This is a genomic window from Phocaeicola dorei (genome assembly GCF_013009555.1).
In the GTDB taxonomy this organism is placed as follows: domain Bacteria; phylum Bacteroidota; class Bacteroidia; order Bacteroidales; family Bacteroidaceae; genus Phocaeicola; species Phocaeicola dorei.
In genome coordinates this window covers 585172-642842 of sequence record NZ_CP046176.1, presented here as the reverse complement: position 1 = coordinate 642842, position 57671 = coordinate 585172, and the positions used below count along the sequence as shown (strand labels likewise).

Here is a 57671-nt window from a genome sequence, read left to right as displayed (position 1 = left end):
GTCTGTTCCCTCAAAAACACAATCGTACATATATACATTTCTCACTCCACCGGCAATCTCAGTACCACACACAATACCGCCTGCTCCCCTCAGTGCTATACTTTTACGTATAACGACATTACTAGTGGGGCGATTCACTTTCAATCCATCCTTACCCCGCCCGGACTTCATGGTGTAACAATCGTCCTGACAATCGAGCGAACAGTATTCTATCAGTACATCATTACTTGAATCAATATCAATACCATCCGTACGTCCATGTCCGAAACTGTTCACTGTAATCCCCCGAATCAAAATATGTTCACAATATTGTGGTACAATATTCCAATACAGTCCCCGTTCAAATGTAACACCTTCTACAAAGACATTCTTACAATTGATAGGGGCAAATGTCTTAGGCAAAAAGACTCCTTCACCATTCTTTCCATCATAAATACGGTCGGCAAGCGGTTTTCTTATCACCTTGTCACTAGACATACTTTCATTACACTTGTATATCTCGCAACTGGTAGGTGGTCCAACTACTTTTCCCTTTCCAGTCAATGCAATATTCTCCTGTCCATCAGCATACAAACAAGCTCCAAGAGAGTAAAGCTCCACCCCCTCATCCCGTGTAAAAACAGCCGGAAGATAATCTATTATATTACCACTGAAACGTAATTCCGCTCCTTCCGAAAGATGCAAATTTACATTACTCTTCAAGATAAGGCGTCCTGTCCGCCATACACCGGGAGGAACTACCACCGTTCCACCACCTCGGCAACTCATACTATCAATAGCCTCCTGAATCGGTTTAGTGGACATACCTTCCTGTTCCATCCTTACCAATATGGTAGATTCGGGAAAAACAGGCCTTTCAAACAAAGGCATAACAAACGGTGATTCAACAGGTTCTATAGTATCGGGCATATTCTGAGGCCCAACTTCACCTATTGTCAGCAACGCTATGCCACAAATAATACTTGTTAATGACATAAACTTAATTATTTAATTAATACATTGTAAAAAGCGACGTACCAACCACACTTCACCTGTAATTCCAGAAGGAACCAATCCGTCTGTCGATTTGGCTATTTCGGGATAGGAATAAGTCAGTCGTTTGGATTCAGGCAACGAAGCGTCACCAATCATTCTGTTCATCAACGAGTTTACGACTTCTATTTCCAACTTATTCTCACCATTTTTCACGAAAGGAGTCAGATTTGCCTCCCACGGAGTACACCAAACAGTTGAAACTTCTTGTCCATTCAACCAAACCCGTCCTATAGAATTCAAGCTGTCAAAACGAAGAATTATTTCTTCATTTGCCGCAGCCTTTCCTAAATTGATTTTTTTACGATAAACGGCTGTACCCGAATAATAGCGAATACCTGAATCGGCATGTTTCGTCCAATCCGTTAACACTGGGAAGACCACTTCTCCAGGTCCTCCCCATCGTGGATCAAAATAAACCTGCCAATCTCCCTTTATAGCTTCCAACCGCTCGTTCTCACGGGTTGGTTTCAACATTAGTTCTTCTTGACTGTCATCAGAAACCACAATGAAACCCGATTCACCGGGAAGCAATGTAATGTTAACATGTAATCCTTCCGCTACCAAACGAGCCTGTAACCTATATCGTTTACCAGTTACAGGATCCCAATAAGAAGCATTCGATAAAGAGGTACGCAGAACCACCTCATCTTTAAATGATCGCTGACTATGATTATCAACAAAATAAACATCAGCATCCGCCAAACGCCTATGAGCAAAATAGACCTTATCTGTCGGAGTATTCCCGCTTACAATACCCATATCCGGACGAATACCTGCTTGACGCAAAGCCTCCGCCAATGACATCCCCCAATACAGCGTTCCTTTTCCTACAGACCGTTTACCCGAAACAACGTCTTCCTTCCCCCACAATTGATCAACAATCTTTTTATACTCAACAGAATCCACCTTATCTTTAAGAGAAGCAGAGCTATCGGGACGGGGAGCATAAACCACTCCTCCTTGTTCAATCAACTGGGCAATATGACGCAATACGTGTAAAGGCATATCATTATTACGCTGCACAACCAACATTTTATAGCACATGCCATCAGGTAATGCAATCTTGCTTCCATGAGTAGACATACGAGTTGTCAAAGCTTCTGATGTGCACACATCCCAATCATAACCTTCCGGTATTTCGGGAAGGCGATAAGTCAGCAGTTTCACCGGTGGATTTTGTCCTACATAAATACAAAGATCCACCACAGGCATTCCTTTCCGCATCAATCCGGCACAACGCGCCTGATAATCCCAAAAAGGACGGCTATACTCCCAATAAGTATTATTCCGATTCAGACAATAGTGACGTCCTCCTCCTGTACTGCCGGGATATTTATCCAACCAAGGCTGATAAGCAGAAGCACACACAACAAATTCATTAACCTGAGCCGCATAAGCAAAATCAGCAAGATTCTTTAATTCTGCCAAAGATTGGCTGAACTTAGCATCAGTATATGCCTCAGCCGAAGCAATACGTTTTCCATAAATATGCGCTGCCGAAGAAGCTTCCTTTATATCATAACTGCCATGTATATGCTTTGCCCAAAATTCTCCTTGCGGTTTCTGAACACGTCCTTTCGCTTGCAGATTATCAGCCACAAGACTTAGCCCGTTACCAGTTGCCTGTGCTGTAAAATCCACACCAGCCTTATTACATAAGGTCTGGAGAGTTCCAAAATAATTATCAGAAATAACATCAGCAACAGTACGACGCAAGTCATAAAGGAAAGCATCAGTCTCAGTAACCGAGCCCACAATATATCCCATCATGGCAGGTAGATATGAAAAAAGATCATACCCCTTACGACGCAGGAATTCTTGTTCAAATCCCGGAGTCCAATTCTGAGCCCCCGCTTCATGACTATCCATAATTACTCCATCAGGCTTCACATTGATAGCGGAAAGCGTATCAATCATCCTCGCAGCATAATTATTCCATTGTGTAGTCACTGCTTCTACAGACATCTTATCACACTCCAAACCTTTCAAGTTCGCACGGCCATGCTTAGACGGCCCACCTGTTGACTCATGTGCAAAGCGCATAATCACCCAATCACCTTCAGGAACATCCCATTCCAATCTTCCGTCCGTTCCCATCTTTGAAGTTAAGTCAACAATAGTTTTCAGATCAATAATCTCCTCATCCGTATAAGCCGGAGTCAGGTTTTTCAAAATATATTCGGAATAAAAGCCCGCACGCTCTTCCCACTGGTCTATACGGGCACGAGACGATAATGTGACATTGCCCAAAGCCATTTCAGGACGTTGATCTCCGGCAAGACACCAATCATGTAAATTCAAACGAAAGTACCGTCCGGTCACTGCCGGAAAAGAAACTGTTTTCTGATCCCATCGAGAAGCAGCAGCTTGATAAATGGGTTTTAAATCGCACACCTTACTATAATTTATGCCGTCATCCGAAACCTCCAACTGCCCCAAAGGTGGCTGTTTTACATAACTCGATCCATAAAATTCATCAGCAGGAGCTCCCGGAACATTCATGGCACCGGTAGATGCCTTACTCCGCTTGCTTACCCGATAAGTAATAGAACGAGCTGTGAAAGAAGTTTCAAAATCCAGATTTATATAAACAGACTTGCCAGGTTGCTGGGGAGGTATAGTCGTCAATCTGCTTTTTTTACAAAAGAAATCTTCAGCGGAAACTCCCGGCAAATTACATGTTACCTTTGGACGCTGACTATTATTTGTCATCCATTGATTTTGAGGAACAGGAAACGCCAATACTGCAATATCCCAAAACTCATCATCACCCGGTGCTGGTAATACCGCAGCAAACTGTTGTTTTCCTCTAATAATAGTATCACTTGCTGTCAGACGTTGCATACTTAAAGCTTTTGTAATCCAAGGTCCTCCCGCCACATATCCATTCGAAAGATTTATTTCAAAAGAAAGTCCGACACGCTTTGCCTCAGATGCTGCAAACTTCAACATTTCCCACCATTCAACAGAAAAAGCGGGTAGTGCATGCTCTCCTTTTCCATGCACCTGATCGTAATAAACCACTCCTCCTACACCGGCACGCTTATATGCCTCCAAATCTGCAGTAATTCCTTCACGAGTCGTTTCTGTCTCACCATGAAACCACCAAACCTTAGTACGTGCAGAATCTGCCGGATTGGAAAATTCATCCCACGCTTCTTTGATGGTTGCCGAGTCTGCTACATCCGGACGAAATGGAGAACATGCAGAATATCCTAGTGTAAGGATACTACCCATTACAATCCTCCTTAACACTTTTATAGTTTGTCTTTTATTCATTGTTTCTATTTTTATTTATTTTCACAAATTAATTCACAACAATGCTCTAAGAAACCATTAGAATAGAAAAAAATTAAATATTATAGTTCACCACAACAATATTACTCTTTAAAAAGACAACGACTATCTATCACAGACAATCGTTATCACATACATTGCTCACCTTAGTTTAACTTAATACCTTAAAAATCTATTTAAGCGGATATCTTGGATCCGATATGTTATCCGGATTTTGCTCTAATGCAGGATTAGAATCCAAAGACGTTTGAGGAATCTTCCATAAAAATGTTTTTTGGGGCACGAACTGTAATTTTTGGCAATTAAAATACCCATTCTCATACATATAGGTTTTATATTCATAAACGTTTTTTCCCAAACGATCTGTACGTAATTCGTCAAAATATAAATAACCTTCACCAACCAACTCCCATGTACGTTCCTGATAGATTGCATCATCAAACTCCTCTTTTGAGAGTCCCGGTGTTACAGGAATCGATAAGGAACGCTGATGTACTTTATTTAACTTCTCATACGCATCAGACGTAGGACCATTCAGATAATTTTCCACTTCAGCATAATTCAATAGTATATCTGAATAACGGATTGCAATTAAATTTGCTTTCGAACCTCCTGTTTCATAGCAAGACTTAGTCCGATCATAAAATTTCATATTTCCTGGAGCAGATGATGGCCATTTACCTTCGCCTTTACCTGAAAAGCCTTTATATTCAGGTTCAAAATAACGACGGGTATCTGTACCAGTTATGGTATATTCTGTTAGAAAACATTGCTTACGCACATCATCGTCTTGATAAGAAAGATAATCCTTATGTGAAATTGCCGAACGATGATACATTTTACCTCCTAAACTTTCATCTGTAACATTTATTCCAAAATTACAATGCAACGAACTCACTTGAGTAGGTCCGAATTGGACCTCCAACAAAGACTCTTTCGTATTTTTAGAAGCCTCCTCCACAAACCAATACCACAAAGATTTATAATCAGGTAATAGTTCATATTCACCAGAATTAATCACATCCCCCAATTGTTTTTTAGCTTCTTGAAAATAAACCGTATTATTATTATCCATGCAACCTCTAGTCAAATAGACATCACCCAACAACGCCTGGGCAGCCCCTTTACTTGCCTTATAATAAGAACCGCTTCCCCACTGTGAACGCGTCGGTAAATTTGCAATGCAATATTCCAGGTCTTGAATAATAAAATCATAAGTCTCATCTACTGTCTTCCGAGGAATTTCAAGACCATCCAATCCGACAGTATAAGATTCTGGTATAGCAAGTCCCCCATAAAGACGAAGCAAAACAAACATAGTATATGCACGAAAGAAACGAGCCTGTCCATAGATTTGATTTCTTTTTTCATCGGACATGTTCACTCCATCACCACGCCCAAGAACCACATTACATCGGTTAATCATCTCATATCCACTATCCCATATCTGAATGTTGTAGGTAGTAGCTTGATTTACCCCTTGCCAACAATTGAATGATATAACTCCATCCTTAGAAGCATGAGCCGGCATGGCATGTTCCGTCACAAGTTCCAAAATCATCAAAGTTTTATAATTACTAGCAAAATTACGAAAATCAGCATAAACTGAGTTCAAGGCACTTTCCAATTCTTCTTCCGACTTATAATAATTACCTGGATCAACAAAAGTATAAGGTGACTCAGTCAAACCCGTACAGCTAGAAAACAGAGCAACAATCACAAGCAGAGTTGCAACAACAGGCCGCCTACACGCAACCAACATTTTTTTGCGTAAATATATTGATTTCATATTCATTTATTATTTATTAATTAAAATTTCGCATTAACTCCAATATTCACAATTTTCACCCATGGATATTTAATATCACCATTTTCCGGATTATAGCCGCGCTGATTAGAGAAAGTGATGAAGTTCTGAAAATTCACTGTTGCACTCAAACTTTTGATACCTTTAATCCCTTTAATAGGATTCTTACCAAAATCATAACTTAAGGCTATACTTTTTACCACGAAATAGTTCCATCCGGAATTTATACGATCACTTTCATGAACATTGGAAGCTCCCGGTGCAGGATAGGTTCCTGACGGATTAGATTCACTCCACATTCGCTCATAAGCATATAACGAAGGCATACAAATCACGCTAGAATTTATCTGGTTCTCTGCTATTTGCAAATAAGACGTACCACCGACAAAATCATGGGCACCATTTCCTAATATATTCAAACTAAACTTCTTGTATTGTACATTCAAACCTATACCATAAATAAGTTTAGGATCTGTAGTGCCTATGTTTACTTGGTCTTTCGCAGTTATCTGATTATCACCATCCAAGTCCTTATACATTTCATCTCCCAATTTGGCCGTACCTTCAATTTTCCGATATTTTTTCAATTGTTCCTCTGTACGAATAATGCCATCAGAAAGAAGAGCATAACGGGAATTAAGAGATTCTCCAACTTTTAAATAGCGGCTAAGCCCTAATCCGGAACTAAGTGTAATAGATTCCACATTATTATAAAGTTCCTTCACTTTATTAATATTACGACTAAGATTGATAGTAGCATCTATCTTAAAATCATTTGTATTAACAATATTCCCTGTAATTGAAAGTTCATATCCTTTATTCAATACGGAACCAACATTACTCAGCATAGAAGAAAATCCTGAAGTGGAAGGAATGGGAACTTGATAAAGCAAATCGGAAGTCTTACGATAGTAATAATCGGCAGTAATGTGCAAACGATTCCATAAGGATAAATCAATACCAATATCAAATTGATTGGCACGCTCCCACTTCAAGTCTGGATTACCTATACTTTCATAATATCCTTGAAGTTCTCCATCATTATAAATGTAATTATCTGCATTCAATTGCGCCAATGACTTATAATTACCTATCTCCTGATTACCTGTTACACCGAAACTGGCACGTAATTTTAAGTTAGTAATATATTTATTATCAATTAAAAATGCCTCTTGACTTGCACGCCAAGCCAAACCAACAGATGGGAAAAATCCCCACTTGTTATTTGCTCCAAAACGGGAAGAGCCATCATATCTAGCAGTTGCCGTCAAGAGATATCTGTCATTATAAGCATAAGATACACGACCAGTCCATGAAACTAATGAATTTTGATATTTATCACTACCATAATCTACTGTTTCTCTACTCGCTTGAGATATATCCCATGCCCCGGTTTCATCGTTAGCAAATCCCTTTCCATCGATAGAAAGATCCTCATAAATATAATTTTGCCATGAATACACCCCTGTTGCTGTAAGACGGTGCTTCCCCCATGTATTGGTATAGGTAAGGATATTTTCAGTTATTCTACTTATCTTCTTAGAATATCCGTTTCCACCCTGGCCAGTTCCTGTGGATAAAGTATAATCCGAAGTTATATAATTATAATCTCTGGTATTAGCTATATCAAGTCCAAAATTTGTTTTGAATGTCAACCCTTTAGCCAACTGAAATTCAGCATAAATATCACCAAACAAACGACTTACACTAGATTCTCTTTTCACCTCATTGTAATAATTAACTGCATTCCATTTAATACCACTATCAAAATAACTGGATATGGCTGGATTATCATTAGGTATTGCATAGCTTCCATCCTCCCGATAGACAGGCAATGTAGGCCAACCATAACGCCATAATTCGGTCAATGCCCCATCATAATTAGTAGTTGTTGCAAGCCCTCCTTCAGAATAAGTATACTGCATATGTGTTCCCAACTTTATAAAGTTATTAAACTTATGCTGCAAATTAGTACGAAAAGTATATTTATTATAATCATAATTAGACAACAAACCATCTTGAAGATAAACTCCACCCGACATCATATACTGTGTATCACCCGAAGTACCATTTAAAGAAATACTATAGTCTTGCACAGGACTACTACTCTTGATGGTTTCCCTCTGCCAATCTGTATGTATATTAGGAGCAGGATTCTCATCATTATATATCGTAATCCCTTTAGAATTCATATAAGCAGAATTAATAAAGTCCACAAACTGTTCATGATTCATTGTTTCCACCAATCTGCCCGGCATCTGAAAACCATAATTAGCATTAAGTGTAAGTGATTTAGAATCTTTGGCACCTGTTTTGGTTGTAATCATAATAACACCATTTGAACCACGGGAACCATAAATAGCAGTAGCAGAAGCATCTTTCAGCACCTCCATTGAAGCAATATCATTAGCATTAATTTCATTTAATGAACCATTCATCAAAGGAAATCCGTCAACTACATACAAGGGATCATTTCCTGCACTGATAGAACCATTACCACGAATCCGCAAGGTAGGTGACTTGCCGGGACGGCTATCCGTTACAACCGAAACGCCAGTCACCCTTCCCTGTAAGGCTTGAACGGGATTATTCGCTGTTACAGAAGTAATATCCTCCGATTTCACTGACATGACAGAACCTGTCAAATCAGTTTTTTTCTGTGTACCATACCCCACAACCACTACTTCGTCCAATGTTTCAGTATCTTCAGCCAGAATTACTTTCAATGTATTTTTTCCAGCTATCGAAATATCTTGTCCCTCATATCCAATATAGGTTATAGTAATAATCCCTTTTTCGGGAACATTAGAGAGAGTAAACTTTCCATCAAAATCAGTAATAGTACCATTTGAGGTCCCTTTAACCAATACACTGGCACCAATTACAGCCTCACCTGCCTTGTCCACTACAATACCCGATACCGTCTTATTTTGTGCAAATCCGGTAACAGTAGTCATTAAAAAGACTAATAAAAATACCATTCTAAAAGACACTTCATTATAAGCGCCTCTTTGTTTCCTGTTGTTTTTCATTATTAACGAATTAAAGTTTTGTAATCAATATCATTTAGCATGCTTTTATTTTACCGGCTTCAGATATCTTTGCCATGTACAAACGTATAAAGTCACTTCTTTTCCTACAATACTGCATTACCTATATACAGTGATAATTTATGGACTTTTGGCTTCATTCATGGAAAATCTTCCACCCATTCAAAAAACAATCTAGCGAACTGCCTTCAACATAATACTGAACTCGCCAACAAACGGCTTTCCTGTATCTGTACGAAGTTGAGGAACCGATTCTTCAGCACGGCGTCCTTTCTCCGGACGACCGAATACTCCTGATAAAATATAAGTTCTTTCCGGGCACATTGCGTCATTCTCCATATAACCAGAATTCGAAACATGTATGGTTCCTTCAGATCCGGAACGTTCCATCCAGCGCATCGCTTTTATTCCCGTCACATCCGGACTTCCCGCAGTTCCTCCCCATACACCCAATATAGGAGCAGCCTGCTTATTAGGATAAGCATCATACGGGCCCAATCCCAACCAATGTACCTGATCAAGCCCGGATACAGACTGCATGGACATACCAACAATAGGCAACCAAGGTACAGCTACTTTAGTAAGAATCTGATAATAAACGTTCAAGCGTCCATCCACTCCTATTGAATAACGATAAGTCACTGTAAAACGATTCTCCTGATCCACCCTATAATCCACAGTAGTACGGATAACCGCATTGGTTGGCGTCTTCTCCACCTTCCATGCTGTTACCGATGACGTATAATGAGTAAGATCGACAGCCTTACGAAGATTTTCTTTACCAAATCCGGAAGTCTCACCTTGATTTAATTTACGCCAGATAGCCGGATACAAGTCTTTTATCAACTGCTTTCCCTTTAGTTCCGCAGACACCAATTGTCCATTCTTCGGACTAAACACATAGCGAACATCACCAGCCTCAATGGTAACCTGATCCGCCTCAGTAACCAAAAGTTCACGACAAACAGGAACAGATATCGGTTGTTCTGTCTGAGGGCAAAGTTCAACAGCCCTGCGAGTGATCTCTGTTCCTTTTTCATCTGTAAATATAAACCACACATAATAAGTTCTTCCCGGACGAACAGTCACCAGTTTTTCTACCGGCAATTTAAAGTCCGACACTGTATGAGGATAACCATACATGGAATCAGTGCCCGAATATAATACATTCTCATCTTCCCGTACAGACCAAGCCATCTTTACAGAACTAAGATTCGTAAAATCAAAATCATTCTGGATAGGAATACGTACCGAATCCTGACCGGGTACAAATGAAATTTTGTCCACAACAGGGTAAACCGGAGCATAGACGGCCTTCGTCTCCCAATAGTCACGAGTGAAATTACGATAGGAATCCACAATACCATCCCAACCGGCTGTATTAATTCTTAAGTATTCATCTTCACTCAAATCTTTCTCTTTCTTTCGGACAGGAGTCTTAACCCCTTGATCCGCCCACATCCATACAGCTGCTCCGGCTCCGGCAGGATGTTTAGTTAATGCCTTCCAACGTGCTTCCAACCCTCCAAACGCATCATTGCCATAAGCATGTGTGTATTCAGTCGAAATAACAGGACGTCCGGAATGTCCGGCAAGCCGGTCATATTCCTGCGGGTTCCAATAATGAGGAGCAAGAATATCCACTTCTTTAGGAAGCCATTCTTCAGGACGCCAAGGCAACAGTACCGGACGAGTGGGATCAAGTGCCTTGACCAATTTTACAGAAACCATGTGCAGAGAGGTCAAAGGATCTTCGTTACCTATTGACCAATAAATAATAGACGGCTTGTTTATATCCCGGACAATCGTTTCATACGAACGTTGCAAAACCGCCCCCGAGAATGAAGGATCATACATCAAATCCCCGGCTCCCCCTAGCGTCACTTCATTACCCACATACATTCCCATTGAATCACATAGTTCAATAAACCCTTCGGCAGGTGTGTAATGTGAGAGACGAAGATAATTGATATTGGCAGCCTTCATCAGTGTGAGGTCCTCCAACCACTGTTTACGGGTAGTGGCACGACCTACATCCGGATGTTCATCATGCCTGTTCACCCCACGAAGTTTAACTGCTTGTCCATTAATTCTGAAGACTCCTCCATCAGTGGAAATCTGACGGAAACCAACACGTTCCATACGTGTATGTGTTACTGCCTCTTTTTCTAAAAGTTCCACTTTCAGGCTATACAAATAAGGAGTTTCGGCAGTCCACTGGTGCGGAGCCTCAACCGGCAAGCTCAAACAAATCTCCCGATCCGTCGAAACATGGGCAGGTATAGCCATTTGTCTTTGTGCCACCTCTTTGCCTTCTTTGTCAGTGAGTGTGAAACATAGCTTATAAGGCTCGCCGGGACTAGGATAATTTCCGGGCAATGTATTCTTATGCTTATCACTGATCATCACCCGTATGTCCAGATTCGCATCTTGAAACAAATGGTCAAAAGTTGTCTGCACCACCACATCATCAATCCATCGTTTAGCCGGCATAGCCTCCAAAGTTACATCTCTATAAATACCTCCCCAAGTCCAGTCATCACAAACATCAAACTTATACTCACGGGTGATCTGCCTTACCCTGACAGCCAGTTTGTTAGGCTCATCCACTTTCAGCTTATTCGTCACATCAAAAGCAAAAGAAGTATATCCGCAATCATGACGCCCCAGTTCGTTCCCGTTGAGCCAAACTTCAGCCGATGACCATACACCACCGAAATGCAACAAGATACGTTTGTCTTTCCAATCCTGAGGAATTGTAAACTCCCTCACATAAAATCCCTCACCGGCTTGATTATCCTTGAATCCTCGATAAACCGGTTCTTCATATCCCAACAAGGCCCAATTGGATGGAACAGGAGTTGACTTAAATTTGCTTTTAGCAAAATCAGACGTATAAAACCTTTCCAAACGGTCCGCCTCCTTTTGATTAGCGGCAAATGCAAATTGCCATGTACCGCTTAAATTAATCCGTTCCTGAGCCAACACCCCCAGGCTGCTCAATGACAGAAACGATGAAATAAAAATAGTACGTAAATTCATAAAGTATAATATTTTAGTGTTTTGTTCCTGATTGATATGTAAACGCATTTTCCTGTTACTGACACTGTCGGTACACCAAATTCAATTGCTCCATAATACCCGAAGGCACAAGTTTATCAGTCGGAGTAGCTATTTGAGGATAAGCATAAGTAAACCTCTCAGATTCAGGAAGTGAGGCATCCCCAATCATACGGTTCATCAATGAATTAACCACCTCTATTTTTAGATTATTTTTACCCTCATGGACATAAGAGGTTATATCAGCCTCCCAAGGAGAGCACCATACAGTAACGACTTCTTTTCCATTTACCCAGACACGCGCTAAGGAACCTAAGCGAGGAAAACGAAGCAGTAACCGTTCATTTTGAGCAGGTATCGCCAGATTTAATTCTTTATGATAAACCGCCGTGCCTGAATAATAACGGATACCTGTATCGGCATGCACTGTCCAATCTATCAATTCGTCAAAAACGACTTTCCCGGGACCACCCCAGCGAGGATCAAAATAAACATTCCAACTACCCTCAATCGGAGTAATTGTTTCTTGTACATCCGCTATTATCGGCAATAAACCGGTTGCCTGATTATTTGAAGTCACTATAAATCCAGACTCACGAGGAGCCAAAGTCAAGTTCAACAACATACCTTTTTCTCCGGATGCTTTTACAGGTATCATATAACGTTGCCCAGTCACAGCATCCCAATATTCCGCCTGTCGGGCATCCGTACGCAACCGGACAGTATCATGAAAAGCTCTGTCACTATGATTATTCAAAAAATACACATCGGCATCCGATAAACGACGATGAACAAAATAAACTTTATCCTTCGCTGTATTACCACTTTTTATTGCTATATCAGGACGAATATTTTCATATTTCAAAACCTCCGACAATGGAATATTTTCATAAATTTTCCCCTTACCGACTTTACGGATCTGTGATACAGTAGTCAACTCTCCCCACAACTCATCAACCAATGCTCGATATTCTTCCGATTCCGCTTTATCTTTCAAGGAATCGGAACCATCCGGACGTGGCCCACAAACGATGACACCTCCTTTAACTAAACCAGCTATATGACGCAACACATGCAAGGGCATATCATTATTACGCTGAATCACCAATAAACTATAACTAATTCCTGTCGGTAAGGTCAACCGACCATCCACAGCCATCGTACGCCCTACTAATGCCTCAGCTGTACAAACATCAAAATCATAACCTTCGGGGATTTCAGGAAGGCGATAAGTTACCAATTTCACCGGCGGATTCTGTCCCAAATACACACATATATCGACAACAGGCACTCCTTTACGCATCAATGCGGAACAACGTGCCTGATAATCCCAGAACGGGCGGCTATATTCCCAGTAAGTATTGTTCCTATTCAGACAATAATGCTTGCCGCCAGCCGTACTACCCGGATATTTATCAATCCAAGGCTGATAAGCAGACGCACATAACACAAATTCATTCACTCCAAAAGCATAAGCATAATCCGCCGAATTTTTCTGATCTGCAAAACAGTGATAATAACGGCTGCCGGTAAAAGCTTCCGCTGAAGCAATAGGCTTTCCGTAAAAATGAGCGGCAGATGAAGTTTCCTTCACATCATACCCTCCATCAGGATGTGAAGTCCAGAATTCACCTTGTGGTTTATTAACACGTCCTTTTGCCTGAAGATTATCCGCCACCAGGCTCAATCCGTTCCCCACAGCCTGTGCTGTCAGATTCACTCCCGCCTTATCACTTAATTTTTGCAACGTGCCGTAATAATTATCAGAAATCATATCAGCCATTGTACGGCGCATATCATATAGGAAACCGTCACTCTGAGACACCGAACCTACGATATATCCCATCATAGCCGGCAGATAACAACGCATATCATACCCTTTTCGATGTAAAAACTCCTGTTCAAACCCCGGAGTCCAATTTTGCGAACCGGCCTCATGACTATCCATGGTGACTCCTGCAGGCAAACAACCGATAGCAGCTAAAGAATCCAAAATAGGTTTGGTATAATTTTCCCATTGAACCGTCACCGCTTCTACCGACATTTTATCACATTCCAATCCCATTAAATTGGCACGCCCATGTCTCAACGGACCGCCAGTAGGCTCATGAGCAAAACGCATAATCACCCATTCTCCTGCCGGAACCTCCCACTCCAACTTCCCCTCAGAATCCATTTTATCTGTAAGGTCTACTATTTTTTCCGGGTCTATCGTCTCTTCGCCCTCATAAGGTGGTGTTAGATTTCTCTGAATATATTCAGAATAGAGTGCGGCACGTTCTTCCCATTGGTCCATTCGTGCACGTGAAGAGAGAGAAAAGTTTCCTATCACCAAATCCGGACGAGTATCTTTAGGAAGATACCAATCGTGAAAATTCAGACGAAAATAACGAGCTTTTACTGCCGGGAATGAAATTGTTTTTTGAATCCAACGATTACTCGGAGTCTGATAAATAGGTTTCAAATCACAAACTCTCTCATAATTAATACCATCATTGGAAACCTCCAACTGTCCTATATCTGGTAATTTTTGGTACCCCAAGCCATAAAAACTCTCAGCCGGATGCCCGGGAGGATTCATAGCCCCTGTAGAAGATTTTGCCCCACGTGGACGAACCTGATAGCTGATGCTGCGAGCGGTAAAATCCTCACCAAAATCAAGATTCACCAAAACAGATTCTCCGGCAGCACGTGCAGGAATTGTAACGAGTGTACCATCTGGCTGAAATAATGATTTACCCAAAATATGAGAAGGGGTTGTCGTTATACGAGGACGGCGGTGGTAACTTGTTTCCCAATTCTGTCGGGTAGCAGGAAAAGCTAGTACCGCCACATCCCAACATTCATCTTTTCCGGGCTTGGAAAGTATAGCAGAGAAATGTTGGTCACCGCTGACAAGAGTATCACTGGCTATGAGACGTTGCATCCCCAACCTTTTAGTAATCCAAGGACCTCCTGCTACAAAACCATTAGAAAGATTCACTTCAAAGGAAAGTCCGATACGTTTGGCTTCAGATGCTGCAAAGCGCAACATATCCCACCATGCCGGAGATAATGCAGGCAACGCATTCTCCGCCTTTCCATGAACCTGGTCGTAATATACCACCCCTCCAATTCCGGCACGCTTGTAAGCTTCCAAATCTGCGGTTATACCTTCACGAGTTGTTTCTGTCTCTCCATGAAACCACCAAACTTTAGTACGGGTGGAATCTACAGGATGAGAAAACTCCTCCCAAGCCTTTTCTTTGGTGGTCATATCGGTTATCGGATGCGAAAGAGAACAAGCCCCTCCCATTACAGCACAACCTATTAAAACTGTATTTAGGAATTTCACAGATAAAATACGATCATAAAGACTTTTGAACATCTTGTTGTTTTCCATTGCCAATCAATTAAAGTTTTATAATTTATTCCATGCAAAAGTAGAGGGGGATTCCATATTACACAATAGCTATTCTATTGACATACAAACATAAAGCATGGAGATTTTTCCTTTAATATGGAAAAATCTCCATGCTCTTTAAAATCAGACAAACTGGCCAATGAAAAGTAAGCTATCTTCATAGACCAAGTAAGTTAAGTTACTTCGGCATTTAAGTTGACTTACCCGGGTAAATAAGTTAAGTTACTTTTCTTTTCATAAACACCTAACCTTTTCTCAAAGCCTTATCCGCCCCTACATCAACACCTTTCCATGCCTTCAGGTTAGTCCATTCACTATAAGGCTCAGTCCAGAAAGGATGATTTGCCGGAAGTCCCAATGGCAAAAAGACCGCTGTACACATATACAGACTGCCTGTATTTATATAAGGTTCGGACATATTTATCTGACTGCCTGAAAAACCAATTCTCAGCCACCCGTTTTCATCAAAAGTACCGGGCATAGATATCTGCCTCTGCATAACAGCTGTCAGAGCAGAACGGATCTGTCCTTTGGAAAGAGGCTGAGGAATCTTGTCCAACAAAGCAATTTGAGAAAGCGCATGAAAAGCGCCAAAACGATACACGATAGAACGGCCCACTACAGGATAAGTGGCTTCCGGAGAGATCATCCGTTCAAGCTGGGCAGCCATTCGTTGTTGACGAACCAATTGGCGTTCCAAGAACTCAGCACGCTCCAATCCATGCTTTTTCATGACATACAATACATCCGTCAACATCGGATGGATGACCAAACTGTTATAATAATCCAGATGCAATTCTGCCCCATCTCCATACCAGGCATCTCCTTTATACCATTCATCAATGAAACGGTTTACACCATAATATAATCTCTGACTATCATATTCCCCCGTAAATTCCAACAAGGCCGCTTCTACCATCGAAGCGAAAAGCAACCAATTACTCTCATTAGGCTTTATGCCACGCGTTCTTTTCAACTCATACACCAGTTTTTTTTGAATATCCACATCCAGATTTCCCCAAAGTTGTCTGGGAGCTCTCAACAAACCTTGTACAAGAAAAGCCGCATCTACCAAGGGCTGGGAATGACGGTTATCAAACATCAAATAATCAGCTGATTGCGGATCGACAGCCTGTTTCAGTCCTTTAACCACCAGTTGAATATACCTTTCTCTTAACTTTCCTTCCTGAGTATCATCAGGTCCCAGTTCCAGCCAAGGAGCAATACCGCAAACGGTTCTTCCTACCGCTTCCAGATAGGAAACACTTCTACGTAAAGGTTCATCAGACAGTGACTCAAACGGCATATTCTTTTTCAACGTGCCCTGACTGAGATTGACCAACACAGGATCAGCAATCCTTGTTAAAGTCTGCACCCAGTACATACGGTCCTCACTACCTGTGGGCTGAGCATACAGTTTTCCACACAAAAAAATAAAACAAAAAGCAATCAACAAACAATTCCTAGTTCTCATTCTGTAGTTTTTTTAAGCGTAACAAAGCCTCGACATAATAATAATCTGCATAAGACAGGGGAACATCTACTTCCGAATTCTTATTATAATTTCCCACACTATGCTTCAAGATAAAACCTCCGTTGGTTTCCGGTTCGGCAAGGTACTCCGGAGAGGACAAAGAACGAATCTGCATTTCTGCCAGCTCCAGCCAATCCGCTCCTTCCTTACTTTTATCCAGCTGACTCAGTTCAATAAGTCCCGATGCCATAACAGCAGCGGCGGATGCATCCCGGGGAGCAGCAGGAATATCCGGTGCGTCAAAATCCCAATAAGGTATTTTATCGTCCGGCAAATTGGGATGATTCTTAATATAAGAAGCTACTTTCCGCGCCTGTTCCAAATATTCGGTCTTTCCGGTCTCCCTGTACATCATGGTATAGCCATACAGCGCCCATGCCTGTCCTCTGGCCCATGCCGAATTGTCGGCGTACCCCTGATGAGTACCTTTAAAATGTGGTTGTCCGGAAAGCGTATCATAAGAAACTACATGATAACAACTATAATCATCTCTAAAATGATGTCGAAGAGTGGTCTGTGCATGACTGTCAGCCATATTCATCAAACGTTTTTCCCCCGTTGTCTTAGCAAGAAAAAACAAAAATTCCAGATTCATCATATTATCAATAATGACGGGAAACTGCCATTTTTCATTTGAATTCCACGATTTGATAGCTTTTACCCGCTCATCATAACGAGTTGCCAAGGATTCCGCTCCTACAGTCATCACCTCTAAATAATGAGGATTCTTTGCCAACCGATATCCGTTTCCGAAGCTACAATATAACATAAATCCTAAATCATGGGTGGTGGTCATATCCTTGGCAGACTCCACCCGTTCTGTATATAGTTCCGCATATCTTTTCAGTTCATCCGTAGGCGTATTCTCATACAAATACCATAACACTCCCGGGAAAAAGCCGGAAATCCATGCCCGGTAATCGGATGTTTTCAGTTCACCACCCTCATAAGTCCGTGGAAGCCTTCCTTTCTGATTTTCCACTTCCTTCGCTAAAAAGACAGCTTGCCGTTTGGAAACCTCCAGCCCTCTTTCTATTACTTCAGCCATGGGCTCCCTTGTTTCACATGAAACGAGAAAAAGCCCCCAAACAGCTATCAACCCTATGAATATATTTTTCATAAAAAGATATTTTATAATTGATGTAAATATAGACGTATTTTCTTAATTTCTGAAATTACTGATTCAAAGTTTCTAAAAATTCCACCTCAACTATCCGGAGTTCATTGTGTACCTTCTTGCCTCCTTCAGCTTTGAAAAGATCAAGCTCTCCGGCCTTGGGTTCCACAACTTCTATGATTTGGCCGAATGCATCGGAATCCTGAGTAGCCCCCTTCAAACGGATGGTTATCTCATCAGAACGTACCGGACGGTCAATCATCAAATGAACATATCCCAAACTTTTCTCCGTGTTCCCGCTCCAAATCAAGTGTTCTCCGGCATATACTTCAAGCGGATAAGAACGCTGCCTCCATCCGGTCAGTTTGATACAGATATCATCTATTTCCGCACGCCTTTCCAATTTATATGTAATCCAGGCGGTGTTCAACCTGCCATCATTTTTCCACTCGCTCAATTCGTTGTCATCAAAACTTTTCCCTGCATCCCTTTGATTTGTTCCGGCTGTAACATCAGCCACTCTGACATCAACTTTGGTCTCTTTATAAGAGGGCGAGGACGGAGTTTCACCACGGTCAAAGCGGCTAGGCAACCCAACGGAAGGGAAAAAGGTACTTAAGCCATTTTTAACTTCTACCGGCTGCGTACTGAAAGCTATTTCTTCTGAAGCCAACCCTTCCGCAGCCACCTTCAGCACCACATTTCCCGGTTGCGTTGTCGAGCGGATCATCACTCGTGTTATACCACATTCCACAGGAAGTTCTTTTGCCAACACATAATTATCTGCCGCCTGTGCTATTCCTCCTCTCCATTCAGCCGGGCCTTGTAAATCAAACTTTATCTTATGATTAGCTAACGGGCATCGTTCTCCATTGCCATCCACCACTTCCACCTGCACCATAGCTATATCAGCGCCGTCGGCAAAGACGCCTTGCGGACTATGCATCAAGGTCAGTTTTAACCGTTCAGGCTCTCCAACGGTTTGAAGAGAATGACGGCTCAATTCTTTATGCTGTTCATCGTAAGATATGGCTTCAATCGTCCCTTTCTCCCATTGCACAGAATCAAAAGTAAACAAGAACCGATAATCCTGTCTGCCGAAACCTTTGGATTTTCCATTTACAAACAGTTCCACTGCATCTCCCGATGAAACCACATAAACAGGTTTTCTCACATCCGGAGTATAATTCCAATGACCAATAATATGAGTATGATAGTTTTCCACATCCACCCATCCGTCCCACATTACCTTGTGTGCAAAGAAGCCATCCTTAGGGATTCTCAACGGATCCACCACACCGCTCCGGCGATAATTCTCGGCACCACGTCCATAAGTCTGCGTATCGGAAAACACAATCTTCGCACCTCCTGAATTGACACGCCGGCCTGTTCCGGGACGCTCACGCCACAAATCATACCAACGTCGGACAAACTCCACAGCCAGCCTGTCCTGATTCTGATTATATGCTCCGGCATCCTGTCCTTTGTGCAAAGGACCATCTCCCTGTTTATGAAACGGATAACTATATTCGTCCCAATATTTACGCAACCCCTCATCACGACAATATTCAGTCTGAATCATAGGATGATGTTCACTTTTATTCACATAAAGCATTTCACCACCATATTCAGCCTCACGAATATCCAGCATCTCCCGGGAACCTATCGCCCTTCCTCCGTACGGATCATACTGATCCCGTATGGCAATCATCTCAACCATGTGCTCACGGCTGATTGATTCATTTCCCGATTCATAAAATAAAATACTTGGATTATTACGCATATAAATAATGACATCCCTCATCAACTCTTTCCGTTGTTCCCAACGTCTGCCGGTCACATCTTTTTCCGCATCTCCTGCAGGCAACATCTGTATCACCCCCACACGGTCACAAGATTCCACATCCTGTTTCCAGGGAGTGACATGCATCCACCGAAAAAGATTGGCATTATGCTCAATCATTAATCCGTTAGAGTAGTCACTCATCCAAGGCGGTACAGACATTCCTACTCCCGGCCATTCATTACTGGACCGTTGCGCATATCCCTTCAACTGCAACACACGGTCATTGAGCCACACTTTTCCTTCTCCAAAACGAGTCTTGCGGAAACCTGTCCTGGTAACAACTTCATCCACTGGACGGCCATTCACCAACAGGGTAGTCTTCACATCATATAAATAGCCATAGCCCCAACTCCAAAAATGAAGATCTTTTAACGGTGCAGAAGCTTTCAATACAACTGTTTCTCCGGACTGCATTGTCGTCGGTTGTCCCCGGAATGTACTGACCCTTTTTCCATCATAATCATAAATGCTCACCTCATAATCCACATGAACGGACTTGCCATACTCATTCCGCACCTGTGACTCTGCATGAACAACCGCCTCACGGGTCTTTACCTTAATATCGGATGCATAGATGTAAGTCCCTGTAGTCTGTAAATTACTGTATAGAGGCAAGGTCTGGTATAATTTATCAGTAATGTGCAACCATACATTTTTAGGTACTCCTCCATAATTGGCATTGAAATTTCTATCATTCCACTGGAACAAACTTCCAGTCGAACGCTCCTTATACCTCCAGTCATTGTCTGTTCGGAGAGCAATCACATTCTCTCCACCAAAATTCAGAAACGGAGTCAGATCAAAGCCTACCGCCATCACCCCATTTTCATGCAATCCTATATGCTTGCCGTTCAAATAGAAATCCGCCGCCTGCCGTACTCCCTCAAACTCAATAAAGACCTTCTTCCCTTTTGCAGTCTTAGGGAGCCTGAAATGTTTTCTATACCAGGCTATAGTATCCGTCATTCCCCATATATGTACTTTAAATGCCTCATCTTCATTAAAAGCCCGGGGCAAAGTAATTTTTTTCCAGTTTTCATCGGAAAAATCCGTTCTTTCCGCCCCCGGCGTATCTCCGATATAAAGCAACCATCCAGGGTTAAAATTATATTTCTCACGGTTATTGCTCTGTCCGGATACGGGAAAAAGCAAAAGCATACATAATAAAATAAGTAAATTCTGTCTGTTCATGGTATTATTCATTGATTTATCAACAGCAAATGTAGAAAATCCACCTTGATACAAACCGCTCCCACGTTTCAAGATGTGGAACAAATGTTGCAAGATACGACTACAGAGTAGCTATCGGGAAATCCTGAACCAGTCGATATCAATAAATCCTTTGCGACCGGTCTTATTTGGATCAACGGCAAAAAATCCTATTTTTGAACCTATCCAACGTCCTTTGCCCATAGCATACTCGCCACCAGCCTTCTTCCATTTCTTTCCATCAATGCTGTAGGCATAGTTCACCTTGCTGTCTTTTATACTCATGCGTAGGTACACATCCTTTATATGCATCTCCGCAGGACGTCCCTTACGTGGAGTTCCTTTTTGTGTGGGTTTCAAGGTATCCACAGTTAACACCTCATCAGTCAAGTGAGTACGCATGGCATTCGGATTATGGCGTATCTGTAACTCGTAACCGTCCTCGGTACGTTGCAGACCCACAGACGAATATTCGGCCGACATACAGACAAGACCAACATACTGGTCTGAATTACGCGAACAAAAACTCAGCTTTGTGGTAGCTGTAAATTCATCAGCCGGTGTTTTCTGTAATAGCATATTCGGTACATACCACAGATTACTGACATCTCCAAGCTCAGGTAATGCATACGTAAACAGGCGGAAAAACCCCATACTTGTAGCTTGCCCGTAACTTTCTTTATAATCATTTTGCCATTGCCACTGCATACCAAGTTTTGATGAATCAAACTCATCAGTCTCCACAGGATTAACTATAGTCTTACTATCTGATTTCGGCTTACGGAATTTCCAGTAAGGCTCACCAGCATTCCCCATAACAGGCCATCCACTACTCCAATCGACAGGTTGTAAATGACACACGCGGCCATAAGGACCTTTATCCTGAAAATGTATAAACCAGTCTTCACCATATTTTGTATGTATCCATCCACCTTGATGAGGTCCATTCATCGTGGTTTTTCCGCGTTCCAATACACGTTTCCATTCATATGGACCATAAGGCGATTTACTGCGCATAGCCAACTGCCAGCCTCCAGCTACACCACCGGCAGGACAAAGAATCCAATACCAGCCGTCACGCTTATAAAACTTAGGCCCTTCGGTAGTAACATTGCCTGTAGCATCACCATCGAATACAATACATGGCTCACCTATGGCGCGTGTACCATCAGCAGACAATTCACGTACAGTAAGCACACCATTAAAACCTATACGACTGTTAGCCCATCCATTGACAAGATAACAACGACCATCCTCATCCCACAACGGAGTCGTATCGATATACCCGAGACCTTCAACCACCATCACCGGTTTTTCCCATTCACCTGCAGGATCTTTGGTTTTCACCATAAAAATACCCCGATCGGGATCTCCCCAATAGATATAGAATTCGCCTGAATGATATCTTATACTCGGAGCATATACACCCATACCATGTTGTGTGCGCACAGAATCAGGAAACTGGCTACGCAAGGCGTGACCTATTATCTCCCAATTAACAAGGTCTTTACTGTGTAAAATAGGTAGCCCGGGCATACAGTTAAAAGAACTGGCTGTAAGATAATAATCATCGCCTACAGCTACCACATCGGGATCACTATAATCAGCATTTATCACAGGATTGGTATAGGTACCGTCCCCATTGTCGGGAGACCATACTTCTGAACAATACTGTGCGCTCACACTCAACGAGCAGACTAACGATAAAAACAACAAAATACATTTCATATCCAACAAATCGTTTTTAATTAATTATTGGTTCATATTCTTTATAGGTTGTAAAAGTAGAAAACACTCTTCGATACAAACCGTTCACACGTTGCAAGATATGGAACAAATGTTGCAAAATAAAACGACAGAGCCCGTTATAAGCTTATTTATATTGTGTAGGCAATACCCCAAACAGTTTCTTGAATGATTTTGTGAAATAACTAGGTGTATTAAAACCAACCTTATCAGCTATCTCAGCAATGGAAAGACCTCCCTCTTTCAATAATTCCGCAGCTTTACGAAGACGTACATTCTTCACAAAATCAGAAGGCGAACTTCCGGTGATAGATGTAATCTTCCGGTAAAGAGTGGCACGACTCATGCACATATCCCTACTTAAATCTTCTATGGAATATTCAGGATTACTAAGGTTCTTCTCAACCATGTCCAATGCCTTCTTTATTAATTGCTCATCAGATGCTGAAATAGAATTCGCTTCTACTTTCTCTTCTTCCGGCAATGGATCTATCTCATGCCTTTGCTCCGGATTTTGTTCCAGTGGCAGAACAGTCTGTGCAACAATGGGCTTCCGTAATTTCATATACATCCGGCCCAATCCCCAAACAACCGATAAAACAACAAGTACATAAAACAAATACGCCCAACCTGTTTCATACCAAGCAGGCAGACACTGGATCATAACCGTCAATGTACTCTTACTCCACAGTCCGTTTTCATCTGTAGCACGAACTTCCAGTTCAAATTCCCCCTTTGACAAATCAGACAAGCCGATACTATTTTTCCCTGCCGGCAAGGTCACCCACTTATCGTTTCTTTGTTTATAACGATAAGCATATCTTACCTTATTTGTATTCAAATGATCAAAAGTTGAAAAAAACAATTCCACATTCCTCTCGTGAGGGGACAGTCTTATTTTCTCTTGATTATCCACTCCTATTTCAGAGAGGTTATTCATTTTGATGGATGTCAAACGCACCACGGGCTCAGGTATCCTCCTCTTTTTTTCGTTATAGTGAGGAAAAGTCACAATTCCACCTCGTCCACCCACGCTCATTTCTCCCCGAGGGTCTTTATACAATGATTGGAAATCTTCCAAATTTATCCAAGAATCAGTACAAGACATCATATTAAAGATATGTGTTCCGGGATGATAGACCATCACCCGCTGTGATGTAAGAATCCAAAGATTCCCATTGTCATCCGACTTTATATCCAAAACAGCATCCCCTGTCAATCCACAATCTTTTGTCCGGGAAATAAAATCATTCGTATCCGGAGAATAACTATACACGTTACCCTGTTTAGTACCCACCCAAAGATTGTTGTCCGGAGCGACAGTCAATACCGAATAATTTTCTCCAGTATCCTTTATTTGCAACCGGCTTTCTCCGGAAATTCTCCACAACCCTCTACTTTCAGTTGCAAAATAAACAACTCCTTCATTAGACGAAACGATAGCATTTATAAAACTAACATCATCACAAACTGTAGTCAATCGGTCTTCCTCCAAGCTATACCGAAATAAATGGTAAGTAGTCCCTATCCAAAGATTTCCATGGTGGTCATCATGCAAAGCACGGATACGCTCACCTTGTTTAATGGGTATGGCACATACGATGGATTCAAAAAGCCGGTTCTCTTTATACCGAATTAAAATTACCGAATGATCCCTTACCATATAGAGTCCCTCTCTGTCCGATGGCCTCTCAAAGAAAAAAGAGAGCTCCCTGTCATTCTCAACAACAGATATACGATCTCTCTGGGGATCATAAGCATATAGTCCCAATTTCTTTTGCCTGATCCAATAATAATTTTTCTCTTGAGAAAACTGCATAGGAGACGCGATTACCCCCAAATTTTGCTTTACCCCTTCCATAGACAAAGGAAGCACTTCATTAGGAAGAAAAGAAATAATGAAAGAAGAAGGATAATAACCTGTCACCCATAAGTTTCCGGATTGATCGGAAAGAATCTTTGTGAGGATTTTCCTGTCAGCTGATAATAAACGAGAGAGATCTACCTTATCCAAAGATGCATCGGCCGTTATTTTATAGGCATATAAGTTATCTGCCGCAGTCACCCACAAATATCCCTTAACAGAATCTTGTATGATATGATGAAGCTTTCGGGTATCGGAGTTAGAAGACGCATTATCCACTGTTTGCAATCCAAACATTTTGTCTGTATCCTGTGCCTTGGGATCAAAACGTACAATACCTTTTCCCCAAGTAGTAACCCAATAATACGGGGTGTTATGATCTTCCGTCATGCTTGTGGGATACTCTTCATAGGGCCAAGGATATGAAATAAAAGAGTCCTTTACCTTATCATAGCAAAAAAGCCCACCTTTTGCTTGAGTTACCCAAACTTTCTTTTTCTTATCCTCATAAATAGAATTGACGGTATTCTCCTGTCCTTTCCATGTAAGAATGTATTTTCCAGTTCTTTCCCCTAACGCATTGTATCGAAACAAGTGCCTGTTAGTCGAAATCCAGATCATACCATCAGACGTCGCTGTCATTGTAGTTATAGTCCAACTCTTTATCGTTTCATCAGCAAGTGCCCTTATCTCATAATCTGTTTTTGACAAAATATAGACACCACGCTTCGTTCCAAACCATATTTTCCCTTCACTGTCTTCAGTAATACACGTCACACTGTTGTTTTCCAAGACTCCCGGATTCTTGAAATCAGAACGGAATACTTTCACTATATATCCATCATCACGGCACAAGCCTCCCCCCTCAGTACCATACCACATATATCCTTCCGAATCCTGGAAAATACAAAGCAATTCTTTGGTCGGCAACTGTTCCGAATTAGGAAGGCTTCTTACTATCATATCAAATGCTTTGACCGGAACGGCATTTATCCGCACAGTCAATAACAAAATAATGATTGGTAATAATATCCTTCCTATGTTTTTCATATTCTTCACGCAAGTACTCCTGTTAAAAACAAACGAATACAAAGCTAGGAAGAAATTCAAGAATTTGCAACTTGTCGGTTTAATTAAGTACTTAATAAAGAAAATATGGTTATTGAACAAATGAATTTTGTTCAATAACCATATTTCTGACATTTTCAGACTTTAAAAACATGACTGTAAATATTAAAAATTCACGACAAAATACTATAAATTTAATCTTTTATTATCATATCCTTATCAGCTAACATACAACTAAACCATCTAAATTTATATTTTATATATCATAATTTAAGACCATCACGAATCCACCACGAGGAAGACATTTTATTTCCATATTCTGTGTTTTCTCAGATAATATAATATTTTTTTCTATAAAGATATCTTTATCAGAAGAGCCATCGCTAAACAAAGTTATTTTATCTCCCTTATTATACAACTCCTCCAATCTTACAGAAAGCATTCTAGCTTCATCAGTACCATTAATACCTGCAATATACCAAACATCGCTTTTGCGTCGTGCCATTACCACTTCCACACCAGGATAACCAGATAAAAGTTTTGTATCATCCCACGAAGTTGGTAATTCCGATAGAAGTTTCCGGACTTCCTCTGGCAATGCATAATAAACAGAAGGTTTGTCCGGCATATGTTGTAAAGCTGATTCAAAAATTATTGGTAATGCCAACTCGTGGCTATAGGAAGTAATGTGTGGATACTGCGAATCAGAAAATGTTCCCGGAGTATAATCCATAGGTCCCACTACGTTCCTTGTAAAAGGTAAAGTTGCATTATGTTCTGCTGCCCGCTCGGTCAGCATCGAATTATTATTATACCATTCCGCACCATATACACCCTCAACTGACATCATATGAGGATAAGTACGTTGCCATCCACGAGGAAGGGTAGCTCCATGGAAATTAAGCATTAATTTATACTGTACCGCATCTTCAAGCAAATCAATAAAATAATTCATTGTAGTAACGCTGTCACCTGAGAAAAAATCCACTTTAATACCTGCAACTCCCATATCACTCAACCATTTATACTCTCTTTCTCTATCTTCTTTTTTATTTAATCGGAAAAGAGGGCCGGGGCCAATCCAAGCAGTACTAGAATTATACCACATTAACGGTTTAACTCCTTTTTTCAAAGCATACTTTACAGCATCTTGAATATTTCCTCCATTCCCCATTTCATTCCATTCCCAGTCAATCAAAGTATAAGGCCATTTCATATCAGCAGCCAAATCAGTATAATCCTTGACTTTCTGATAATCCTTTGTACCATGGTTATATGCCCAATATATCCATGATGCTATACCACTATTTATCCATTCCGTATTTCTCACTTTAGAAGGATCAGAAACATCTGTCACCAATGTAGACTCCACAACATCCGCCAATGTTCCAACAATAAGTAATCTCCAAGGAGAGTCCCATGACGATGCTTGCATAAGCATATTATTATCTGCTAAGCGTACTTGATAATTATCTGGATTATCTCCATTATATAAAAGAGAGCCACAATGACCACGTCTAATATTGGCTTCCGTTATCAACATAAATACAGAATCTCGTGGCTCTACAAGTCCAGGATATCCCCAAAGGTTAACCTCTGGATGCCCAACCAACTTTCCATCAGTTGACATCGGGAAAAAACATTCATAAGAAACGTCATATTGTTGCATCCATCTTTTAGTTCCTCTCGGTATAGTGTAGGTAGTATATTCATCAATAATATGTTCTCGTGTTACAATAGTGTCAAGATTATATTTAAAAGCAATCCCGTCATTATATACTCTAAATATGACTCTCAAAATCTGTCCTTTATCATTTTCCAAAAAATAGGTTCTCTCAGAAGCCTTGTTTATACAAAGACTCCGTTTGCCAGTTATCATCCTATAATCATCAACTATATATTTTATATCAGAAACCGACTTTATTCTCTGATTTGTTGTGAACTTTTGTTTTTCAGTTTCAATCCCTAATTTGGATTGACAAAGAATACTATCTCCTTTATAACTCACTGTAAAAACTATCTCCCCATAAGAATTAGTCATTACAGGTTTCACTGTTATTTTTAGATTTCCATCAGGAGATACTGTATCCAGTGTTGTGGGCTGACATGCACTAAATAGCACGACAATGAATACCAAACATAATATTTTCAGTAATTTCATGTTCTCTTCTTTTTCTATTTTACTAATTTATTTATAATTAAAAACAGAGTGTACACAAAATAAAAGCTCCTATAATTGTTGGACAAAATTTTGAATACACCCTTTTATAAAACTTAATATCCTGGATTCTGAACTAGATTAGGATTTAACTGAATTTCAGATAAAGGTATGGGCCATAACTCGCTTTTACCAGGAGTAAATACTCTTCTAGAACAAATAGCATAGCCATTTTCATCTACTGCACTGGCTGTATAATTTTCAGGATCTGTTGTCAACTTCATTCCTGTAAATTGTCTGTTCAACTCTTCTGATGCCGTACCCCATCTTAAGATATCATAATAATGCAAGCCTTCAAATGCAAATTCCACAGTACGTTCTCTGCGAATTATATTTCTTAATGCATCTACATTTGTTTCTGTTACAGCTGGCATATTAACAGAAGCACGCCCTCTCACTTTATTTATTGTCTCATTCAATAAAGATTGTGTTATCACATCACCGGCCTCCATTTTAGCTTCCAAATAACTTAATAAGATTTCCGGGTAACGAATCAGCGTAAAGTTACCACCATAGTTCATTAAATTTCCTTCAAAACCACCATCCAAAAATTTTGCAATACAATATCCAGTCCATACAGCATATCTTCCAAAACGATCAGGAGAATCACTAAAAGGGTCTGAAATAAAAACCTTTCCTTGAAATGAACTTTTGCCATTAACCATTACAGTATAAAGCAAACGCGGATCACGATTATCATAAGGATTATCTTCATCATATAAAGGAGATTCCTCAATAGTTTCTCCATCTATACATTCAAACCTCTTTACTAATTCATTGTAAGGATTATATGAATGCCACCCACCATTTGCTTGAGGATATAAATATTGCGGCAATACATGGTAAAAATCATTTTCTACATATTGTGAAGCTAAAAGAATTTCTTTGCTATATTCACTCTGTTCCCAAAATAGTTTTTGAAAATCCGGTTCAATAATATAGACATCCGAATCTATTATCTTTTTATAAATAGACGCAGCATCTGCCCATTTTTTCTGTCCCATCAACACACGTCCCAAAATGGCATAAGCTGTTCCCTGAGTCATTTTCCCTAATTCAGAATCAGGCAAAGTCACAGGAAGCGACAAAGCACTTTCTTTTAATTCATTTTCTACAAAACTCCATACTTCATTTACCGGAGTTCGACTTACACTATTTGCTTCTTCCATTGAGAGCACAGTAGTCACAAGAGGAACATCTCCCCAAAACGTAGCTAAATAAAAATAATGATAAGCACGTAATGTACGAACATCTGCAATCATTCGTTTTTTAATTGTGGTATCCATATCAATATCATCAATGTGATCCAAAAAATTATTGCAAGTTACAATAGTTTTATAAGTCTGACTCCAATATTCATTTGTCACCCAATAAGAAGATGTTAAAGAACCATCAGTCACACCGTCAGGACGCCCCTCACCTTCACCGCCAAAACCAGCCATTAAATCTAGCCAAAGCATAGTTCTAGGAGCCCAGAAAGTATTACTAACCCAACCACTGCCATGATTATAACAAGCTGTCCAAGCCATTATCGCATCTTTTTCATTTTTCCAAAAAGTTTGGTCAGAAACTTTATCTAAAGGTTGCTTATCAAAAATATCAGAACAAGACACCGTTGCCCCATTCAAAATTATTGCTCCCAAAGAAGCCAATACTGTACGTTTTATATTTAAAATTTTCATAATTCACTTTTTAAGGTTAGAATTTAAGATTAATACCAAGCGAATAAACAGCTGTAATAGGATAAAAACTTTGGTCTTGACTTAATTCTGGATCCCACCCTTTATAAAAATCACTGATACAGAACAAGTTTTGTCCACTAAAATAAACACGTGCTTTCTCTATGTTTACTTTTTTCGTAAGGTGAGTTGGCAATGTATAACCTATCTGCAAATTCTTGGCTCTAAGGAACGTGCCATTACGCAACCAATAACTAGAAGTCATGATTGTACCCGCTCCTTCATTCAAAGCTGTTAATTTAATATACTCTGCATTTCTATCCGGATTTTCTTCCGTCCATCGATTTTCCATTTGCCAACGCTGAATATTACCATTGTTATAGAAAGCATAAGCTTGATAATTTCCCATTTTTTTCTTAAATCCTCCTAAACCTTGAAGTAATAAAGAGAAATCGAAATTTTTATATTCAGCAGATACAGTAAGGCCATAACTAAATTTAGGAATTGTAGACCCTAGTACCTTTCTATCATAAGTAGCATCCACCTGTCCATCAGGCACACCATTAGGACCACTAATATCTTTATATCTTACAAACCCAGGTTCCGCATTATAAGGTTGTTTCGGATACTTATCAATATCCTCCTGATTTACGAATAAGCCATCAGCTACATAACCATAAATTGCGTCTAAAGATTCTCCAACAAACAATCCTTTATCAATATCCTGCTGCTTACCATTAGCTAAAGAAGCCACTCTATTCTTGAAATAAGAAAAATTGGGAGCTAAATGCAATTTCAAATCACCAATCTGAGTATTATATCTAAGATTGAATTCCACACCAGTATTTTTAACTGAAGCAGCATTAACTTCTGAAGGTGTCATTCCCAAAATATTGGAAGCCGAAACATTATAGAGAATATCAGAAGTACGTTTATCAAAATAATCAAAAACAAAATCCAATTTGCCACCTAAAATTGTAAAATCAAAACCTAGATCAAATACCGAAGTCGTTTCCCAAGTTATATCATGATTAGCTAACGTTGTAACTGCAGCTCCCGAAGACATAGTATTACCAAAAGGATAATTAATACCTAACGACAAAACATTTTGATAAGGATAATTTCCGATATTCTGATTACCCAACTTACCCCAAGAGACTCTAAGCTTCATATTATCAACCCAATGCAAAGTCTCTTTAATAAAATTCTCTTCCGAAATCCTCCATCCCAAAGAAACAGACGGGAATAATCCCCAACGTCCATCAGTAGGGAAACGAGATGTTCCATCATACCGAGCATTTAGTTCTAACAAATACTTGTCCATCAACGAATAATTGATGCGACCGAAAAAAGAACGTAATCCCCATTCTGTACCCGATCCTGAAGCTGTCTGTCCATTAGTTGATCCTGCATCTAATTCATGCAATAAATCATTTGGAAAATCTTTACGATAGCCATCTCCCCAATTCTGTTTATATTCTTCTTGAGAAACACCTAATAGAATATCAAAATGATGTTCTTTTATGCTCTTACTATATCTACTTAAGAATTGAAGTGTTGTTAATGTCGTATTACCATTTGATACATTCAAACTATTTGGAGAAAAAGTTTTATTCTCATCAAAAACTAAAGTTGAAGCATATCTTTTGTTATAATAATTAGAATAATTGTATCCTACTTTACCACTAAAAGATAATCCTTTTAATGGTTCCCATGTCAACTCCATTCCTCCAGTAAAATTCTTATTACTATCTTTGCGGAATGAATCACTGTCCAACCAACCTTCCGGACAGAATAAATCTTGATAACCATACGTACCATCACTTTTGCGCCCTGGTATAGCAGCATACTCGCGAACAGCTAAACCAATCATTCTGCTCATATCTCCATCTCCTGTATAAGGTTCATCGATTGTTGAAGAATATCCACTTAAATTAGCCTTTAAATGCAAATTACTCAGAATTTGATTATCTATGTTCAGTTGAAAATTATATTTAGAATACGAATTTTCTGCTACAATACCATCTTGATGCAGATAGCCTATAGAAAATAAATATGCTAATTTTTCTCCACCACTGCTTAAAGTTACATTGTGTCCTGTTTGAAATCCGCTACCAGAAGTTACCAAATCTTTCAAATGATTTACATTTGGATAATTATCCGGATCCGTTCCATTTCTGAACTTTTGAATTTCTTCCGGTGAATAAGTAGCAGAAAGTCCATCATTTTCATCTGCTTCATTTCTCATTGCAGCGTAATCCCAAGAATCTAAAAAATCTGGAAGTTGTGTTGCTGATTGCCACCCTATATATCCATTGTAAGATACTTGAGTTTTACCTTTCTTTCCACGCTTTGTTTCAATCAAAATCACACCATTGGCAGCTCTCGTACCATAAATGGCAGCAGAAGCTGCATCCTTCAATACAGAAATACTTTCAATATTATTAGGGTCAACATCGTTCATTGAACCTGAAAGACCATCAATTAATACCAAAGGATCCGAACCAGCACTAGAAAAAGTTCCAACTCCACGAACTTTTAAGGAAGCTTGATCTCCCCCAGGACGTCCAGAAGATTGAGTAACCATTATGCCACTGGACAAACCTGCCAAAGCTTGTGAAGTTTGAGTTATAGGACGACTGTCTAACGATTCAGAAGTCACACTTGATACAGATCCTGTCAGATTCACTTTTTTCTGTACGCCATATCCCACAACCACCACTTCATCCAGAGTTTCTGTATCTTCCTTCAATACTACATTAAGTTCTTTATTTCCAGAAGCTTTCACTTCTAGAGAAACATACCCAATATAAGTAATCTGTAAAACGGCATCTTTCGGGGCATCCAACACAAACCGCCCATCTATATCTGTAATTGTACCTATTGACTGACCCTTCACCATTACATTGGCACCGATGATCGGTTCACCAGTTGCATCCTTTACAATACCTGTGATCTTATTTGCTTGCTGGGCTGCTTCCCCATCTTTCGCCTTGCTCATCAGCATGATATTCTTACCCTCCATGGCATAATAAATATCAGTACCTTCAAAAACCTTATTCAGCACTTCAGCTACAGATTTGTTCTGCGCATTTACCTTCACATTGCGCTTCAGATTCACCTCGTTCACATTATACACAAACAGATAATCTGTCTGTTTTTCTATTTCACTGATTACCTTGCCTGTTGACACGTTATCCGCCACAACAGTCACCTTCATTGTCTGAGAATAAGACTCAGTGGCAAAAGCTGTTCCGGCAAAGACAAACAGGGCTAAGAGTGTGTTTCTCATCATACGGAATAAATGTTTAATTTCTACAATAGATTCCTGATACAAAATATTTTTCATATATTTGCATTACTAATTTTAGGTTCAACTTAAGATTATTTGAGAAAAAAATTGTCAATACGTAATTGACGTTTCCATGGGATGGTGTTGCAGCACTATCCCATTTCCTTTTTAGACCATGTGTGTTATTTCATAGGCATATTCTCTTTTAAGGGTTAATTAATTGTTATCACATTCGTCTCATCATCCTTTGTATAAGTAAACTTATTATTGAGTCTCAAAACTTTCAGTACGTGTTCCACTCCATCTTTCGTGCGGAATTTACCTGTATAACGGTTCTTTAAAATCCGGGTATTATTTACCACAATATCCACCCCATAATACAGTTTCAGTTTCTCTATCATATCACGTACGGATATATCATTAAAACAAAGCAAGCCCTCACGCCACAAAAAATAATCGGCCTCCTTGATGCGTCCTTTTACCAGTCTGTTGCCTTTCAAGCTGGCCATCGTGTTCGGTTCCAGCCTCATTCCACTGTTATTCGAACCGGGCACTAAAATTTCGACAGCACCTTCCAACAAAGAAGTTTCCCATACGCTATCCGCTGCATAAGCCATTACATTGAACTCTGTACCCAGCACCTTCACATTACATTTGTTCGTTTCTACAATAAAAGGCTGTTCCACATTCTTTGTCACCGCAAAGTAACCCTCACCATCCAATTTCACATTTCGGATATCCCCTTTGAAACTTCCCGGGAAAGTCAAGGTACTGCGTGAGTTCAACCAGACTTTCGTACCATCCGCCAACATCAATTCCGCCCGTTGGCCCGCCGGCACATAAATGGACTGCCATGTTTTGTCTTCCGGTACCTGATGTTTTCCTGTCCAATAATGTGTACCCAACAAGACGATCGCCAATACCGCTGCTATCTTGGCAGCTTCCATACATATTCCGCGTAACGAGAAATGTTTCCTTTCCCGGCTATTCTCCTCCGCCACAGGTTCCGTACGCCACAATGCCATGTCATGCAACTTCCGTTGTGCCATATATTCACGCATATTCTCAGGATTTTCCTGTATCCATCCGGTCACACGCTGCTTTTCGACTTCAGTAGCATTTCCGGCTATATATTTTTGCAATAATTCAGGATTCATATTCTATGCTGTTTTATTAGAAACGACTCAAGAAGAAATTACCCTAAAAGAAAATGAAGAAAAATATATAAAAATCGTTTTTGTCCTCAAAAACATCCGTATCCCCATCCGGTCAGGCTTAATAATAAAAGAAGAAATAAAATAAAGGAAGATAATCTTTTAAAGTCACCCGCAGTACTTTCAATGCTTTTGATATATGATATTCCACCCCCTTTATAGAGATTTCCATCTCTTCGGCAATCTCTTTATTAGATTTATTTTCAAAACGGCTCAAAATAAACGCCCGTCGCGTCTGTTCCGACAAGGTGCTTAAAGTAGCACTGATGATTTTTTCCACTTCTTCCGAAAAAATCTCATCAGGATTGCACGCTTCCAAGGCAGACATACGGATAGACAATTCCTGTTGTTGCCAGTCGACCATCACTTCAAAAGCACTGCGTTTTACCTCCTCGTGCTTTAGATAGTCCAAAGCCTTGTTCTTCAAAATTGTCAGTAACAACGGTAAGATATATTTCTCTTCAACAGGCTCGGCCTTCAACTTTTCCCACAACTTTATTAATGCCTCGGAGGCAATATCTTCTGCTGCCAAATCATTATGAACGTATGATTTGGCAAAGAAAAAAGACTTCTTATAATAAGAGGTATAGATATCATTAAAAGAATTTCCAGGTATTTTGCTCATTTGTATATCGGTTGTGCTTTTCATCCATATTACGATGGTAGAGCAAAGTTAGTAATAAACCTTCGATAAAAACAAAATTATCCTGTTAATTCTTTCTCTTATATGCTATGAGCTTGCCTTATATGCAATCGCCCTCCACCGTCAGACTAAGTGGCAAAGAGGGAAAGTTGCCATAAATATAAAGTTCACGGACAAACACCCCTATACTGTCCGACTGGAAGAAAACTTTCAACTGTAAAGTATCTCCCGGAGCAGCATGATACTTGGAGCATCTCGTTTCCAGACAATCACAAGAAGAAACAATGTAATAAATATGTAAACTGTCACTTCTCGTGTTTTTATAGATAAAAACGCCACCACTAAAAAAGTCGAACAAACAAATCGCTAAGCAATCTTTTTCATTTATTTCGCCTTATGCGATTCCCCCTGAAAAATCCTTCAAAAGCTTCATCCCTCCCGCAAACCCTTTGCCGGAGGGCGTTCCGGCTGAAAGATCACACCGGGAAAAAGCTTCAGGCCGCGGAAGAATCCTTCAGCTTCACCAGCCGGTACACATTGCCATACTCGGTATGAATGCGTTGTATTCCTAATGCAACCATCATCCTGCCCAACCGATTCGGAGTCACCCCGCGCATGGCTGCCGGATAATGCTTCTGCAAATAATTGAACAAATCCGTCGTGGTATAGGGCTTGGACAGCTCCCCTTCTTGCGGCATCCGGAAACAACGCAAAAACAGTTCCTGCTCGGCAGGCATTTTATAAAAATTCCGATTGCTATGCTGTATCTCCTTCTCTTCCTCTTCCGAGAACCAGTAACGCTCTCCCCCGACTAACTCCGCTTTCAACTGAGCGAACAATTGCACATGATCGGGCGGTGTGCAGTCAATCTTATCATCCACCTCCGCACAAAGAAAACGGCGGCTTCCTGTGGGATCAGTCAGCAGGTCCGTCATATTGGACGTACCGATGAAAGAGGCGATACGAGGCAGATGACTGAATGCCGGACGATGTGCCCTGCGGAAAGTCAGTGTGGTCATCTGCATCAGATTCTTCAAAGCAGGCATCTGTCCGGCACGGTACTTATCGAACTCATCCATATTGATCAGTCCGAAAAGCGAAAGTTTCTGTTCACATCCACTCTCGCTCGTCAGGTCGAACTTGTCTATATAATAAGGTGTAAGTTCCTTAGGCATCAAAATCTTGCAAAAAGAAGACTTGCGCTTCCCCTGCTCACGGCTCACCAACATAGGCGCCACCGCATTGGCGCAATCCTGTGCCTGCCCCAGCCATTGGGCAGCAACACCCAGCATCCAACGGTGAAACCCTTTCACCCACATCGGTTTACGCGATATACGCACGGCCAGCGGAGTAACACGATCCACCCCGTCCCATTGAGGCAAGTGGTTCATATAATGCAGAAAAGGATGATAGTTTTCCACCTTTCTGGAATGGAGCAAACGGCTCACATCCTTATCCCAGCAATTGATGCCTCCGGTACGCGCCTCCAGGCAGAATGTATTCAAATCACGTTGAGCCACTATACCATACTCTTCATCCGGCATCTCTTTTCCACGATACTCCGTCTGTTCGGTGAGAAGGTTATAACGAAAATCATACCGTGCGGTCAAAAAGCACTGCAAGGCCTCCAGCATATTCTCCGGTTTCTTGCGCCCCGATTTGCCAGAAACCGCCTTTTCATCGATAGTTTCTGCCATACCAACTGCCTCGACAGCCGCTGGAAGAACAGTTTCGCCCACCGTTTCCATAGCCATTGAAGGCAACACTCTTTCCGGATTCGCACTTTTTCCCACGCATATCCTCATTTTCATACTCTTTTTGCACCAATTCAGTAATTTTTCCACTAATTTTTTCATCCTTTTTCATTATTTGGGGTTGTGTAATATCACAAAGATAACATACAAAATACTCTTTTACAAGCATTTACTACACACTACTGCAAAAAAGTGACTAAGCGAAAATAACTGGGAAATTATTCGTTTTTATCAAGACTATTTCATACTTTTGCACCGTCAAGTTAATCATTTCACTGGAATGATGAAGTTTCATCACTTGAGTGATACAACTTCATCACTTTAGTGATATAATTTCATCACCTAAGTGAAATGATTAACCTGAAAGGAAGTTGCAGCAAACTCTTCCGTACAAGAAAGCATAAACAACCGGATAAAAACAAATAAGCGAATGGCTATCAAATTTGAATTTTATGAATCACCCAATACGATAGGTACGCGCAAGAAGCGCTATCACGCCCGTGTAGTAAACTGGCAGCGCATCAACACCGACTATCTGGCACGGGAAATACAGTACGGCTCCTCGCTCACCGTGGCAGACATCAAGGCAACCATCATCTCGCTCAGCGAGAAACTGGCCTATTACTTGAAAGACGGCGCCCGGGTGCACATCGAAGGGATAGGGTATTTCCATATATCGCTTACCTGCCCCGAGACACGGACACCAAGCTCCACACGTGCCAACAAGGTGAAATTCAAATCGGTGACATTCCGTGCGGACAAATACCTGAAGCATCAGTTGAGCGACGTTAAGACCGAGCGTTCGAAATACAAGCCGCACTCCATGCCGGTGACAAAAGAGAGTATAGACGAGGCATTGACGGAATACTTCCTGACAAACAGCGTGCTGACACGCCGGAAGTTTGAATCGTTATGCGGACTGACACGCGCCACCGCAGGACGTTATATCGCCCAACTGGCGAAAGACAAAAAACTGCGCAATATCTCCATTCCACGTAACCCCATCTATGAACCGATGCCGGGATTCTACGGAAAAGAGAAACTGCCCGAACCGAAGAACGAAACGGAAAACGTATCGGCAACAAACGACACGGACCTGACAATAAAGTAAATATACAACGAAACAATATAATAGAAAACTTCTACAAACGAAGCTCAAACCATAAAGAGCTGAAACTTCTACACTAGGCTGAAGGAATTCCGGGAGGAAATCCTTCAGCCGCTTTTCTTTATTGACGAGCGTTTGCGAAGAGGCTGAAGGATTTGAAGGAAAAAACTGGGAAAACTTCGGGAGAGGTACTTTTCAGCCCACCAGCCATACCAGCATGGGCAAATAATCCTTTAAGGAAACACGAAGCAGCTTCAATGCCTGCTGGATGCGGTAAGCCACCGTCTGTGGTGACACATCCAGCACTTCGGCAATTTCTTTATAACTCAGTTCCTTAAAGCGATGCATCACAAAAGCCTCCCGATAACTGTCGGGCAGAGCAGCCATCGCCTCCTTTATTTTCCGGTCCAATTCCTCAAAACGAGCATAGTCCACTTCACACAATGCCGCCTGTGTCCTCTCATAAAAGGCAGCTTCAGCCTTGGTTTTCACCTGTTCCCGCGTCAAGTGGTTCAAGACCCTCCGATAAGTCATTTTGAACAAATACTGATTCAATGAAGACTCGATTATCAAATCCCCACGATTCTCCCATAGCCATAACATTACCTCCTGAACAATCTCTTCGGCATCTTCCAACGATACCAACCGGTGGGCATAGGCACACAGCATAGGATAGTATCTTCTGAATAAATGGTCAAAAGCATTACCATCCCCCTGTCGGAGAGCATTAAGCAAAGACAAGTCTTCGACGGTATGATTCATAGTATAATAACTGTTTTCCTTGCGCACAAAGATAGCGGTTTTTATCGGAAAAAACTTTTTTTTGAAAAAAAAGCATTTTTCGTTTAGATACCTTTCATTCTCGCTTGTCTTAATAATATAAAGGAAGAAATTAAAGCATAATTTATGGAAAACCATACCGATATAGAAACTTTGTTAACTAAATATTTCGAAGGGAAAACCACTCCTCCGGAAAATGAACAGATAGAAGCATGGCTGAATGCCGACGAGGAACATTTACATATAGCCAGGCAGCTGAATACGCTCTATCTGGCTGTAGACACACAGCATATCACAAAGAAAATAGATACGGAAAAAGCGTTAGATAAGGTAAAAAGCAAAACAAAAGTTAGAAACCTGTCCTGGTGGGGATGGACACAACGCATTGCGGCCATCCTGTCCGTTCCCCTCCTGATAGGTGTATTGGCTCTGTATCCGGGCAGACGGCAGCCGGTAGTCACCGCTCAGATGGTGGAAATAAAAACCAATGCAGGCATGACTACCTCCGTCCTGTTACCGGACAGCACGGTAGTTCACCTCAATTCGGAATCCTCACTCCGCTATCCCACCTTTTTCGCCGGCGATGTACGCCAAGTGGAGTTAAACGGTGAAGCTTATTTCGATGTGACCCATCATCCCCGGAAACGATTCATCGTCTCCACCCCTCATCATTCTCAGGTGGAGGTGTACGGAACAAGTTTCAATGTGGAAGCATACGGTAATGAAACTCCCATTTCCACCACGCTTATCAAAGGCAGCGTAGGGTTTATTTATAAGAATAACAAAGGAAAATTTCAAAAGAGTATGCTCTCCCCCAGACAGAAGTTAGTTTATTCCCCACAAACCGGGGATATCAAGTGCTACGTCACTTCGGGCGAATCGGAGATTTCATGGAAAGACGGTAAGCTCATCTTTAATGACACTCCGCTGAATGAAGTGCTGCACATGCTTGGCAAGCGGTTCAATGTGGAATTCGTATTATCCAACAAAGAACTAAAAGGCTGTTCGTTCACAGGAACATTCACCCATCAGCGCCTGGAGCGTATTATGGAATATTTCCGGATTTCTTCCCGTATACGATGGCGGTACATTGACAGTGCAGATATAAAGACGGAAAAGCTGAAAATAGAAGTGTACTAATATACGTTTAACCCTTAATTTAAATACTAGAAAAATGAACAGACAACAGGCTCCCTAAACAAAAAACATACGGGAGGATATTGGCGTATCACCCCGTATGAAAAATCATCTTTCTATGCTTGTTTGGCGACAAGCAAAGACAACATTTTATTAACTTTATCTCAATTACAAAATTATGAAAAATTATTTTAGCGTCCAATTATTATGGATGATAAAGTCGTGTAGGTTAATCTTAAATAAAACTCCATTACCTATGAAACTAAGTGTACTCTTTTTAATCTGTTCGTTAAGTATGACTTATGCGGCAGAGTCGTATGCGCAAAAGACCATGATCAGTCTTGAAGTACGTAATGAAACAGTTGGCACTGTGTTGGAAAAGCTGAAAAAAGAATCGGGGTTTGATTTCTTCTTCAACAATAAACACGTAGATCTGAAACGTATTGTATCAGTTTCGGCAAACAACAATAATATATTCAAGATACTAGACCAGATCTTCGCAGGGACGAATGTGAAGTATTCAGTGCTTGAAAAGAAAATTATTCTTTCTACTGAGATTGTGCAAGGAATACAGCAAGGACAAATTAAGGTGACAGGTATTGTAAAAGATGCGAATGGCGAACCGATAATCGGTGCCAATGTCATCGTAAAAGGCCAGTCAACAGGTACAATCACAGATATAGACGGGCGGTTCGTTCTGGATACTCCAAAAGATGCCATTTTACAGATTACTTATATCGGGTATGTTTCTCAAGAAGTGAAAGTTTCCGGAAAGAAAGAACTTAATATAATATTGAAAGAAGATACAGAAACTCTTGACGAAGTGGTGGTAGTAGGCTATGGTACGATGAAAAAAAGAGACATTACAGGATCTGTCAGCTCCGTCAATACTTCCGTCCTCACTGCTGGATCTACTCCATCCGCAGCCGATGCTTTACAGGGTAGAATAGCTGGTGTAAACATCCAGAAGAATGCCGGACGTCCGGGAGGGAGTTATAGTATTCAGATCAGAGGTGTCAGTTCCATTAAGAATAAAAATAGTGGTCCTTTATATGTCATTGATGGTATTCCTACTTCTGAAGGAATGAACGACTTAAACCCCAGTGATATTGAAACTATAGATGTATTGAAAGATGCTTCAGCTACGGCTATATATGGTTCCCGTGGCGCTAATGGTGTAGTAATTGTAACAACCAAGAGAGGAGAAAAAGGCAAAGTATCCATTCAGTATGAAGGAAATGTAGGTTTTAAAGAAGCCAGTCATTTACCTGAGATGATGGAAGGAGATGAATACGTAAAATTTCGTACCGATTTATACCATCAGTTAGGCCGGAGCACGGATCGTAGCAATGCTGAATTCTTTACTCCGGAAGAATGGAACAGAATAGATCATGGTATTTATACAGACTGGGTTGATTTAGTATTACGTAAAGGCTTCCAAACCAGCAATACCATTACAGCTTCAGGCGGCGATGATAAAGGAACTTTCTCTATCGGTTTGGGACAATTAAAAGAAAACGGAACAATTGAAGGGCAGGATTATGATCGATATAATATGCATCTGAATATCAACCGGAAATTTACAGATAAATGGGAAGCAGGAGGAAGTTTGTATTTCACTTACAGCATTCAAAATGAAGGGAGTTATGAAACATTGCGTTCCGCCTTCCGGTTACCTTCCGTAGCGGCTCCATACGATGACGAAGGAAACATGTTATTTCGCGTATTCCGTAATGATGCCGTAACTAATCCCCTTTATGAAAGTACAGAAGATGGTGAATGGCGTGAAAAAAAACGATTCCGCGCTTTCGGTAATATCTACCTGAAATTCGAACCCATCAAAGGATTGAACTTCCGCACTCAATTCTCGCCACAAATGTTGAACAAACGCAATGGAGAATATTATGGTATGTGGTGCAAGAATGGAGGAGCTGGAAAAACCGACAATACAAGTGCCGTATATGAAACCAACAACCATTGGGGATATGTATGGGACAATCAAGCGACTTATGACAAACGTTTCGGAAAACATAGTCTGAATGTAAACCTTGTCCAAAGCATTCAATACCAACAATGGGAATCCTCTTATCAAAAAGCAAGAAACTTACCTTATAATAGTAAGTGGTATAACTTGGACGCAGTTGCATCAACCGATATTCAAGCATCACAAACAGACTATCAGCAGACTAGTCTTGCCTCATTTTTAGGTCGTATTCAATATTCATTTATGGATAAATATCTTTTCACTGTTTCGGGACGTTATGACGGCTCATCCAGATTGGCCGATGGTAATAAATGGGCATTTTTCCCCTCAGCCGCATTTGCATGGATGTTGGGTGAAGAGGAATTTATAAAGAAAGTGGATTTCATCAGTAGTTTAAAGTTGCGTCTTAGCTATGGTGTTACGGGCAACGATGCTGTTAGTATTTATGGGACACAGTCTAATGTGTCAAATAGGAATTACGATTTTGGAGGTGATGTTTCAACTTCTTATTATAAAAACGGTCTTGCTAATAGTAAATTAACTTGGGAACGGACACAGGAATTCAACATCGGTTTAGATTTTGGTTTCTTCAGAAACCGTATTAATGGTTCATTGGACGTATATCAACGCACCTCTAAAGATCTGATTATGGAACGCCAGTTACCTAGCACCACAGGATGGACTTTTGTTTGGGACAATATTGGAAAGGTGAGAAATACAGGGCTTGAGTTATCTATAAATACAATAAATGTCCAAACAAGTGATTTTTCCTGGCAGACAAATATAATTTTTGATACCAATAAAAATGAAATCCTTGAATTGTACGGAGGGAAAAAAGATGATATCGGTAACAAATGGTTTATTGGAGAGGCTATCAATGTAAATTATGACTATGAATTTGATGGAATATGGCAGACATCCGAAGCCGATAAAGCAGCCATATATGGCCAGACACCGGGACAAGTAAAGGTGAAAGATCAAAATCATGATAATGTCATTGATGCAAAAGATAAAGTGATTCTAGGGCAACAGCTACCCAAATGGACAGGAAGTATCACCAATACATTTACTTATAAAAACTGGGATTTGGCTTTCAATGTATATACCCGTCAAGGTGCCCAGTTAAACAGTACATTTGTTTCTTCGTTTATGGCATATGATGGTAATTACAACCAAGCTAAAGTTGATTATTGGACTGAAACCAATCCGACAAATAAATACCCTCAACCAGGAAATAAAGGAAAATATTTTTCTTCCATGTGCTATCAAGATGTATCTTTCGTAAGAGTAGGATATATCACACTAGGATATACTTTCCCCATGTCGCTGCTGAAACCTATAGGAATTAAAAGGCTGAAATTATATGCTACAGCCAACAATCCATTCCTTTTCACTTCTTTCAAAGGATTTGATCCAGAATGGGCAACTCAAAATACGTGGGGAGAAGCTACAAGTACAAGAACTTTTTTATTTGGTGTAAAACTTGCATTCTAAAAAAACAACAATATGAAAACAAAAATAAAATTATCTGCTCTACTATTCATCGCTTCTATAACTGTATCTTGTGACAACTTTCTAGAAGAAAAGAACCAGAGCAATATAACTGCAGAAAATTATTTCGTAACAGCTGACGGATACCGTTCTTTAGTAAACGCTGCTTATTCTACTTTAAGAACAGTTTGGGGAGACGAGCCTTGGTTGTATTGTCTAGGTACAGATATATTTACTCGCGGTGAAAGTGAATTAATTGGAGGTAGTTACGGAGGACGAGACACCCAAAGCCGCCAACTGAACGAATATGCAGAATTGGATGCCGAAAACCCTTGTGTAAAAGACCATTATGCAGACTTATATTATTCCATACAAGCATGTAATACAGCTCTAGCCCGAGCAAACGCAGTAAACGGAATTTCAGAAACAGAAATAGTTCAATCAAATGCCGAAGTAAGATTCCTTCGTGCTTATTATTATTTTCTTTTAGTTGAACAGTTCGGTGACGTACCTTTGGTTGAGGATGAAATTACATCAGCCATTACACACTTTGACCGCATTCCCGAGGCTGATATATATAAATACATCATCAATGAGCTAAGTGCAGTAGTCAGTAAGCTTCCGATTAAAGCTGCTGAGTTTGGCCGTGCCACTCAAGGAGCATGCAAAAACTTATTAAGCCTGGTTTATTTAACTCGAGGTTATAAAAGCTATGCTGATTCCGATGATTTCACTAAAGCTGCATCACTAGCGGACGAAGTAATCAATAGTGGAGAATATCGTCTTCTCCCTTCCTTCCAGGAAGTATTCAAAGAAGGTAATGAAATAAATGACGAAATTATCTTTTCAGTTCAATATGATGCCAAATCTTTAGGTGGAGATATTAATAATGGAAGCGGTCAGAATGCGATGTTCGGATGGGAACTATGGAGCAAAATTCCTAGTGGTTTCGAAATATACAATACAACCTATAACTGGCATAAACCGCAATTTACGCCCACACAATTTCTCTATTCACTCTACAATACAGACTCTGACTCACGCTATGATGTTACTTTTTTAAGTGAATATTATGCAACAAAAGATGATGGAAAAGTAAAAGCTGGCGATTTAAGAGTCTATTTTCCACATTATGACAAAGAATTTACAGTGAACGATTCTTTAGCCATCATGGCTGAACATCCCAATGCTATCATCATAACCAAAGAACTTTGGAAACAGGATATTGAAAATATAGGTGGTAGCGGAATTTTCCCCATGATATGGAAGTTTTTTGATTCAACAGCTCCTTGGCCATCCAACAATCAATCCTATTCAGGCACACGGGACATCTTCCTATTCCGGCTAGCAGAAACGTATTTGATTGCTTCAGAAGCCTATTTGCAGGCAGGTGATAAATCAAAAGCTGCCGAACGCCTTAACGCTGTACGCAAAAGAGCTGCCATCCCCGGTCACGAAAAAGATATGATCATAAATGAAGTAGATATTGATATAAATACGATTCTGGATGAACGTGCACGTGAACTAGCTGGTGAATACAAGCGTTGGCCTGATTTAAAACGTACCAATACACTTATTGAACGTACATTAAAACATAATAATCTAGCAAAGAAAACAAACAAAATGGATAACCATATTTTATTAAGACCAATTCCACAAACTGTTATTGATCAAGATTCGGAAGGAATAGAGCAAAATGCAGGCTATTGATAGGATTATTAATAAATAAATTTATACACAAAAGGCATATCAAAACATATTGATAAAATTTCAGAGCATACAATATTTTTGATATGCCCTTTTTAAGTATCAGAAAAAGACCAATCAAGGAAAGTTGTTGTTGGAAAATTAATAATTTAAAACAGAATATGCGACATACAATCATACATCTATTATTATTAATGATAGTAGTAAAGGCCAACGGTTTTGAACTGAAAAGTGGGCACACAATTCATATAGCTTGTGATACAACAGAAATGGAACCGGTAGTAAAATCAGCACTTAAAATGCTAGTAAATGATTTCCAAGCAGTATTGTCATCGGATGTCTGTATAGGAAAAGAAGGTAATATTATTATTAATAAAGACACCACCCTGTTAGATAAACGTAAAGAAGCTTTCCAACTTAAAGTTTCGGATGACCAACTTTATGTAACGGGAAGTGATGCACATGGCGTCGCATATGGAATACTGGAAATTTCCCGGCTGATAGGCGTGTCACCTTGGGAATGGTGGGCTGATGTTATGCCTCTAAAACGATCATCCTTTTCGCTTGCAAACGGCTACGTAAATCTGCAAGCTCCTTCCGTAGAATTTCGCGGTATCTTTATCAATGATGAAGATTGGGGATTAATGCCATGGTCAAGCCTACACTACGAACCTTGGCACAAACCCGGTCGTATTGGTCCCAAGACCAATGCGCGCATTTTCGAATTAATGTTACGCTTACGTGCAAATACCTATTGGCCTGCCATGCATGAATGTACGCAACCTTTTTTCTTAACACAAGGAAATCGTGAAGTAGCTGAACAATACGGTATCTACATTGGAGGTTCACACTGCGAACCAATGGCTTCAAGCACAGCCGGTGAATGGAGAAAACGAGGAAAAGGAGAATACGATTATGTGAACAACAGCAAAAATGTTTATGAATTTTGGGAACAAAGAGTAAAGGAAGTGGCAAACCAACCCATACTTTATACTATAGGTATGCGTGGAGTACACGACGGAGCTATGAATGGTGCAAAAACGATAAAGGAACAGAAAGCCGTGTTGCAACATGTATTTGCTGACCAACGTCATTTACTACAACAATATGTTAACCAAGACGTAACAAAAGTTCCACAAGTCTTTATTCCTTATAAAGAAGTTATGGATATATATGACGCAGGACTTGAAGTTCCTGAAGATGTATGCTTGATGTGGTGCGATGACAACTATGGATATATTCATCATTTTCCTACGGATGAAGAACGTCAGCGGAAAGGAGGAAACGGTGTGTATTACCACATATCTTATTGGGGACGCCCACATGATTATCTATGGTTGGGTACTTTCTCACCCGCACTACTCTATCAACAAATGACGACCGCCTATGATAGTGGCATACAAAAATTATGGGTATTGAATGTAGGTGACATCAAGCCTGCTGAATATCAGATAGAATTATTCATGGATATGGCTTGGGACATTCACTCCGTCAGAAAACAGGGTATCACAAAGCATCTCAGCCATTTCCTACAAAGAGAATTCGGTAACCAGTTGGGCAAACGTCTTTTACCTCTGATGAAAGAACATTATCGATTAGCATATATCCGCAAGCCGGAATTCATGGGAAATACTCGTGAAGAAGAGTATCACACCAACGATTATCGTATTATAAAAGATATGCCATGGAGCGAAAAATATATTGACACACGTTTAGCGGCCTATCAAAAATTGGAAGATGAGGTAGAAACTTGCTTTAATAAAGTTATTCCGGAACGTCAAGACGCCTATTTCCAATTAGTCAAATACCCTTTGCAGGCATCAGCGGAAATGAATAAAAAAATACTTTATGCTCAAAAAGCTCGCCACGGGCTGGAATCATGGTCAAAAAGTGATGCAGCATTTGATAGTATTGCTTCACTAACACGTATCTATAATATAGGTTTCCATAATAATAGTAAATGGCATAGAATGATGGATTTTCAACCTAGGCGTTTACCAGTATTTGAACCTGTAGATCATAAAGCTGCGACTTCTCCTATAATAAAAGAACGCAAGTACATTGCCAAATGGAATGGAGCAGACTGCACAAATGGGGATTACTCCCCCTGTGAAGGCCTCGGTTATGAAGAAAAAGCCATAACCATCCCGAAAAATAAGAGTGTAAACTATACATTTGACGCAATAAATACTGATTCTGTAGAGATTGAAGTACATTTACTTCCTTGTCATCCTATTGAAGGAAAGTCAATTCGCATTGCGCTTTCACTTGACGGGCAGCAGATTCCTGCAAGTAATTACGAAACATATGGGCGAAGTGAAATATGGAAAGAAAATGTATTAAGAAACAAAGCAATCTTACATTTCACCCTCCCACTTTCCCAAAATGAGAAACATTGTCTTCAAGTAAAAGCAATAGATAAAGGAGTCATTCTTGACCAACTATTTGTTTTTCCAAAAACACAATGATCCTCAAAAAAATTATGAATATCTCTTTTTCTATTTATCACTTATAAACAAACAGATTGAAGATATGGTTTTTTGTACAAAAACACAGGAATTGAAATCAAAATCCATTTGTTCTCTATTTTGATATTACGATCTTTGCATAATAATAAAAATAGATAGCGTAAAGATTCCAACCTATAATTTTTATATTAATGTTCAAGATAGAACATTAGTGCATTATTGAATAAATAAAATATGAATATACAATAAGAACATGATGAAATATTTACTATTCTTGTTGTTCCTCTTATTGAAAGCAGGAACAGCTACAGCTCAAAACAATTTAGTAGTCAACGGTATTCCATGGTTTGATGACAAGGGAAATATTGTCAATGCACATGGCGCTTGTATTGTGGAAGAAAACGGAAGATATTATCTTTTCGGAGAATGGAAATCGGACAAAAGTAACGCTTTCCCCGGCTTCTCATGTTATTCTTCGGATGATCTTGTAAACTGGAAATTCGAGAACATTGTCCTTAGAGTCCAACCCGAAGGCATCCTTGGCCCCAATCGCGTAGGTGAGCGTGTAAAAGTGATGAAATGCCCTAAGACGGGCGAGTATATCATGCTGATGCATGCCGATGATATGGGATACAAGGACCCTTATATCGGTTTAGCCACCTGCAAAACGATTGCAGGTGACTATCAGTTGCAGGGACCGTTACTCTATAAGGGACAACCTGTAAAACGCTGGGATATGGGAACCTTTCAGGACACCGATGGAAAAGGATATTTACTGATTCATCATGGCCCTGTTTATCGGTTAAGCGATGATTACCGTTCGATAGAGGCTGAAGTGGCCCACATTAAAGGCATGGGCGAATCACCGGCCATGTTCAAAAAGAACGGTGTCTATTTCATGCTTACCTCAAACCTGACCAGTTGGGAGAAAAATGACAACTTCTATTTTACGGCTCCCCAGATAGAAGGTCCTTGGACGAAACAAGGGCTGTTCTGCCCGGAAGGCAAGCTGACCTACAATTCGCAAAGTACATTTGTATTCCCGTTGAAATGCGGTAATGATACCATACCTATGTTTATGGGGGATCGTTGGTCTTATCCGCATCAGGCCTCAGCCGCCACTTATGTATGGATGCCTTTACAAGTGGATGGAACAAAAATATCCATCCCTGAATATTGGCAAGCATGGGACATCAGGAAGCTAAAACCGGCAGACGCTCTGAACAAAGGGAAAAAGTTGTACGGGGCATGGAAGTCCAATCAAAAAGGAGACGTGTTGGAGATAGCGTTCAAAGGAACTCATGCCGCTATTGTTGGAGAAACAAACCCTCATGGCGGATATGCCAAAGTAAGTGTATTAAATACCGAGAAAGATACTGTATATTCTTCATTGGTAGATTTCTACAGCAAGTATCCGGAAAAAGCAATTCGAATTATAACACCGAAAATGTCGAAGGCAAATTATACCTTACAGGTTGAAGTAACAGGAATACGACCGGTATGGACAGACAAGACTAAAACAATCTATGGAAGTGACGACACTTTCGTAACGATAGACAATGTCTATCACTTTTGAGCTATTCCATATCTTATGCAAAAGGGCTGAGATACAGAATTAACCATGCAAAAGACAGAAGAAATGTAACACTGGAAAATTTGAAGTATAATAATTGCTAATATATTAAATAACGATGAGAAATATTATAATAACGCGCAGTTTCATATTTCTAAACAGAAAAATAAAAAGATTACTTTTACTGTTAGTTACTATTTTTTTGTGTGCAAGAATGATGGGAGAAACGATTATTCCGGATTCCATTTCCAATCCCATTCGCACGGGATTCCATCCAGATCCTTCCATCTGCCGGGTAGGAGAAGATTATTATTTAGTCACTTCATCATTCACATGGTTTCCCGGACTTCCTATTTATCACAGCCGTGACCTGACTAACTGGTCGCTTATCGGTCATGCATTAACCAATCCCAAGGCTATCGACTTTAACGGTATGACGGATAATGACGGCATCTGGGCCCCCACTTTGCGTTATCATAATGGAACATTCTATCTTATCACCACAGCTCATGGCTGTGGTGGCAATTTCTACATGACAGCCAAGAATCCGGCCGGTCCCTGGTCGGATCCGGTGTGGCTGAAAGATGCTCCCGGCATTGACCCTTCTCTTTTTTTTGATGAGGACGGACGCTGTTATTATACAGGCAATCGCTGGGATTTTAAGAGCGCATGGCCTGCCCAGTGTGCCGTATGGATGCAGGAGCTGGACCTCCAAAAAAGATGTCTGGTCGGAGAACGAAAAACATTGGCCTATGGTCATGCGGCTAATGCAAAATACGCCGAAGGGCCTCATTTATACAAAATAAAGGACCACTATCTATTGTTGATGGCTGAAGGAGGATCGGATTATAACCATGCTGTTACCGCCCTCACTGCTAAATCCCTCTGGGGACCGTATGTACCTTGTACCGTCAATCCCGTATTGACACACCGCCATCTTGGCAAGGACTACCCTGTGCAGTCTCTCGGACATGCCGATCTGGTACAGACACCGACCGGAGATTGGTATGCTGTGTTTCTCGGTAAACGAATTGTGGAAGGAGGACTGGTGCCTTTAGGACGCGAAACCTTTCTTTGTGAGGTGAGTTTTCAAAACGGTGAACCTATCTTCAATCCCGGCATTGGTGTTATCGGAAACCGGTTGAAACGTCCACCTTTACCATGGACGCCGGTGTCGAAGACAGATAAACAGAATGATTTTGAAAGTTCTGCTTTATCACCGGAATGGGCTACAATGCGTATCCCTGAGCAACCTTTCCATCATTTTGCCGATGGCAACTTGTTTTTGTCTCTCCGACCTGAGATGGCAGACAGTCTGGTATGTCCCTCCATGCTTCTGCGCCGTGTACATTCCCATAATTTTTCTGCCACCACGACAATGAGTTTCTCCACCCGTCGGGTGAACGAATGGGCGGGCTTGGTTCTGTATCGTACAGCTAAAGGCTATTATTCATTACTGAAAGGAAAGAATGAAATCCGTTTGACAAAAGTACTTCTAGGCAAAAAAACAATAATTGCGACACTGCCTTGGAAGGAAAAATCTGTCATATTACGCTTGGTAGCCAAAGGAGCTACATTAACATTCTATGCCGGTTTGTCAAATGATATGCTTTATCAAGTGGGAGAGGTACAAAGTGTAGATGCTGTGTCGGATAATAAGGTCAACCGCTTTAATGGTACGGGAGTCGGAATATATGCGACAAGTAATGGAAAACAATCGATAAATAAAGCATCATACCAATGGTTTGAATATAAGGAAGAGAATTAGTCTTAAAACAAGAAAAAATTACTATTGAACCTATTTCTTACAATTAAAAGACATATTCAGATATCATACAAAATTAGTTCTAGAGATACACAAGAGAAATACATAATGATTATCTTTGCAAACGAATATTATGGGATTAATCCACATTTAGGTAACACCATATATCTTGGAAGAGCACATAGAAAATATAGAACGACACTTGATTCATGACTTAAAACAAGGATCGCATAAGGCATTTGACAAAATTTATCAAATGTACTCCAAACGCCTGTATGCTTATAGTTTACAATTTACCAAATCTTCCGAAGAATCAGAGGAAATCGTACAAGAGGTTTTTGTAAAACTGTGGTCTAACCGTATAAATATAAGACAAGATGAAACATTACGTTCTCTACTTTTTATTATGGCTAAACACCGTCTCATCAATGCATACCGTCAGAAAATAAACCATCCCATATATGAAGAATACATTTATCATATAGATACCCTGTCAACCGAGGACACTCATTACAAGCTGGAATATAATGAATTCCTATTCAGATTCCTCAAAACAATAGAAAAGCTCCCAGACACTCAGCAAAAAGTAATTCGTCTATCCCGGTTCAAACAGTTATCCAATAAAGAAATAGCAGAAAAACTTTCTTTAAGCGAACAAACCGTAAAAAACCAGCTTTCACTAGGACTTAAGACCCTAAAGGAGAAATTAAACAAAATATGGTTACTTCTAATGTTACTTTTTATTAATTAGAAAATAAAATTCGGTACTATCAACATAAATGGATGTCATAAATAGAAAAAAATAAATGAAGAAACTTGAAACCAAATATAGGAATGACGAACTATCCCCGGCGGAGTTACAGGAACTCAGAAATAGAATTAAATCCATGTCGGACTATGAAATAGGGGAAGAAATGTATCAAACTTGGATGAATGAAAAAATTGATGTCACTTCCGTTCCCGACAAACAAATAGACAAAATAAAGGCACAGATCGAAAATTCCATAAAAGAAGAAAAAAGCAATGGCTTCGATTTTAGTCGTATAATCCAGATTGCCGCTACTATATTATTGCCTGTATTCATTATACTTTCCGGCTATCTGTATTATGAGAACAGACAAATTGCCACCAAAGAAATGATTGTCTGTACAGCTCGAGGAGAACGGGCAAGTGTCACTCTTCCGGACGGCACCGCTGTTTCTCTGAATTCAGAATCCAGGTTAGCATACTTCCCCCAAACCTATAACAAAAAAGAAAGGAAAATCAGCTTTGATGGAGAAGGTTATTTTCAGATCGATAAAAACAAGGAAGTACCTTTTATCATAGATGCCCAAGGACTACAAGTAAAGGTACTGGGAACTACTTTTAATCTTTTAGTACGAAAGGATCATAAAACAGCCGAACTGGCCCTAGAGGAAGGAAGCGTATGGCTTGGTGCAACTCAAAGTCATAAGAATGTAATCCTTCACCCGAAACAAAAGGCAATATTAGACCAATCAACAGGTAATATTTTCATCATTGCAGAAGAGGACACCCAAAAAATATCAGCATGGAGACATGGCAACATGATATTCAGAAATACTAAATTCTCTGAAGTCATCCATACTATTGAACAAAGCTATAATGTTCGAATCAACATCACCTGTAAAAACTGTCCCACCGACACTTTTACCGGTACACTACCTCTTACCAATTTAAACGAAGTGCTGGAAGTAATTGAAAAGTCCTATCATCTTAAGGCGCAAATCAAAGGCAAAGAAATTATTTTGACTGACATTTGAATCAAATCCAATCAATATCAAAACCGATTTTCTTTCTAAATTGAGAGAAAGCGGCTTCGTTTTGTATGCTTTATAACATATCTTATCTTCGGTACTTCTATAAAAATACATTGTCTTTACTTACGACAATGCCCACAGGGCCTAACATTAATCTAAAATTTACTATCGTATGAAAAACAAACACGCACAACTGAAGTTGTTCACTTTGTTTTCGTTATTGCTTCTTTTCTGTACATTCGAATCTATGGCACAGGAAAAACTAATAACGATAAACGTAAAAAATGTATCATTAAAAGAGATCTTTAACATTATCGAGAATCAAACGCCCTATCGTTTTTCTTATCGTAGTGTTGTTCTAGATGCTGACCGAAATATTTCGATATCAGCGGAAAATATTTCGGTCACTACCGTTCTGAATCAAGCTTTAAAAGACAGAAATCTAGAATATAGTATTGTTTCACCTAAAACAATCGTTATTTCGGACAAGCAAACCGGCAATGTAAAATCATCTGAAACAAAAAAAATATCCGGCATCATTAAAGATGTGAATGGCGAACCGATTATAGGTGCTAACGTAAAAATTAAAGGACAATCTATAGGCACGATTACAGATATAGACGGACGGTTTGTACTAGATGCCTCAACCGATGCGACATTGCAAATTTCCTACATTGGATATGCCTCACTGGAAATGAACACCGGAAATAAAAAAGAACTAAATATTGTTTTAAAAGAAGATACTGAAACTTTAGAAGAAGTAGTAGTGGTCGGATACGGTGTACAAAAAAAGGCCAACCTGACAGGAGCAGTAAGCAGTGTAAAAATGGATGAAATATTGGGGGATCGGCCTGTTACTTCGGTAAGTAATGTACTGATGGGAGCAATGCCGGGATTGCAAGTAACAGGTACATCAGGCCAACCCGGTGCTGAAATGTCTTTCAATATCCGGGGAGTAAACAGCATCAATGAAGGTGCCCCGCTCGTATTAGTTGACAATGTAGAGATGGACATAAATATGCTGGATCCTAATGATATTGAATCTATCTCTGTATTGAAAGATGCCGCATCATCGGCTATTTACGGTGCACGCGCTGCATTCGGAGTTATCCTAGTCACCACTAAAAAGGGAATGAAAGACACTCGCTTCTCTATCAACTACTCTAATAACTTCTCATTCAGTAAGCCTAGTAATTTACCCCACAAAGCAACTCCGTTACAAACAGTACAAGCTTATAAAGATATGGGAACAGTATCATATCAAACAGGACAAAATGTAGATACCTGGTTGGAGTTATTGAAAGAATATGATACTAATTCAGGCAATTATCCTGACGGTTATGCCGTAGTAGACGGACTTCGATACAGTTTACAAGAAACGGATCTCTTAAACGATATGATGGAAACAGGTTTTCAACAAACACATAATATTTCTGTTGGAGGAGGTAATAAATCAATATCTTACAGAATGTCAGCTGGGATGGTGGATCAAAACGGAATTCTTGTTACAGATAAAGACTCATACAAACGTTATAATATATCATCTTACATCCGTTCCGATATTCATTCCTGGATTACTCCGGAATTAGACATCAAATATGCGAATTCACATTCAGAACTTCCCTATACTTCAGCTTCTTATGGTATTTGGGGAGCAGCAGTAGCCTTTCCATCTTATTTTCCATTAGGTAATATGGAACTAGACGGTGAAATCTTGCCTATCAATACTCCTCATAATTTCATTAATCTGTCAGCACCTAAAGAAAATGACAGAAACGACTTACGCATCTTTGGCAAGCTGACTATTACTCCGTTCAAAGATCTGAAAATAATCGGTGAATATACATTTAATAGAAAGACTAGAGAAATCACAACTTTCGATAAGAAATTTAATTATGCTCACGGAGCTAACTTCCGCAAGGAACAGTCTGTTTCAAATTCGAAATATGAAATAGAAAATCGGGCGACCAATTATAATGCTTTTAATGTATATGCCAATTACAACAAAACATTAGGTAAACATGACATTGGAATTATGGCTGGTTTCAATCAGGAAAGCAATGCCTATAAGATGATGAAAGCGTCACGCACAGATATGATTAACGAAGATTTACCCTCATTATCACAAGCTACAGGAGATTATAAAAACAGTGATGAATTTGAGGAATACCATGTCAGAGGAGTATTCTATAGGATAAATTACTCTTATGCCGGTAAATATTTACTCGAAACAAACGGGCGTTATGATGGTTCTTCGAAATTCCCTAAAGAAAATCGTTTCGGCTTCTTTCCTTCTGTTTCCATAGGCTGGCGTGTCAGTGAAGAGCAATTTATGGAATGGAGTAAAGTTTTTCTTTCTAACTTAAAATTGAGAGGTTCTTATGGTAATATCGGTAATCAAAGTATAGAACCTTATGCTTTTATTCCTGGCATGGATTCTCCATTGGCTAATTGGGTTGTAAACGGACAAGCTACTACAACATTGGCCCCTCCAGCTCTAGTCAGCAATAGTTTCACTTGGGAAAAAGTTAGTACTTTGGATTTCGGGTTTGACCTAGGGCTGTTTAATAACCGCCTAAATGTTGTATTTGATTGGTACCAACGGGATACAAAAGGAATGTTGGCTCCAGGTATGGAACTTCCAGGAGTATTGGGTGCCAAAGCCCCATTACAAAACTCTGCCGATTTACGCGCCAAAGGTTGGGAAATATCCTTGGATTGGAATGACCGTATCGGCAATGTGCAATATTATTTAGGTTTTAACCTATATGACTCGCGTACGAAAATCACAAAATACGACAATGAGGTAGGCTTACTAGGAAAAGATTCGGATGGCAATCTGATTTACCGAAAAGGAATGGAATTAGGTGAAATATGGGGGTATACTACAGACCGCTTATATACTACCGAAGATTTTGACAGTCAAGGAAAGTTAAAAAACAATATTCCCAAAATGGAAGGTTATAATCCCAATCCGGGAGATATACTTTATGTGGATTTTGATGGAAATGGTATTATAAACAATGGTAAAAACACGTCAAACGAACCAGGCGATACTCATATTATCGGTAATGATACTCGCAGATATCAGTACGGAATTCGTGGTGGCGCAGCATGGAAAGGTATTTCATTGTCATTTATTTTACAAGGAGTCGGCAAACGGGATCTTTGGCTTATGAATGAGCTATTCTATCCACATTACGATGCTTACTCAACTTTGTTTGACTCTCAATTGAATTACTGGACTCCAGAACATACAAATAGTTATTTTCCACGTTTATATGAAAAGGCAGAAGGAAATACTAAAGCCAATCAAAAAACACAAACCCGTTTTTTGCAAAATGGGGCGTATTTGAGCATACGCAATATCAGTTTATCATATACCTTCCCCATAAAACTGATCAAGCCACTGGGTATTACTAACTTATCAGTATTTTTTAGTGGAGAAAACCTCTTTACATTTGATCATCTGCCCAAAGGGATAGATGCTGAACGTGTAGTAACAGACAATTTGGGACAACGTGGATTTACTTATCCTTATATGCGTCAATTCTCATTTGGTATTAATTTAAGTTTATAATAAAAGCTGACATTATGAAAAAATATATAGTAGGAGTAGGACTCTTCCTGTTGATGAATTCTTGTTTAAATAATGATTTTATGGAGGTATATCCCAAAGATCAACAAACGGAATTAACCTCTTTCCGATCATATGAAAACTTCAAGACTTACGCTTGGGGACTGTATAACGTCTTTTTCGGCTATGCATATAAAACAGGACAAACTGATGAGATTTTTAAAGGAGATTATGAAGCTGACAATATGATCAAGCATGTCTCAGGCAATGAAAGTCAATGGGCGTATCAGAAAGCTAAGGTACCTGCGTCTTCTGATTCATGGGACTATGAATATATCCGCCGGGTGAATTTAATGTTGGACAATATAGACCAGTCATCCATGAATGATGCAGAAAAAGCACATTGGAGAAGTGTTGGATATTTTTTTCGCGCTTATAAATATTTTAAAATGCTATCTCTATATGGAGATTTACCATGGGTAGAACATGCTTTATCAGAAGACAGCGAGGAACTATATTCCCCTAGAGACCCACGGGATGTTGTAGCCCAAAATATTCTGAATAACTTGAAATATGCAGAAGAACATATCAAGGTAGACGGAGATGGCAATAATACGATCAATCGAGCTGTAGTACAATCATTAATTTCCCGTTTTTGTTTATTTGAAGGTACATGGAGAAAATATCATGCCCTACAAAATGCCACAACCTATTTAGAAGAATGTACACGGGCTTCCAAGGAAGTCATGAATAAATATACTACCCTACATCCCAACTATGAAGAACTTTTCAACTCAGAGTCTTTAGATGGCATAAATGGAATTATTCTATACAAAGAGTATGCTACCAGCCAGCTATGCCATGGGCTCACACGTATGGTAAGAACCGGCGAATCACAAATAGAAGCAACCAAAGATGCTGTAGACAGTTATTTGTGCAGTGACGGACATCCTATCAAAAACAGTTCCACATACGGAGGTGATAAAGATGTATATGCACAGTTCCGCAACCGGGATTATCGTTTATATCACACAGTATGTCCTCCCTATATGGTAAGTCTAGCAAGTGCCTCTACCACTCAATGGAAGTTCACAGACAATCCCTCTGAACGTGAATATATTGACTTGATGGCAACAATTTCTAAAGAAACTTATCACCGGTTGCCGACATCTAATTTCAAAGGTTTTATAACCAAAGGGCAACCTCATTTCAAAAATGTCAATTGGGGACAGGGATGGAATGCCAGCCAAATGGGTTTCTGGGTATGGAAATACTATAATACTCATACCGATGCCAGCACTGCCAATGGAGTTTGTACTACAGACGCTCCCCTATTCAGACTCGGTGAGATACTGTTGAATTATGCCGAAGCAATGTATGAACTAGGGCAATTCGATCAATCTATAGCAGATGAAACTATTAATAAACTGAGAAAACGTGCTCACGTGGCCGATATGGTCTTGACAG

The 57671-nt window shown here is 40.0% G+C and carries 30 protein-coding genes (2 of these 30 only partly in view); 11 read left to right on the top strand and 19 right to left on the bottom strand.

Going from position 1 to position 57671, the window contains the following annotated elements; translation table 11 throughout:
• From GKD17_RS02550 to GKD17_RS02465, 18 genes are all read right to left on the bottom strand, one after another.
• Positions 1-975, bottom strand: the start of a protein-coding gene (locus GKD17_RS02550) for a glycosyl hydrolase family 28 protein (RefSeq protein ID WP_007836529.1). It extends 1575 nt beyond the left edge of the window; 975 of the gene's 2550 nt are visible here — the first part of the coding sequence; the start codon lies at positions 973-975; its stop codon lies beyond the left edge, outside the window.
• A gap of 12 nt (positions 976-987) precedes the next feature.
• Positions 988-4314: a glycosyl hydrolase gene (locus GKD17_RS02545; RefSeq protein WP_007836530.1), complete on the bottom strand. Its 3327-nt coding sequence runs from the start codon at positions 4312-4314 to the stop codon at positions 988-990.
• Between the two features lie 190 nt (positions 4315-4504).
• On the bottom strand, positions 4505-6094 hold the full coding sequence (locus GKD17_RS02540) for a RagB/SusD family nutrient uptake outer membrane protein (protein WP_032936398.1): 1590 nt from the start codon (positions 6092-6094) through the stop codon (positions 4505-4507).
• A gap of 47 nt (positions 6095-6141) precedes the next feature.
• Positions 6142-9120 carry a SusC/RagA family TonB-linked outer membrane protein gene (locus GKD17_RS02535; RefSeq protein ID WP_050764894.1) on the bottom strand — a complete coding sequence of 993 codons (2979 nt, stop codon included), beginning with the start codon at positions 9118-9120 and terminating at the stop codon, positions 6142-6144.
• A 243-nt stretch (positions 9121-9363) separates the two neighbouring features.
• Complete coding sequence (locus tag GKD17_RS02530; protein ID WP_022185596.1) at positions 9364-12231, bottom strand: glycoside hydrolase family 2; 2868 nt, start codon at positions 12229-12231, stop codon at positions 9364-9366.
• 55 nt (positions 12232-12286) lie between these two features.
• On the bottom strand, positions 12287-15631 hold the full coding sequence (locus GKD17_RS02525; RefSeq protein ID WP_007836539.1) for a glycosyl hydrolase: 3345 nt from the start codon (positions 15629-15631) through the stop codon (positions 12287-12289).
• A gap of 265 nt (positions 15632-15896) precedes the next feature.
• On the bottom strand, positions 15897-17126 hold the full coding sequence (locus GKD17_RS02520; protein WP_007836541.1) for a DUF2264 domain-containing protein: 1230 nt from the start codon (positions 17124-17126) through the stop codon (positions 15897-15899).
• Complete coding sequence (locus GKD17_RS02515) at positions 17116-18306, bottom strand: glycoside hydrolase family 88 protein (protein WP_007836543.1); 1191 nt, start codon at positions 18304-18306, stop codon at positions 17116-17118. The genes GKD17_RS02520 and GKD17_RS02515 overlap by 11 nt, the downstream gene beginning before the upstream one ends.
• 55 nt (positions 18307-18361) lie before the next feature.
• Positions 18362-21340: a glycoside hydrolase family 2 protein gene (locus GKD17_RS02510; RefSeq protein WP_007840541.1), complete on the bottom strand. Its 2979-nt coding sequence runs from the start codon at positions 21338-21340 to the stop codon at positions 18362-18364.
• Positions 21341-21451: 111 nt separating this feature from the next.
• Positions 21452-23086: a glycoside hydrolase family 43 protein gene (locus GKD17_RS02505; protein ID WP_008655724.1), complete on the bottom strand. Its 1635-nt coding sequence runs from the start codon at positions 23084-23086 to the stop codon at positions 21452-21454.
• 145 nt (positions 23087-23231) lie between these two features.
• Positions 23232-26018 carry a two-component regulator propeller domain-containing protein gene (locus GKD17_RS02500; protein ID WP_032936401.1) on the bottom strand — a complete coding sequence of 929 codons (2787 nt, stop codon included), beginning with the start codon at positions 26016-26018 and terminating at the stop codon, positions 23232-23234.
• A gap of 274 nt (positions 26019-26292) precedes the next feature.
• The gene (locus GKD17_RS02495) at positions 26293-28197 is read right to left on the bottom strand and encodes a glycoside hydrolase family 97 protein (protein WP_007836552.1); all 1905 of its coding nucleotides are present in this window, start codon (positions 28195-28197) and stop codon (positions 26293-26295) included.
• Between the two features lie 113 nt (positions 28198-28310).
• A complete protein-coding gene (locus GKD17_RS02490; RefSeq protein ID WP_007836553.1) occupies positions 28311-29936 on the bottom strand; it encodes a RagB/SusD family nutrient uptake outer membrane protein in 1626 nt (541 codons plus the stop codon).
• Between the two features lie 16 nt (positions 29937-29952).
• Positions 29953-33282, bottom strand: a complete 3330-nt coding sequence (locus GKD17_RS02485; protein WP_007836554.1) for a TonB-dependent receptor — start codon at positions 33280-33282, stop codon at positions 29953-29955.
• A gap of 155 nt (positions 33283-33437) precedes the next feature.
• A complete protein-coding gene (locus GKD17_RS02480) occupies positions 33438-34382 on the bottom strand; it encodes a FecR family protein (RefSeq protein WP_007836555.1) in 945 nt (314 codons plus the stop codon).
• A 118-nt stretch (positions 34383-34500) separates the two neighbouring features.
• Positions 34501-35088 carry an RNA polymerase sigma-70 factor gene (locus GKD17_RS02475; RefSeq protein WP_007836556.1) on the bottom strand — a complete coding sequence of 196 codons (588 nt, stop codon included), beginning with the start codon at positions 35086-35088 and terminating at the stop codon, positions 34501-34503.
• 94 nt (positions 35089-35182) lie between these two features.
• Positions 35183-35440: a DUF1573 domain-containing protein gene (locus tag GKD17_RS02470; RefSeq protein WP_007836557.1), complete on the bottom strand. Its 258-nt coding sequence runs from the start codon at positions 35438-35440 to the stop codon at positions 35183-35185.
• A gap of 136 nt (positions 35441-35576) precedes the next feature.
• Entirely contained in the window at positions 35577-36938 is a 1362-nt protein-coding gene (locus GKD17_RS02465) for a DUF3874 domain-containing protein (protein WP_007836558.1), read from the bottom strand.
• A 328-nt stretch (positions 36939-37266) separates the two neighbouring features.
• Between GKD17_RS02465 and GKD17_RS02460 the strand changes: the two genes are divergently transcribed.
• Positions 37267-37947 carry an HU family DNA-binding protein gene (locus tag GKD17_RS02460; RefSeq protein WP_007836560.1) on the top strand — a complete coding sequence of 227 codons (681 nt, stop codon included), beginning with the start codon at positions 37267-37269 and terminating at the stop codon, positions 37945-37947.
• 192 nt (positions 37948-38139) lie between these two features.
• Here GKD17_RS02460 and GKD17_RS02455 read toward each other — a convergent pair whose 3' ends face one another.
• Positions 38140-38706: an RNA polymerase sigma-70 factor gene (locus GKD17_RS02455; protein ID WP_008655734.1), complete on the bottom strand. Its 567-nt coding sequence runs from the start codon at positions 38704-38706 to the stop codon at positions 38140-38142.
• A 144-nt stretch (positions 38707-38850) separates the two neighbouring features.
• Here GKD17_RS02455 and GKD17_RS02450 point away from each other — a divergent pair, with 144 nt between their 5' ends.
• The 10 genes from GKD17_RS02450 to GKD17_RS02405 all read left to right on the top strand — a co-directional run.
• Positions 38851-39864, top strand: coding sequence for a FecR family protein (locus tag GKD17_RS02450; RefSeq protein ID WP_007836564.1), 1014 nt, complete (start codon positions 38851-38853; stop codon positions 39862-39864).
• A gap of 253 nt (positions 39865-40117) precedes the next feature.
• Complete coding sequence (locus tag GKD17_RS02445) at positions 40118-43339, top strand: TonB-dependent receptor (protein ID WP_032936404.1); 3222 nt, start codon at positions 40118-40120, stop codon at positions 43337-43339.
• A 12-nt stretch (positions 43340-43351) separates the two neighbouring features.
• A complete protein-coding gene (locus GKD17_RS02440; RefSeq protein ID WP_007836568.1) occupies positions 43352-45046 on the top strand; it encodes a RagB/SusD family nutrient uptake outer membrane protein in 1695 nt (564 codons plus the stop codon).
• A 158-nt stretch (positions 45047-45204) separates the two neighbouring features.
• The gene (locus GKD17_RS02435; protein ID WP_032934158.1) at positions 45205-47511 is read left to right on the top strand and encodes a glycosyl hydrolase 115 family protein; all 2307 of its coding nucleotides are present in this window, start codon (positions 45205-45207) and stop codon (positions 47509-47511) included.
• A 253-nt stretch (positions 47512-47764) separates the two neighbouring features.
• Positions 47765-49087 carry a family 43 glycosylhydrolase gene (locus tag GKD17_RS02430; RefSeq protein WP_007836580.1) on the top strand — a complete coding sequence of 441 codons (1323 nt, stop codon included), beginning with the start codon at positions 47765-47767 and terminating at the stop codon, positions 49085-49087.
• Between the two features lie 115 nt (positions 49088-49202).
• Positions 49203-50852 carry a glycoside hydrolase family 43 protein gene (locus tag GKD17_RS02425; RefSeq protein WP_007851028.1) on the top strand — a complete coding sequence of 550 codons (1650 nt, stop codon included), beginning with the start codon at positions 49203-49205 and terminating at the stop codon, positions 50850-50852.
• A 166-nt stretch (positions 50853-51018) separates the two neighbouring features.
• On the top strand, positions 51019-51600 hold the full coding sequence (locus GKD17_RS02420; RefSeq protein WP_007836584.1) for an RNA polymerase sigma-70 factor: 582 nt from the start codon (positions 51019-51021) through the stop codon (positions 51598-51600).
• A 55-nt stretch (positions 51601-51655) separates the two neighbouring features.
• Positions 51656-52630 carry a FecR family protein gene (locus tag GKD17_RS02415; protein WP_007836586.1) on the top strand — a complete coding sequence of 325 codons (975 nt, stop codon included), beginning with the start codon at positions 51656-51658 and terminating at the stop codon, positions 52628-52630.
• Positions 52631-52799: 169 nt separating this feature from the next.
• A complete protein-coding gene (locus GKD17_RS02410; RefSeq protein WP_007836589.1) occupies positions 52800-56207 on the top strand; it encodes a SusC/RagA family TonB-linked outer membrane protein in 3408 nt (1135 codons plus the stop codon).
• 14 nt (positions 56208-56221) lie between these two features.
• A protein-coding gene (locus GKD17_RS02405; protein WP_007836590.1) for a RagB/SusD family nutrient uptake outer membrane protein crosses the window boundary here: on the top strand, positions 56222-57671 show its 5' portion. 353 nt of this gene lie beyond the right edge of the window; 1450 of the gene's 1803 nt are visible here — the first part of the coding sequence; its start codon is at positions 56222-56224; its stop codon lies beyond the right edge, outside the window.

What these genes read in the sequence shown, in the direction of transcription:
- GKD17_RS02515 (WP_007836543.1), bottom strand. Translation starts at nt 18,306, where the DNA reads ATGAAAAATATATTCATAGGGTTGATAGCTGTTTGGGGGCTTTTTCTC.
- GKD17_RS02475 (WP_007836556.1), bottom strand. Translation starts at nt 35,088, where the DNA reads ATGAAAAGCACAACCGATATACAAATGAGCAAAATACCTGGAAATTCT.
- GKD17_RS02425 (WP_007851028.1), top strand. Translation starts at nt 49,203, where the DNA reads ATGAGAAATATTATAATAACGCGCAGTTTCATATTTCTAAACAGAAAA.
- GKD17_RS02435 (WP_032934158.1), top strand. Translation starts at nt 45,205, where the DNA reads ATGCGACATACAATCATACATCTATTATTATTAATGATAGTAGTAAAG.
- GKD17_RS02540 (WP_032936398.1), bottom strand. Translation starts at nt 6,094, where the DNA reads ATGTTGGTTGCGTGTAGGCGGCCTGTTGTTGCAACTCTGCTTGTGATT.
- GKD17_RS02460 (WP_007836560.1), top strand. Translation starts at nt 37,267, where the DNA reads ATGGCTATCAAATTTGAATTTTATGAATCACCCAATACGATAGGTACG.
- GKD17_RS02530 (WP_022185596.1), bottom strand. Translation starts at nt 12,231, where the DNA reads ATGAATTTACGTACTATTTTTATTTCATCGTTTCTGTCATTGAGCAGC.
- GKD17_RS02410 (WP_007836589.1), top strand. Translation starts at nt 52,800, where the DNA reads ATGAAAAACAAACACGCACAACTGAAGTTGTTCACTTTGTTTTCGTTA.
- GKD17_RS02485 (WP_007836554.1), bottom strand. Translation starts at nt 33,282, where the DNA reads ATGAAAAATATTTTGTATCAGGAATCTATTGTAGAAATTAAACATTTA.
- GKD17_RS02455 (WP_008655734.1), bottom strand. Translation starts at nt 38,706, where the DNA reads ATGAATCATACCGTCGAAGACTTGTCTTTGCTTAATGCTCTCCGACAG.
- GKD17_RS02510 (WP_007840541.1), bottom strand. Translation starts at nt 21,340, where the DNA reads ATGAACAGACAGAATTTACTTATTTTATTATGTATGCTTTTGCTTTTT.
- GKD17_RS02505 (WP_008655724.1), bottom strand. Translation starts at nt 23,086, where the DNA reads ATGAAATGTATTTTGTTGTTTTTATCGTTAGTCTGCTCGTTGAGTGTG.
- GKD17_RS02430 (WP_007836580.1), top strand. Translation starts at nt 47,765, where the DNA reads ATGATGAAATATTTACTATTCTTGTTGTTCCTCTTATTGAAAGCAGGA.
- GKD17_RS02535 (WP_050764894.1), bottom strand. Translation starts at nt 9,120, where the DNA reads ATGGTATTTTTATTAGTCTTTTTAATGACTACTGTTACCGGATTTGCA.
- GKD17_RS02500 (WP_032936401.1), bottom strand. Translation starts at nt 26,018, where the DNA reads ATGAAAAACATAGGAAGGATATTATTACCAATCATTATTTTGTTATTG.
- GKD17_RS02445 (WP_032936404.1), top strand. Translation starts at nt 40,118, where the DNA reads ATGAAACTAAGTGTACTCTTTTTAATCTGTTCGTTAAGTATGACTTAT.
- GKD17_RS02545 (WP_007836530.1), bottom strand. Translation starts at nt 4,314, where the DNA reads ATGAATAAAAGACAAACTATAAAAGTGTTAAGGAGGATTGTAATGGGT.
- GKD17_RS02480 (WP_007836555.1), bottom strand. Translation starts at nt 34,382, where the DNA reads ATGAATCCTGAATTATTGCAAAAATATATAGCCGGAAATGCTACTGAA.
- GKD17_RS02525 (WP_007836539.1), bottom strand. Translation starts at nt 15,631, where the DNA reads ATGGAAAACAACAAGATGTTCAAAAGTCTTTATGATCGTATTTTATCT.
- GKD17_RS02415 (WP_007836586.1), top strand. Translation starts at nt 51,656, where the DNA reads ATGAAGAAACTTGAAACCAAATATAGGAATGACGAACTATCCCCGGCG.
- GKD17_RS02490 (WP_007836553.1), bottom strand. Translation starts at nt 29,936, where the DNA reads ATGAAAATTTTAAATATAAAACGTACAGTATTGGCTTCTTTGGGAGCA.
- GKD17_RS02440 (WP_007836568.1), top strand. Translation starts at nt 43,352, where the DNA reads ATGAAAACAAAAATAAAATTATCTGCTCTACTATTCATCGCTTCTATA.
- GKD17_RS02450 (WP_007836564.1), top strand. Translation starts at nt 38,851, where the DNA reads ATGGAAAACCATACCGATATAGAAACTTTGTTAACTAAATATTTCGAA.
- GKD17_RS02520 (WP_007836541.1), bottom strand. Translation starts at nt 17,126, where the DNA reads ATGAGAACTAGGAATTGTTTGTTGATTGCTTTTTGTTTTATTTTTTTG.
- GKD17_RS02465 (WP_007836558.1), bottom strand. Translation starts at nt 36,938, where the DNA reads ATGAAAAAATTAGTGGAAAAATTACTGAATTGGTGCAAAAAGAGTATG.
- GKD17_RS02495 (WP_007836552.1), bottom strand. Translation starts at nt 28,197, where the DNA reads ATGAAATTACTGAAAATATTATGTTTGGTATTCATTGTCGTGCTATTT.